This is a genomic window from Aneurinibacillus thermoaerophilus (assembly GCF_900099925.1).
Taxonomy (GTDB): Bacteria; Bacillota; Bacilli; order Aneurinibacillales; family Aneurinibacillaceae; genus Aneurinibacillus; species Aneurinibacillus thermoaerophilus.
On sequence record NZ_FNDE01000017.1, the window covers coordinates 1 to 57010 of the forward strand.

Annotated in this window: 59 protein-coding genes, 4 pseudogenes and 1 riboswitch; of the genes and pseudogenes, 53 read left to right on the forward strand and 10 right to left on the reverse strand. The window is 44.0% G+C overall.

The annotated features are described in order from the left end of the window. A pseudogene (locus BLR88_RS09885) lies at positions 1-192 on the reverse strand (IS701 family transposase); the annotation flags it as partial. Between the two features lie 119 nt (positions 193-311). Then, positions 312-824 carry a hypothetical protein gene (locus tag BLR88_RS09890; protein WP_057899978.1) on the reverse strand — a complete coding sequence of 171 codons (513 nt, stop codon included), beginning with the start codon at positions 822-824 and terminating at the stop codon, positions 312-314. A 353-nt stretch (positions 825-1177) separates the two neighbouring features. On the opposite strand from BLR88_RS09890, the gene BLR88_RS09895 reads away from it, so the two are divergent. The 5 genes from BLR88_RS09895 (at position 1178) to BLR88_RS09915 (ending at position 5958) form a co-directional block, all read left to right on the forward strand. Further along, positions 1178-1615 (forward strand): hypothetical protein, encoded by a 438-nt coding sequence (locus tag BLR88_RS09895; RefSeq protein WP_091260563.1) that lies wholly within the window; start codon positions 1178-1180, stop codon positions 1613-1615. A 3-nt stretch (positions 1616-1618) separates the two neighbouring features. After that, entirely contained in the window at positions 1619-2803 is a 1185-nt protein-coding gene (gene alr / locus BLR88_RS09900) for an alanine racemase (protein WP_057899976.1), read from the forward strand. A gap of 262 nt (positions 2804-3065) precedes the next feature. Continuing rightward, positions 3066-3350 carry a CopG family ribbon-helix-helix protein gene (locus BLR88_RS09905; RefSeq protein WP_057899975.1) on the forward strand — a complete coding sequence of 95 codons (285 nt, stop codon included), beginning with the start codon at positions 3066-3068 and terminating at the stop codon, positions 3348-3350. 3 nt (positions 3351-3353) lie between these two features. Then, on the forward strand, positions 3354-3704 hold the full coding sequence (gene ndoA / locus BLR88_RS09910) for a type II toxin-antitoxin system endoribonuclease NdoA (RefSeq protein ID WP_057899974.1): 351 nt from the start codon (positions 3354-3356) through the stop codon (positions 3702-3704). A gap of 91 nt (positions 3705-3795) precedes the next feature. Beyond that, positions 3796-5958, forward strand: coding sequence for a Tex family protein (locus BLR88_RS09915; RefSeq protein ID WP_091260564.1), 2163 nt, complete (start codon positions 3796-3798; stop codon positions 5956-5958). A gap of 29 nt (positions 5959-5987) precedes the next feature. Here the strand turns inward: BLR88_RS09915 and cmpA are convergent, their stop codons facing one another. Both cmpA and BLR88_RS09925 read right to left on the reverse strand, forming a co-directional pair. Continuing rightward, positions 5988-6107, reverse strand: a complete 120-nt coding sequence (gene cmpA / locus BLR88_RS09920) for a cortex morphogenetic protein CmpA (RefSeq protein ID WP_091260565.1) — start codon at positions 6105-6107, stop codon at positions 5988-5990. Positions 6108-6197: 90 nt separating this feature from the next. Beyond that, positions 6198-6542, reverse strand: a complete 345-nt coding sequence (locus tag BLR88_RS09925) for a hydrolase/acyltransferase (protein WP_091260566.1) — start codon at positions 6540-6542, stop codon at positions 6198-6200. 99 nt (positions 6543-6641) lie between these two features. On the opposite strand from BLR88_RS09925, the gene BLR88_RS09930 reads away from it, so the two are divergent. The 7 genes from BLR88_RS09930 (at position 6642) to BLR88_RS09960 (ending at position 13478) form a co-directional block, all read left to right on the forward strand. Continuing rightward, on the forward strand, positions 6642-7124 hold the full coding sequence (locus BLR88_RS09930) for a SprT family protein (protein ID WP_057900438.1): 483 nt from the start codon (positions 6642-6644) through the stop codon (positions 7122-7124). Then, positions 7105-8127: a thiamine-phosphate kinase gene (thiL, locus tag BLR88_RS09935; protein ID WP_057899971.1), complete on the forward strand. Its 1023-nt coding sequence runs from the start codon at positions 7105-7107 to the stop codon at positions 8125-8127. The genes BLR88_RS09930 and thiL overlap by 20 nt, the downstream gene beginning before the upstream one ends. A 29-nt stretch (positions 8128-8156) precedes the next feature. Beyond that, complete coding sequence (gene tsaE / locus BLR88_RS09940) at positions 8157-8636, forward strand: tRNA (adenosine(37)-N6)-threonylcarbamoyltransferase complex ATPase subunit type 1 TsaE (protein ID WP_057899970.1); 480 nt, start codon at positions 8157-8159, stop codon at positions 8634-8636. Next, positions 8617-9330: a tRNA (adenosine(37)-N6)-threonylcarbamoyltransferase complex dimerization subunit type 1 TsaB gene (gene tsaB / locus BLR88_RS09945; RefSeq protein WP_091260567.1), complete on the forward strand. Its 714-nt coding sequence runs from the start codon at positions 8617-8619 to the stop codon at positions 9328-9330. The genes tsaE and tsaB overlap by 20 nt, the downstream gene beginning before the upstream one ends. Before the next feature lie 16 nt (positions 9331-9346). Further along, positions 9347-9832 carry a ribosomal protein S18-alanine N-acetyltransferase gene (rimI, locus tag BLR88_RS09950; protein ID WP_091260568.1) on the forward strand — a complete coding sequence of 162 codons (486 nt, stop codon included), beginning with the start codon at positions 9347-9349 and terminating at the stop codon, positions 9830-9832. Positions 9833-10004: 172 nt separating this feature from the next. Continuing rightward, positions 10005-11063 (forward strand): tRNA (adenosine(37)-N6)-threonylcarbamoyltransferase complex transferase subunit TsaD, encoded by a 1059-nt coding sequence (gene tsaD, locus BLR88_RS09955; protein ID WP_057899967.1) that lies wholly within the window; start codon positions 10005-10007, stop codon positions 11061-11063. 177 nt (positions 11064-11240) lie between these two features. Continuing rightward, on the forward strand, positions 11241-13478 hold the full coding sequence (locus BLR88_RS09960) for a hypothetical protein (protein ID WP_175493592.1): 2238 nt from the start codon (positions 11241-11243) through the stop codon (positions 13476-13478). Between the two features lie 123 nt (positions 13479-13601). On the opposite strand, the gene BLR88_RS09965 is transcribed toward BLR88_RS09960, so the two are convergent. Next, positions 13602-15539: an ABC transporter ATP-binding protein gene (locus tag BLR88_RS09965; protein ID WP_057899965.1), complete on the reverse strand. Its 1938-nt coding sequence runs from the start codon at positions 15537-15539 to the stop codon at positions 13602-13604. Between the two features lie 82 nt (positions 15540-15621). Between BLR88_RS09965 and BLR88_RS09970 the strand changes: the two genes are divergently transcribed. From BLR88_RS09970 to groL, 5 genes are all read left to right on the forward strand, one after another. Beyond that, a complete protein-coding gene (locus tag BLR88_RS09970) occupies positions 15622-16215 on the forward strand; it encodes a 5-formyltetrahydrofolate cyclo-ligase (protein ID WP_057899964.1) in 594 nt (197 codons plus the stop codon). Between the two features lie 98 nt (positions 16216-16313). Continuing rightward, complete coding sequence (locus tag BLR88_RS09975) at positions 16314-16805, forward strand: MogA/MoaB family molybdenum cofactor biosynthesis protein (protein ID WP_057899963.1); 492 nt, start codon at positions 16314-16316, stop codon at positions 16803-16805. A 58-nt stretch (positions 16806-16863) separates the two neighbouring features. Then, positions 16864-17655: a twin-arginine translocase subunit TatC gene (gene tatC / locus BLR88_RS09980; RefSeq protein WP_057899962.1), complete on the forward strand. Its 792-nt coding sequence runs from the start codon at positions 16864-16866 to the stop codon at positions 17653-17655. 314 nt (positions 17656-17969) lie between these two features. Further along, on the forward strand, positions 17970-18251 hold the full coding sequence (gene groES, locus BLR88_RS09985) for a co-chaperone GroES (RefSeq protein WP_057899961.1): 282 nt from the start codon (positions 17970-17972) through the stop codon (positions 18249-18251). Between the two features lie 89 nt (positions 18252-18340). Beyond that, positions 18341-19966, forward strand: coding sequence for a chaperonin GroEL (gene groL, locus BLR88_RS09990; RefSeq protein ID WP_057899960.1), 1626 nt, complete (start codon positions 18341-18343; stop codon positions 19964-19966). Between the two features lie 79 nt (positions 19967-20045). On the opposite strand, the pseudogene BLR88_RS09995 reads toward groL, so the two are convergent. The 3 genes and pseudogenes from BLR88_RS09995 to BLR88_RS10005 form a co-directional block, all read right to left on the reverse strand. After that, a pseudogene (locus BLR88_RS09995) lies at positions 20046-21218 on the reverse strand (tyrosine-type recombinase/integrase). A 70-nt stretch (positions 21219-21288) separates the two neighbouring features. Further along, a pseudogene (locus BLR88_RS10000) lies at positions 21289-21750 on the reverse strand (ImmA/IrrE family metallo-endopeptidase). Positions 21751-21772: 22 nt separating this feature from the next. Continuing rightward, entirely contained in the window at positions 21773-22213 is a 441-nt protein-coding gene (locus tag BLR88_RS10005; RefSeq protein WP_091260571.1) for a helix-turn-helix domain-containing protein, read from the reverse strand. Positions 22214-22370: 157 nt separating this feature from the next. Between BLR88_RS10005 and BLR88_RS19525 the strand changes: the two genes are divergently transcribed. The 36 genes and pseudogenes from BLR88_RS19525 to purD all read left to right on the forward strand — a co-directional run bounded on the left by BLR88_RS19525 (position 22371) and on the right by purD (position 56385). Next, on the forward strand, positions 22371-22532 hold the full coding sequence (locus BLR88_RS19525; protein ID WP_175493593.1) for a hypothetical protein: 162 nt from the start codon (positions 22371-22373) through the stop codon (positions 22530-22532). Between the two features lie 24 nt (positions 22533-22556). Next, entirely contained in the window at positions 22557-23471 is a 915-nt protein-coding gene (locus BLR88_RS10010; RefSeq protein WP_091260572.1) for a replication protein, read from the forward strand. After that, positions 23468-24721, forward strand: coding sequence for a replicative DNA helicase (locus tag BLR88_RS10015; RefSeq protein WP_254778286.1), 1254 nt, complete (start codon positions 23468-23470; stop codon positions 24719-24721). Before BLR88_RS10010 ends, BLR88_RS10015 begins: the two co-directional genes overlap by 4 nt. Further along, positions 24696-25121, forward strand: coding sequence for a hypothetical protein (locus BLR88_RS10020; protein WP_091260574.1), 426 nt, complete (start codon positions 24696-24698; stop codon positions 25119-25121). The genes BLR88_RS10015 and BLR88_RS10020 overlap by 26 nt, the downstream gene beginning before the upstream one ends. A gap of 4 nt (positions 25122-25125) precedes the next feature. After that, a complete protein-coding gene (locus BLR88_RS10025; RefSeq protein ID WP_091260575.1) occupies positions 25126-25335 on the forward strand; it encodes a hypothetical protein in 210 nt (69 codons plus the stop codon). After that, positions 25319-25489, forward strand: coding sequence for a hypothetical protein (locus tag BLR88_RS19530; RefSeq protein ID WP_175493594.1), 171 nt, complete (start codon positions 25319-25321; stop codon positions 25487-25489). The genes BLR88_RS10025 and BLR88_RS19530 overlap by 17 nt, the downstream gene beginning before the upstream one ends. Further along, positions 25464-25676, forward strand: a complete 213-nt coding sequence (locus BLR88_RS10030) for a hypothetical protein (protein WP_091260576.1) — start codon at positions 25464-25466, stop codon at positions 25674-25676. The genes BLR88_RS19530 and BLR88_RS10030 overlap by 26 nt, the downstream gene beginning before the upstream one ends. Positions 25677-25989: 313 nt before the next feature. Beyond that, positions 25990-26556: a dUTP diphosphatase gene (locus tag BLR88_RS10035; RefSeq protein ID WP_091260577.1), complete on the forward strand. Its 567-nt coding sequence runs from the start codon at positions 25990-25992 to the stop codon at positions 26554-26556. Positions 26557-26778: 222 nt separating this feature from the next. Then, entirely contained in the window at positions 26779-27267 is a 489-nt protein-coding gene (locus BLR88_RS10040; RefSeq protein ID WP_091260578.1) for a crossover junction endodeoxyribonuclease RuvC, read from the forward strand. 175 nt (positions 27268-27442) lie between these two features. Beyond that, the gene (locus BLR88_RS20125) at positions 27443-27862 is read left to right on the forward strand and encodes a threonine aldolase family protein (RefSeq protein ID WP_254778288.1); all 420 of its coding nucleotides are present in this window, start codon (positions 27443-27445) and stop codon (positions 27860-27862) included. 44 nt (positions 27863-27906) lie between these two features. Beyond that, positions 27907-28503: a threonine aldolase family protein gene (locus BLR88_RS20130; RefSeq protein WP_254778294.1), complete on the forward strand. Its 597-nt coding sequence runs from the start codon at positions 27907-27909 to the stop codon at positions 28501-28503. Continuing rightward, positions 28493-29692, forward strand: coding sequence for an MFS transporter (locus tag BLR88_RS10050; RefSeq protein WP_091260579.1), 1200 nt, complete (start codon positions 28493-28495; stop codon positions 29690-29692). Before BLR88_RS20130 ends, BLR88_RS10050 begins: the two co-directional genes overlap by 11 nt. 2 nt (positions 29693-29694) lie before the next feature. Further along, on the forward strand, positions 29695-30924 hold the full coding sequence (locus BLR88_RS10055) for an ATP-grasp domain-containing protein (RefSeq protein ID WP_091260580.1): 1230 nt from the start codon (positions 29695-29697) through the stop codon (positions 30922-30924). Beyond that, positions 30917-32125, forward strand: coding sequence for an ATP-grasp domain-containing protein (locus tag BLR88_RS10060; RefSeq protein WP_091260581.1), 1209 nt, complete (start codon positions 30917-30919; stop codon positions 32123-32125). Before BLR88_RS10055 ends, BLR88_RS10060 begins: the two co-directional genes overlap by 8 nt. 6 nt (positions 32126-32131) lie before the next feature. After that, positions 32132-33235, forward strand: a complete 1104-nt coding sequence (locus BLR88_RS10065; protein WP_091260582.1) for an ArsR/SmtB family transcription factor — start codon at positions 32132-32134, stop codon at positions 33233-33235. A gap of 352 nt (positions 33236-33587) precedes the next feature. Then, positions 33588-34049 carry an ArpU family phage packaging/lysis transcriptional regulator gene (locus BLR88_RS10070; protein WP_254778290.1) on the forward strand — a complete coding sequence of 154 codons (462 nt, stop codon included), beginning with the start codon at positions 33588-33590 and terminating at the stop codon, positions 34047-34049. Positions 34050-34238: 189 nt separating this feature from the next. Then, a complete protein-coding gene (locus tag BLR88_RS10075; protein WP_091260583.1) occupies positions 34239-35603 on the forward strand; it encodes a transposase in 1365 nt (454 codons plus the stop codon). A 54-nt stretch (positions 35604-35657) separates the two neighbouring features. Then, a pseudogene (locus BLR88_RS10080) lies at positions 35658-37035 on the forward strand (terminase TerL endonuclease subunit); the annotation flags it as partial. A gap of 43 nt (positions 37036-37078) precedes the next feature. Next, positions 37079-37225: an ATP-dependent Clp protease proteolytic subunit gene (locus BLR88_RS10085; RefSeq protein ID WP_254778292.1), complete on the forward strand. Its 147-nt coding sequence runs from the start codon at positions 37079-37081 to the stop codon at positions 37223-37225. Between the two features lie 263 nt (positions 37226-37488). After that, a riboswitch (purine riboswitch) is annotated at positions 37489-37590 on the forward strand. A 130-nt stretch (positions 37591-37720) separates the two neighbouring features. After that, a complete protein-coding gene (gene guaA, locus BLR88_RS10090; RefSeq protein ID WP_057900437.1) occupies positions 37721-39259 on the forward strand; it encodes a glutamine-hydrolyzing GMP synthase in 1539 nt (512 codons plus the stop codon). 35 nt (positions 39260-39294) lie between these two features. Then, positions 39295-40671: an NCS2 family permease gene (locus BLR88_RS10095; protein WP_057899959.1), complete on the forward strand. Its 1377-nt coding sequence runs from the start codon at positions 39295-39297 to the stop codon at positions 40669-40671. Positions 40672-40951: 280 nt separating this feature from the next. Beyond that, the gene (locus BLR88_RS10100; RefSeq protein WP_204244844.1) at positions 40952-42139 is read left to right on the forward strand and encodes an HD domain-containing phosphohydrolase; all 1188 of its coding nucleotides are present in this window, start codon (positions 40952-40954) and stop codon (positions 42137-42139) included. A 251-nt stretch (positions 42140-42390) separates the two neighbouring features. Further along, positions 42391-42483 (forward strand): sporulation protein YjcZ, encoded by a 93-nt coding sequence (locus BLR88_RS18995; protein ID WP_082706114.1) that lies wholly within the window; start codon positions 42391-42393, stop codon positions 42481-42483. A 149-nt stretch (positions 42484-42632) separates the two neighbouring features. Further along, positions 42633-42722: a sporulation protein YjcZ gene (locus BLR88_RS19000; protein ID WP_082706113.1), complete on the forward strand. Its 90-nt coding sequence runs from the start codon at positions 42633-42635 to the stop codon at positions 42720-42722. Positions 42723-43306: 584 nt separating this feature from the next. Continuing rightward, positions 43307-43795 carry a 5-(carboxyamino)imidazole ribonucleotide mutase gene (purE, locus tag BLR88_RS10105; RefSeq protein ID WP_057899958.1) on the forward strand — a complete coding sequence of 163 codons (489 nt, stop codon included), beginning with the start codon at positions 43307-43309 and terminating at the stop codon, positions 43793-43795. After that, the gene (gene purK / locus BLR88_RS10110) at positions 43792-44928 is read left to right on the forward strand and encodes a 5-(carboxyamino)imidazole ribonucleotide synthase (RefSeq protein ID WP_057899957.1); all 1137 of its coding nucleotides are present in this window, start codon (positions 43792-43794) and stop codon (positions 44926-44928) included. The genes purE and purK overlap by 4 nt, the downstream gene beginning before the upstream one ends. A gap of 20 nt (positions 44929-44948) precedes the next feature. Next, positions 44949-46244, forward strand: coding sequence for an adenylosuccinate lyase (gene purB / locus BLR88_RS10115; RefSeq protein WP_057899956.1), 1296 nt, complete (start codon positions 44949-44951; stop codon positions 46242-46244). A gap of 313 nt (positions 46245-46557) precedes the next feature. Next, positions 46558-47277 carry a phosphoribosylaminoimidazolesuccinocarboxamide synthase gene (purC, locus tag BLR88_RS10120; RefSeq protein WP_057899955.1) on the forward strand — a complete coding sequence of 240 codons (720 nt, stop codon included), beginning with the start codon at positions 46558-46560 and terminating at the stop codon, positions 47275-47277. Beyond that, entirely contained in the window at positions 47270-47518 is a 249-nt protein-coding gene (gene purS / locus BLR88_RS10125) for a phosphoribosylformylglycinamidine synthase subunit PurS (RefSeq protein ID WP_057899954.1), read from the forward strand. The genes purC and purS overlap by 8 nt, the downstream gene beginning before the upstream one ends. Positions 47519-47521: 3 nt before the next feature. Then, complete coding sequence (gene purQ, locus BLR88_RS10130; protein WP_091260585.1) at positions 47522-48214, forward strand: phosphoribosylformylglycinamidine synthase subunit PurQ; 693 nt, start codon at positions 47522-47524, stop codon at positions 48212-48214. Then, complete coding sequence (purL, locus tag BLR88_RS10135; protein ID WP_302846664.1) at positions 48195-50426, forward strand: phosphoribosylformylglycinamidine synthase subunit PurL; 2232 nt, start codon at positions 48195-48197, stop codon at positions 50424-50426. Before purQ ends, purL begins: the two co-directional genes overlap by 20 nt. Beyond that, positions 50408-51838: an amidophosphoribosyltransferase gene (gene purF, locus BLR88_RS10140; protein WP_408863278.1), complete on the forward strand. Its 1431-nt coding sequence runs from the start codon at positions 50408-50410 to the stop codon at positions 51836-51838. Before purL ends, purF begins: the two co-directional genes overlap by 19 nt. An 11-nt stretch (positions 51839-51849) precedes the next feature. After that, entirely contained in the window at positions 51850-52890 is a 1041-nt protein-coding gene (gene purM / locus BLR88_RS10145) for a phosphoribosylformylglycinamidine cyclo-ligase (protein WP_057899951.1), read from the forward strand. Further along, entirely contained in the window at positions 52890-53531 is a 642-nt protein-coding gene (gene purN / locus BLR88_RS10150) for a phosphoribosylglycinamide formyltransferase (protein WP_175493595.1), read from the forward strand. The genes purM and purN overlap by 1 nt, the downstream gene beginning before the upstream one ends. Beyond that, the gene (gene purH, locus BLR88_RS10155; protein ID WP_057899949.1) at positions 53528-55078 is read left to right on the forward strand and encodes a bifunctional phosphoribosylaminoimidazolecarboxamide formyltransferase/IMP cyclohydrolase; all 1551 of its coding nucleotides are present in this window, start codon (positions 53528-53530) and stop codon (positions 55076-55078) included. Before purN ends, purH begins: the two co-directional genes overlap by 4 nt. Positions 55079-55101: 23 nt before the next feature. Next, positions 55102-56385: a phosphoribosylamine--glycine ligase gene (purD, locus tag BLR88_RS10160; RefSeq protein ID WP_057899948.1), complete on the forward strand. Its 1284-nt coding sequence runs from the start codon at positions 55102-55104 to the stop codon at positions 56383-56385. Between the two features lie 26 nt (positions 56386-56411). On the opposite strand, the gene BLR88_RS20370 is transcribed toward purD, so the two are convergent. Both BLR88_RS20370 and BLR88_RS10165 read right to left on the reverse strand, forming a co-directional pair. Next, positions 56412-56540, reverse strand: a complete 129-nt coding sequence (locus BLR88_RS20370) for an EYxxD motif small membrane protein (protein ID WP_257721577.1) — start codon at positions 56538-56540, stop codon at positions 56412-56414. Between the two features lie 32 nt (positions 56541-56572). Continuing rightward, positions 56573-56830, reverse strand: a complete 258-nt coding sequence (locus BLR88_RS10165; protein ID WP_057899947.1) for a YgaP family membrane protein — start codon at positions 56828-56830, stop codon at positions 56573-56575. Positions 56831-57010: the final 180 nt, after the last annotated feature.

A 57010-nucleotide genomic window follows, 5' to 3' on the forward strand; every position in this document is an offset into this window, starting at 1 on the left:
CCGTCGGTCTTGTGAATGGCAGCTTTCACGATGGATATCGGTTAACGTTCCAGAAAAACCTCTGGTCATCACACCATCGAGAAAATGAACCATATGGTTCATTACCGGCTTAGAAAAATAAAGTGGGAAACGCCAGGTACGTAAAATATTGTTGATTTCCTGTTGATGTGCTACCCTATACGTAAGAGGCATATAGTCTTCTCCTTTGCGTAAAAGTGGTTGGTGGTACTTCTATTTTTACACAGGGTGAAGAGATATGTCTCTTTTTTATTCAATTGTAAATTTGTGTAAGTGTTTTTGGGCAACTACAGTTAAAACATATTTTTCAGCATGGACTGTACCATTGGATTTTGTAAAAGTTTGGTGATTTCGGCAAAATCAATTCCGCTTAGCGTATCAGAAAGGCCTTCTTTTCTATTTGGCTTTTTGTTGTTTGTTTTTCCTAGCTTTGTCACTACACCGCTGTTGAGGCCCTTTTTTATTAATGTTTGTACCGCAGGGTTTTGCAGTATTTCTATTAGTGCGGCGGCATCTAACCCTTTGCTATCGTTTCTTTTTGTACGGGTTCTTCCGCTTTCTGAAGTTTGGTTCTTACGACGGAGAAACGGAAAGAGGTTAATACGGCGGCGTTGTCGCGGCTTGCTTCTCGTTGTTCGCGTTCTCCGGGCTACCGACTTTGTTTGATTTAATGCTTTTTCGATTTTACTTGCAGATTCTTTTGTCTCATTCACCTGGCTTGCTATTTCATACAGTGACTGTTTGAATCCTGTAAGCCGTTTGCTTACTGCGGTTGCCGGCTTTTTCTTCTTTCTTTTTTTTGTCAAACCGGTCACCTCCTTAGTTATATAAATTTGTGCACTCTATATAAACAGTGTATGTGTCATTCCTATCGTGAGAAATAAGGTATGTACTCAGAGTGGAATTACGGGCGGGAATCCTTAGCCTTTTCCTTTCACCAGACTTCACTTTGTTTAAAAGTGGGAGTCTTCTCAGTTGCTATGATAAAATAAAAATAAAATGTACTTTTTTACAGAAGATGCTGTCTGAAAGCTCACTGGCTTTAACTGTGGGATGAAAGACGGCGTTGCTCGGTATCCTATTCGTGGAGATGCTTAGAGCAACAATTTTTATGTTTGCAAATGACGTTGCAGAATTTAGTGTGGAGTGGAGGACTGCTATGAAGAAATATCGTCAGGGAAACGTATTGCGACATGAAGAGGCAAGCGCTAAAGATATTTATTTAAGGCGCCCGTTCAAGTACAAGTTCATTGAAACCATTCTTTATGTTTTTGTGATGTTTGGCATATTGAGTTTGCTGCCGAAAAGCAGCGTAGCTGTGTTTATTGTCGCTATGGTAGCTGCTATTGTTATCGTTGGTTTTGCCCCGTTTATTTATAAAGTATTGCTCCATCCAGCATATAAGCTTTCCCGCACCCATTTACTAATTCGTATAGGTAAGACTGAAGAAAGTGTGCCGCTGCATGAACTACAGCGCACAAGCACATGGAATTCGACGTACCGGGCCAACGGGAAGAAATATCACATTATGGCTTCGAAAGAGTTTCTTGAAGAGTTGGACAATCAAATCGCACGTGTACAGAAAAGAGGGAAATAGACGATGGAAGCATTCTATCGGGATGTCTGGGCTGAAATCGACCTAGACGCCATTGGAAGAAATATTAAAACATTTCGTAAGCACATTCCTTCAGAAACAAAAATTATGGCGGTTGTTAAGGCGGATGGTTATGGTCATGGTGCTTTTCAAATAGCGAGGCGGGCGCTTAAGGAAGGCGCTGATTGGCTGGGGGTCGCGTTGTTGGATGAAGCGTTGGAACTTCGTCACCAAGGAATTGAAGCGCCAATTCTTGTTCTCAGTTCATTTCCTACCCGGGGAATCAGGCTGGCCATCGAACATGACATCACTATGACAGTATATCAATTGGAGATGTTGCGGAAAATTTCTCAGGAAGCTGAAAAGCAAAAAAAGCGGACAAAAATTCACATAAAAGTGGATACAGGCATGGGACGTATCGGTATGCGGAGCGAGGAAGAATTAGGAGCATTCATGGAAACGGTGCGCGATTGTCCGTGGGTAGAAGTCGAAGGGATGTTTACTCACTTTGCAACAGCTGATGAGGAGGACGGCACCTACACAAAAGAGCAGTTTCAGATGTTCCAACGCTTTGTGGATAGTCTGGAGGAAAGAGGAATGAAGGTTCCACTCCTGTATACAAATAACAGCGCAGCGGCCATGTTCTACCCGGAGCAAAGCCGTCATATGATCCGTTTGGGTATTAGTTTGTATGGCCAGTATCCTTCTAGGTACTCGAAAACGACAGGTATCCCGCTAGCGCCTGCGTTTCAATGGAAGGCGCGGATTAGTCATGTTAAACAAGTGCCGGCCGGGGCAAAAATCGGCTATGGTGCGACTTATGAAGCGAAACGAGATGCGGTTATTGCCACCGTTCCGGCAGGGTATGCGGATGGATACAATCGTTTGCTGTCGAATAAGGGGTATGTGCTTGTTAAAGGTTATCGAGCGCCGATCGCTGGACGTGTCTGCATGGATCAGTTCATGATTGATGTTACGCACATTCCGAATGTAGCTGCGGGAGAGGAAGTAGTTTTGATCGGGCGACAGGGCAACGAAGAGATTTCGGTAGATGAGATGGCGGAATGGCTGACGACGATTAACTATGAGGTTACATGCATGGTTAGCAAACGGGTTCCACGCGTATATTACGAAAATGGCCGCATTGTTGCTGTAAACAATCACATATTACCAGACTTCTGTAAGGAGTAGGGAGTTCATGCGTCGATTCCTACTGTTGTGACGCAGAAAGAATCATGATACAATCAGTAAGAATCAAAATCTCTTCTAAAAATGGCGAAGAGATGCAGGAATTTGCTATTATAACTCGAATACTAAGAAGGGAAGTCGAATCTTCCCGCTAAAAAACCGTGCAAAGTATAATTCTGTACCCATTACGACATACTGGTAATGAGACGTACGCGCGGTCTTTCATCTTAGAAAAAAGTTGTACAGTGTTGGTGTTGGAGGTGCGATGGTCTTGTCTAAAATGGACACGAAGCGAATTATGATTAGCTTGCCGGGGCATCTATTGCAGGAAGTCGATGGATTGGTGGAGAAAGAAAAATCTAATCGCAGCGAGTTTATCCGTCAGGCAATGAGATTATATTTGAAAGAGCGGAAGAAGCGGCATATTCGTGAAATGATGCAGCGTGGATATATGGAAATGGCCAATATTAATCTAGACATCGCGAGCGAGGCTTTTCAGGCTGAGGAAGAAGCGGATTTGACATTGGGTCGTTTAGTGAGCGGGGTGTAGTGTGTGATCGTGAAGCGTGGCGACGTATATTTTGCGGATTTATCCCCTGTTGTCGGATCGGAGCAGGGCGGAGTCCGGCCTGTGCTGGTTATACAGAATGATATAGGAAACCGCTTCAGTCCGACAGTAATCGTCGCAGCCATTACGGCCCAAATCCAAAAAGCTAAGTTGCCTACCCATGTAGAAATTGATGCAAAGACATACGCATTTGACCGTGATTCTGTTATCCTGCTTGAGCAGATACGGACGATTGATAAACAGAGATTAACGGATAAGATCACACACCTTGATGAAGAGATGATGGAGCGAGTAAATGAAGCTCTTCAGATTAGTTTGGGACTTATTGACTTTTAAACAAGATTCGTTTTTTATAATTTCTCGAAAGGCTGCTGTGAAATACGGTAGCTTTTTTTCATTATAAAAAAGTCGCGGAAGGATTGTTACTATGGAAATAAAACAGATGGCTTCGGTTATTGCGGATGAGTTACAAATTACTTCCGGACAGGTGGAGCGGACCATTGCGTTGCTTGATGAAGGTAGTACGGTTCCGTTTATCGCCCGTTACAGGAAAGAAGCTACAGGAATGCTGGATGAAAATCAAATTCGTTTCATTCAGGAACAGGTTCAGTACTTGCGTCAACTTGCGGAAAGAAAAGGGGAAGTCATTCGCCTGATTGCTGAACAGGACAAGTTGACAGAAGAACTGGAAAAACAAATTCGGGACGCGACAAAATTACAACAAGTAGAAGACTTATACCGTCCCTTTAGACAAAAGCGGCGGACGCGGGCGACGGTGGCGAAAGAGAAGGGGCTTGTGCCGCTCGCAAATTTCATGTTAATGGCTTGTACAGGTGACTTGCAGGAAGAAGCAGCAAAATATATTAGCCAGGAAAAAGGGGTTGCTTCAGCGGAAGAAGCGATACAGGGCGCATCTGATATCATTGCGGAGCAGGTAGCCGACGACCCGGATGTGCGCAGTTGGGTACGGGAGTATACGATGAAGCATGCGACGCTTATCACATCCAAGAAGGAAGATGAACCATCCGGAAAAAAAGTGTATGAAATGTACTACGAGTATAGCGAGCCGGTCAGCCGGATGGCACCCCATCGAGTTCTTGCTGTAAACCGGGCGGAACGGGAAGGGATTCTGCGCGTAAAGCTTGCGCTTGATTCTGCTCCGATATTGCAACATTTGGAACGAAATTGGATTCGCAAAAATAGTATTGCAGCCGAGCAACTAAAATCCGCGCTAGAAGATGGCTACAAGCGGCTGATTGCGCCTGCGGTTGAGCGGGAAGTGCGTGGCCTATTGACAGAGAAAGCTGAAGAACAGGCGATTCATATCTTTGCGGAAAATCTCCGTCAGCTATTGTTGCAGGCGCCGTTAAAAAATCGTGTTGTATTGGCACTTGATCCAGCTTACCGTACCGGATGCAAGACGGCGGTTCTGGATGAGACGGGCAAATTGCTGGAAGTAGCTGTTGTCTATCCGACGCCGCCACAGAACAAAACCGATGAAGCGAAGCGTGTGCTTACAGAACTCATCGAAAAGTATGGGGTGCAGGTCATCGCTATCGGTAATGGTACCGCTTCTCGAGAAACGGAGCAATTCGTCGCTAACATGCTAAAAGAAATTGATCGTGATATTTCTTATATTATCGTGAACGAAGCAGGCGCGAGTGTTTATTCCGCGTCCAAATTAGCAGGGGAAGAGTTCCCGGATCTAGATGTGGCGGAGCGAAGCGCTGTATCTATCGGTCGTCGTTTGCAGGACCCTCTTGCAGAACTCGTAAAAATTGACCCGAAATCCATCGGCGTCGGCCAGTATCAGCATGATGTGTCACAAAGCAGGCTGGCAGATAGCCTGCAATTTGTTGTGGAATCAGCGGTGAATTATGTGGGCGTGGACGTCAACACCGCTTCACCTTCGCTTCTGCAATACGTGTCGGGCATTACCAAACAGGTGGCCAAAAATATTGTGTCTCGCCGCGAACAACTAGGGAAATATGTATCGCGTGCCCAGCTCAAAGAGGTGCCCCGCCTTGGTGCCAAAACATACGAGCAATGCATAGGGTTTCTGCGCATTCCGGATGGCGAAAATCCGCTTGATAATACTCCTATTCATCCCGAATCTTATCCGGCTGTAGCTGTTCTCTTGCAAGAGCTCGGAATTCGGACGGACGAGATTGCGAGCGAGGCGGCAAAAGCAAAGCTAAAGGAAGTCAATGTAAAGGATATGGCGCAGAAGCTGAGCATTGGCGAACCGACGCTCACCGATATTATCGAAAGTCTTCTGCGGCCAGGACGAGATCCGCGAGAAGAATTGCATGCACCGCTTTTGAAAAAAGATGTATTAGATATTACAGATTTGTCGAAGGGGATGGAACTGCAAGGTACAGTACGCAACGTAGTCGATTTTGGCGTATTTGTGGATATCGGTTTGAAAAATGATGGACTTGTCCATATTTCTCAATTGAGCCGTCGCTTTGTTAGACATCCGCTGGACGTCGTATCCGTTGGCGAAATTGTTACCGTCTGGGTAAAGGACATTGATGTGGAAAAGGGACGGGTCGGCCTCACGATGCTAGGACCGGAAGCCGTGCAATAGTCGAGGTTAACAGGGAGGCCGTAAAAGCTTCAGTTGCGGCCCCCCTGTTTGTCATTGTATAAGAACCAGCAATCGTTCAGCAGTAGAATTTGCTTCCGGTTTTTTGTTTGAAAAGCTTTCATCAGTTGACGTTTTAACCATTGAGGCATCCTTATTCCTCCTGTTGACATATAGTAAGGCCAAAAAGCGGAATACGGTACGCGCGTCTTTTACTACTATATGTCACTGGAGCTTGGATGTTACTCGTATTCATTTTCTTCTGCCAGATATTCGAGTTGCGCGTGGAGGGCACGAATTTCAGTCAGCAGCGAGATGAGAGGATAATGTTCCTCCTTTAGTGAGGCGAATTGCTTTTCTAGGTTGGTTAGGTAATCGATGCCCTGGATAATGCGGGCATTTGTATCATGCAATTCGATATCACTGCATTCGGCAATAATGTGCGGCAGAACGGGGCGTTCTGCGACCGTTAGTTTGTCGATTTCTTTATGCAATCGGCGTAAAAGGGCAATAAGCTGATACATATAGCCGGAAGGCATGGCGACAAATTGGAGTTTATTTTCCACTGATAAAATACAATAGCGCATAACACGGCTCCCCCTTGCTTTGTATATGTCGTATGTACGTTCACAGTGTAGCGTATGTTTCGTCCCGGCGCAAGAATGGGAGGAGAAGAAATGGAAAAACTGACGGATGGACAATTGCAGAAATTGGTGGAGCGAATCTCTACGAAATTTTTTCGGCGCCCGTTTGCGCACAGGGCGTACTTTAACCCGCGTTTGAGAACAACAGGGGGGCGCTATGTACTTGGGACGCACAACATTGAGCTAAACCCCAAGCATTATGAAATGTTCGGAATGAATGAGCTTATCGGTATTATTAAACATGAACTCTGCCATTATCATTTGCATCTGACTGGCCGGGGATACAAGCACAAAGACGCGGATTTTCGACGGTTGTTGAAAGAGGTTGGTGGAAGTCGATACTGCCGTTCGGTAGCGCCTGAGCGGAAGCGGGAGACGTACCGCTATGAATTGATATGCAGGGATTGCGGAACACGCTATTTGCGCAGGCGGAGAATGAATACCTGCAGGTACGTTTGTGGAAAGTGCAGGGGACGCCTGCTGTTGCGTGAATGGAGGGAATACAATGACGGAAAAACGCCGTGATGAATTCGGGTTAATTTCGTATTTAACTGGCGGGCAAACCATACCGCAGGCGCTCAAAGGGCGGATTGCCGTCGGAAATGGGGATGACGCCGCCGTCGTCGCCGGAAGAAGTGGATATGATTGGGTTGTTTGCTGTGATTCAATGATCGAGGATGTGCATTTCAAACGGCAGACGATGCTGCCGTCTGACATTGGCCATAAAGCGCTGGCGTCAAACATTAGCGATATTGCGGCGATGGGTGGAATGCCGCTGTTTTATCTTGTTTCTCTTGGATTGCCGCGCACATGGACGGAAGAAGAGGTTGCAGAAATATACAAAGGAATGACGGAATTAGCCATGCGTTACGATATGGCGCTTATTGGCGGAGACACAGTGGCCATGCCGGGCCCCCTGACTATCACAGTTATGGTGCTTGGAGAAATGGAACAGGGGAGAGCGCTCCGCCGTTCTGGTGCCCAGCCGGGTGATCTCGTATTTGTCACCGGAACAGTGGGAAATTCAGGAGCCGGGTTGGATGTACTTTTGCAAGAGAGGTGGGGAGTGCATAACATTCCAAATGAGTGGGAATTTCTTGCTTCTTGTCACCGCCGCCCGGAACCAAGAGTAGACGCCGGACGAATGCTTGCGCAAAGCGAAATACGCATTGCGTTAAACGATATCAGCGACGGGCTGGCGAGCGAAGCGTGGGAAATCGCTGAAGCAAGCGATGTGGTGTTAGTGCTGGACGAAGCAAACATCCCGCTCGGTGATTGTATTCAGCGCTACGCTAAAGTTAGCAGAAAGGATCCTTTACAATGGGCCTTTTACGGGGGCGAAGATTATCAGCTGATCGGATGTGCGCCTGCGGCGGCCAAAGAAAAGCTTTCTGAAATGTTCGAGAAGGCTGCCCTTCCGCTTTACTGGATCGGCGAAGTACAGGAAGGAAAGGCACAGGTATGGTTGCGGAAATGGAATGGAAAGCTAACGCAGCTTGAGAAAAAAGGATATAATCATTTTACATGAACGGTAAGTTTGTATAGGAAGTGATAAAAATGGAAAAAAGGCAAACGTATACATTTTACACCCGTTCCGTAGAAGAAACGCAGGCGCTGGCTGAGAAGCTGGGAAAACGGGTAGAACCAGGAGATGTATTTACTTTGTCCGGAGACTTGGGAGCCGGAAAAACGAGTTTTACGCAAGGATTGGCCCGCGGCATGGGAATAGAGGGCGTCGTGAATAGCCCGACGTTTACGATTATTAAAGAATATATAGGACGTTTGCCTCTTTATCATATGGATGTATACCGTATAGAAGATGAGGCGGAAGATCTTGGGCTTGATGAATATTTCTACGGCGATGGCGTTACGGTTATAGAATGGCCGCAAATGATTGCTGAGCAGCTTCCTGAAGAACGCTGTGAAATCGTAATCAAGCGCGGCGCTGAGGATGAGAGGACACTTATTTTTACCCCGATAGGGAGCCGATACCAAATATTATGTGAGGCGATAAAACATGATGATTCTGGCGATTGATACATCCAACTTTAGCCTGGGCGTCGCTATTTGTTCCAAGGAAAAAGTTCTTGGGGAATGCACGACAAATTTAAAGAAAAACCATAGTGTTCGCTTGATGCCAATGATAGACCAGCTGTTGAAGGAAGTGGAAGTCGATCCGGCGGAACTTTCCGCAATTGCTGTTGCACGCGGGCCGGGCTCTTATACAGGGGTTCGCATTGGGGTGGCTACCGCCAAAAGTATGGCCTGGTCGCTTAATATTCCGCTTATCGGTATATCAAGCCTCGAGGTGCTGGCCTGGAATGGTGCATATTTTCCAGGCATGATTGTGCCGTTGTTTGACGCGCGCAGAGGACAAGTGTATACAGGCGTCTATCGTTCTGTTCCCGAGGGAGGCGTACAGCTTGCGGAACCAGAGAGAATTGTGTTGTTCCGCCAAGCTTTAGAAGAATGGAAGACGATCGCAACGGAAGAGCCTGTCCTCTTTTTAGGTGATGACGTGGCGCTTCATAAAGAGACCATCCAGGAAATACTTGGTACGAGGGCTGTATTTGCGCCGCTGTCGTATCAAATACCGCGTGCCGCTCATCTTGGCGCGGCGGGATGGAAAGCGCTGCGTGAAGGGCGAGTGGAGAATACGCAAACCTTTGCTCCGGTCTATCTTCAATTGGCGGAAGCGGAAGCGAAGTGGCTCGCCAGTCAGAAGAAGTAGGGGGACGGACGGTACGATGGAACAAGAATTTATGATTCGCCGTATGGAGATGAAAGACCTTGACGATATTGAAGAAGTAGAACAACTTTCGTTTCCTACCCCGTGGTCGCGCGAGTCTTTCATCAATGAGCTGAAAAATAACGTATTCGCCCGTTACTTCGTAATTGAAAAAGACAAGCGAGTTATCGGGTATGGCGGAATGTGGCTTGTACTGGACGAAGCTCATATTACGAATATTGCCATTCATCCCGATTATCGCGGTTTGCGTCTCGGGGAACGTCTGATGCGACGATTAATGGGCTTGGCCATCCGTTCCGGCGCCGCTAGCATGACGCTGGAAGTGCGCAAAAGCAATGAAGTGGCGCAGCGGTTGTACAGGAAGCTTGGATTTGTCGAAGAAGGGGTGCGTCCCGGTTATTACACGGACAATGGAGAAGACGCGATTATTATGTGGGCAACATTAAAAGAGAATATTTGCGAGACAGAAACCTTTGATTTATAAGGGTTTCTTTTTTTGTCTTTAATGATAAGAATGAGGTTATCGGTTTTTATGTTACCACTAATAGTTTCTTGAAAGATATGGAGCTTTTGCAATAATATAACCATTATGTTGTGTATAATTGTATACAAGCACGTTTATTCCAAGGTATTCGAAAATGCAGGTGAAATAAAAAATGAACAATTGGAAACACAAAGTTTACAAGCGCCGTGAAGAAGCGCTGGCATCCGGGAAGCCGATCCGTATTCTTGGCATTGAGACGAGCTGCGATGAAACGTCGGCCGCCGTTATCGAGAACGGGAATACGATTCGTTCTAATGTGATTTCTTCTCAGATCGAAAGCCATAAACGTTTCGGCGGTGTAGTACCGGAAGTTGCTTCGCGGCACCATGTTGAAAATATTACGTTAATTATTGATCAAGCGCTGCGGGAAGCGAACCTTACGTTGGATGATATTGATGCGATTGCGGTTACATACGGTCCGGGACTTGTAGGGGCGCTTTTGGTCGGTGTGGCAGCAGCTAAAGCGATTTCGTTTGCACGCGGGATTCCGCTTGTAGGCGTGCATCATATCGCAGGCCACATTTACGCCAATCGTTTTGTCAAGGAATTGGAATTTCCATTGCTTGCGCTGGTTGTTTCCGGCGGGCATACGGAACTGGTTTATATGAAAGAGCATGGTGCTTATGAAATTATTGGACAAACGCGTGATGACGCGGTAGGCGAAGCATACGATAAAGTGGCCCGCTCGCTTGGCCTTCCGTATCCGGGTGGCCCGCATATTGATCAGCTGGCGCATGAGGGCGAACCGTCCATTCCGTTGCCGCGCGCCTGGTTGGAAGGAACGTATGACTTTAGTTTTAGTGGCTTAAAATCGGCGGTTTTGAATACTTTACACAATGCGGCGCAACGGGGAGAGTCCATCGAACCGAAGAATCTGGCCGCCAGTTTTCAGGAGTCAGTCATTGAAGTGCTTGTAGATAAAACATTTAGGCTAATTAATGAGCGCCCGGTAAAACAGCTTTTGCTGGCCGGCGGTGTGGCCGCTAACAAAGGTTTGCGCCGCGCGTTGTCCGAGCGGGCGGCGCGGGAAGGCGTGGAACTTATCATTCCGCCACTTTCGCTTTGCACCGACAATGCAGCGATGATTGCTGGAGCTGGCTATATTGAATATAAAAAGGGAAACCTAGCTAGTATGACGTTGAACGGTGTTCCCGGTTTACCTCTCGCTTGAAAAGGCAATCCTATGTACAGGGTTGCCTTTTTTCTACGTGTAGCTTTTTGTCAAAACTTGTGGACATATGCTGAATAACATTATCCATAGATTTGTGGATAATGTGGATAAATTAGTGGATAACCTATTTTACCAACCTTTATTTGTGTTAAGAGGTGTGGATAAAGCTGTGTGTATGTGGAAAAGGAGAGAAGCGGGTTGGGAAAAAAGACGATTCTTGTTGTTGGGTTTTGTAGTTTTTTTCTCGCTTCTTGTTTATGTTTTGCCACAAATGTTCTTTCCCAAAACCGATCTTCCGTTATGTTGTTTCTCGTGCCGGAGCTTACCCGGGAAGATGTTCGCGAGGCATATGATTCGCAGCGTTTTCCTTTCTTAAAACAGGCGGCGCTGGGGGAGTTAAATATAAGAAGTGCCCTATCTCTTAAAGATATTCACAATGTATTGACGATAAGCGCGGGAACGCGCGCGGCAGGCTCAGAATGGGGAAGGCACGCATACGGAATTCACGGACGCAATGGAGAAGGAATTGCCTTATACCGTCAATATACGGGAGAAATACCTCCCACGTTGCGGAACGGCTCAGTTCTGTTTCCTTATATGGCCGTTTTGCGGAGAAGCAATGAACAAAAAAATACAGGGGCGGTGCCGGGGTTAGTAGGAGAAACACTGGAAAGGCATGGAATTTCCAGAGCCGTTATTGGTAACAGCGATACAAATAGCCAAATCAGCCGCTTGGCAGCATTGATTACGATGAATCAAAAGGGGATCACCCCTGAAGGATGGGTTGGGGAGGAAACGCTGATCCGCCATGCTTTTTTTCCAGGAGAAAGAAAAACAGATTACTCTTTCATGTACTATCATATGGCGCGATGGAAAGCCAGAGGTGTTGGCCTAATTGTAGCGGAACTGGGCGATTTGCGGCGATTAGGGAAATATGAAAGCGTGCTGGATACCGAGCGATATGCTCTCCTGCGCAAACAGATCGTGCATGAGATGATAGGGTTTGTGGGAAAACTGGTTGCGGAAGCCGAACCCCGGCAGCGCCTACTGCTTGTTTCTGCCTCGCTTCCTGACAGCGAAATCGTCGCCAAAAAAAGAATGGCGTCTGTACTTTTGTGGGAAGCCGGAAGGTACGGTGGGGTGATCACGTCTGGTACGACAAGGCAACCGGGAATTGCGGCCAACATTGACATCGCCCCGTCCGTTCTGTCCTGGCTTGGAATACAGCTCCCTCCCGAAATGAAAGGACTGCCGCTTAGAGTTGATCGTTCGCGTTCGGTATCCCATGATTCATTTTGGCGTACAGCGGAACTGGTGGATGCTATTTACGCTACAAGACCGTTTGTTTTATATCCGTATATAGTTTTTTCTATCATTGTGATTTTAGTTGTACCCGCTTCTTTATTTTTGCGCGGGAAAGCAGAAGAAATAAAAAGAAAAGCCACACCGGCGCTCCAATGTTGTTTGTTATTCGTTTTGCTGATGCCTTGTCTGCTTCTGTTTCTTTCTGCCTTGCCGTATTTGCCATCACCTTTACTCACAGTGCTTTTGCTGGGCGGCGTGGGAAGTTGTCTGGCATATATACTACGAAAAACGTCGTTTGGTCTTTGTTTTTTATGCGTTGGCCTTGCAGGGTGGCTTCCTGTTCTGGCGGACGGTTTGTTGGGAGGCGAGCTGATCCGGCGTTCTTATCTGGGATATGACCCGGTTATTGGCGCTCGTTATTATGGAATTGGTAATGAATATATGGGCGTTATGCTGGGCAGTGTTGTACTAAGTTTGGCAATGTGGGGAGAACTGCGGGGGAAACAGAGAAGAGGGTTTCTCATTGCGACTATGCTTGTTTTATTCGCCATACTCATTTTGTATATGGCTTGGCCAGCAGGGGGAAGCAAAGCAGGGGGAATTCTCGTTTTTCTGGCTGCTCTTGTATATGGCGTGTTCGCTTTTTCCGGGTGCTCCATGCGAATATGGCGTGTGGTACTGGTTGTAACTATCGGCTTAGCAGCGGCCTGTTTGGTGTTCTGGCTGAATTATCAATTCGCCGCGCAAGAACAGTCACACATTGGTCGGGCGGTCGGAGAACTGCTGGGTGGAAACTGGGCGGAAATCGGGAGAATTATAGAGCGAAAGGTAACGATGAACTGGCGCTTAATTCTGACTTCCATATGGAGTAAATTGTTTATTGCTGGTTTGACCGTCAGCCTGCTGCTTTTGTATTGGAAGAGGGAAAAAGTAAAACAATTAGCTTCACCTTCTTCTTTTTTTATCGCCGGAGTAAAGACGATCGCGTTTGGTTCGTTTGTTGCCTTGTTCACCAATGATTCGGGTATTATTGCTGCCGCGTTGGCCATGCTGTACGCGCTCGTCCCCATTTTGTACGTTTTGTTGCGGAATGAAAATACGGTTGACTAGCGCTATCATAACAAAAGCAGAGGCTAAACTTTGTGTTTCATCTTTTTGCCGTTTACATACGAAAAAACGGCCGCAATTTTTTTCCCGCGGTGAATAAGCCGGGAGGTTTTGCGGCCGCTGTAGTTATTCCTGTAATTCCGCCCACTCTTCCAGACAGGCATCCAGTTCCACTTTTTTTGCTTCCATTTGCTCATGAAGTTCCCGCGCTTTTTCGTGATCCTGAAATACTTCTGGTTTGCATAATGCTTCTTCCAGCGAGGCGATCGTTTCTTCCAGCTGTCCGATCGTACTTTCCAGTTCTTCGATGCGGCGCTGACGTTGACGTTCCGCCCGTTTTGCTTCTTTGTTTTGCAGGAACTTTTCTTTATTGGAGGAGGGAGCAGGATGCTGTTCTTGTTTCTGAACCGCTTTCGCTGGAGCAAGGGCAGCTGACTGTAATTCCTCCAGTTCTTGCTTTTTCTCCATATAATAATCGTAGTTCCCGAGGTAAGAAATAACGCCGTTCGGAGTCAGTTCAAGCACCCGGGTCGCGATTTTGTTAAGGAAATACCGGTCGTGTGATACGAAAAAGATGGTACCAGGATAATCTTCTAGCGCTTCTTCGAGAATTTCTTTACTGAATAGATCAAGATGGTTTGTTGGCTCGTCCAGAATCAGGAAATTCGCCTTTTGCAGCATTAATTTGGCCAGCGAGACACGGGCCCGCTCTCCGCCGCTCAATTCACTAATTTTCTTAAGCACGTCATCGCCGCTGAACAGGAAGTTGCCCAGCACGGTGCGAACGTCTTTTTCCTGCATGGTCGGGTATTCGTCCCACAGTTCGTGCAACACTTGCTTCGCATGATTTAAATCTTCCTGTTCCTGATCATAAAAGCCAAGCATGACATTGCTTCCGTACTGAATTGATCCGGCGAGCGGCGGCATTCGTTTAACGATTGTTTTCAGCAAGGTGGATTTGCCAAGGCCGTTTGGGCCGAGCAGTGCTACACGTTCCCCGCGTTTGATGTCAAACGACAGGTTCTGAGCGAGCAGCGTATTTCCGTATCCGATCGCAACATCTTGTACAGTCAGCACTTGGTTACCGCTTACTTTCTCGATATCGAAGGAGAAATGTGCTTTTTTCAATTCGCTGATTGGTTTTTCGATCGGTTCCATCCGTTCCAGCATTTTGCGCCGGCTTTGCGCGCGTTTGGTCGTAGAAGCGCGGGCGATATTGCGCTGTATAAATTCCTCAATGCGCGAAATTTCTGCCTGTTGTTTTTCGTACTGCTTCATTTGCTGCTGTACCCGCTCGCCTTTCTGGATAAGATAATCAGTGTAATTGCCGACATAGCGCGTAACCTGGGTTCGTTCCAGTTCGTAAATAATATTGACAAGCGAATCGAGGAAGAAGCGATCGTGCGATACGACCAGCAGGGCGCCCGGATAGTTTGACAGGTATTTTTCAAGCCAGCCGAGCGTTTCAATGTCGAGATAGTTAGTCGGTTCGTCCAGAACTAGGACATCTGGTTCCATCAGGAGTAGTTTGGCCAGCGCGAGGCGCGTCTTTTGCCCGCCGCTTAATTGATGAATCGGCGTATCATAATCTTCCGGAAAAAAGCGCATGCCGTGCAGAACAGAACGGGTTTTTGCTTCGTATTGATAGCCGCCTTTCGATTTAAACTCCTCGGCTAATTGGGAGTAAGCGTTCAACAGCCGTTCGTGCTGGGATGCATCGGCAATAATGTTGGGATCAGCAATTTTCTGTTCAAGGCGGCGTAATTCTGTTTCCTGTTCCTTAAAATGTTCAAATACGGTCATCATCTCTTTCCAGATAGTATGTTCCGTATCTAGACCGCTATCCTGGGCCAGGTAACCGAGCGTCGTATCTTTTGCCTTCTGGATCTCTCCCTCGTCCGGCAGGATTTGGCCCGTAATAATTTTAAGCAGCGTCGATTTTCCAGCGCCGTTCACGCCGACCAGCCCAATCCGTTCGCCTGTCTGCAGTACCATATTAATATTGGAAAGCACCGGAGTGGCGCCGAATGATTTGCTTATGTTCAATGTTTGCAATAAGATCATTACTTAATTCACCTCTATTTTTGTCCATTGTTAGTTTATCGTAAAATACGGGCAAGGGAAAACCGGGGAAGGGAGAAAAGTGATGAATAAGGAAGAAAAAAAAGATATCAAGCGTCTTGTGCGCCGTGAGATGTTAAAGCGGAGGGCGGCGCTATCCGCGAAAGAGCATATCTGTAAATCAGAGGCGGTGGTGAAGCGGTTGTTTGCCGTCCCGGAAGTTCGTGCAGCCCAGAGGTTGTTTACTTTTCTTCCTTTTAGAGATGAAGTCAGGATTGACGCGTTTCTGGAAGCGTGCCGCGATGAAGCCAAGAATATATACATACCGAAAACGATTGTTGCTGATAAACAAATGATCCCTTATCTTTTTGTAGGATGGGATTCGCTTGTGGAAGGCCCGTATGGCATTCGTGAGCCGGATACGGACAGAAGCGAGCTGTGGAGCGGTGAAGCATTTGATATTATTATTGTCCCCGGAGTAGCTTTCACCGAGCGGGGAGAACGTCTTGGATATGGCGGAGGCTTCTATGATCGTTTCTTTGCTCAGCTAAAGGGGCCCCCTCCTTTGCTTATCGCTCCTTGTTTTGAAGTGCAGATCACGACTTTTCTTCCGGTGGAGTCTCACGATAAAAAAGTGGATATAATTGTAACAGAGTGCCGCACTATCGTTTGTTCATGATTTTGCCACTGTATATATGCGCAAAAATCGACACAACTTGGACAGGTTGTAGTACAATATAATTGAATTTTTATGTATAATAACGGAGGGTTACCTGAATGTGGAAAATTGGGGTTGTCACATCTAGCAACTCGGTGTATCGCGGGGAACGGGAGAATGATTGTTTTCTGAGACTGGAAATGTTGCTGAAAAGCAATTTTGACGTTGATGTTACCCACCATCGCGTGTCGCCTGACAATATAGAGATGCTTAAAGAAAATATGATTGAACTTGTCGACCGGGAAAGAGTCGATTTATTGATTACAATTGGCGGCACAGGACTGAGCCCGGAAGATGTGACTCCAGAAGCGACGGAACTTGTTATTGATCGCCATGTTCCGGGGTTGGCTGAAGAAATGCGCCGCTCTGCTATGCAAAATTCGCGCAAGGCATTGTTGACGCGCGCCGCCGTAGGTACGCGTGGAAATGCGCTGGTAATTAATCTTCCAGGAAGCCTCCCGGCAATGGAATGGTGTTTTCTGGCGATCGCAGACCAAATTTCGTCAGCGCTGGCTATTATTCAAGGAAAAAATGAAAACGTAAATATTTAAAGGTACAAACAACACTATATTTTGCAAGCTGTTTGTTAAGAGAGGGTTTGAACAGCATATGAGCAATGAAGACCGAGATATGCGGGTGGTGGAACACTTAAGCGAGTTGCGGAGACGTGTAATCTGGGTGTTGATTATTTTCATGGTGGCGTTTATCGGCGCGTTTGTCTACGCTGATCCGGTTGTCCGCTATTTTCAGAAAAACGCCGATATTCAGTGGAATGTTTTCGCTCTTGGCGACGGATTACGCGTGTACATGCAATTTTCATTTGTTATCGCGCTGGTGGTTACCCTTCCCTTTATGTTGTATCACATCTGGCGATTTGTTTCTCCGGGGCTTCGCCCGCATGAACGAAAAGCGGCTGGCGCTTTTATCGTTCCAGCATTCTTGCTTTTTATAACAGGGCTGGCTGTAGGATATTATTTAGTATTTCCGATGCTCGTAAGCTTCATGAAGAAGTTTTCCGAGAAACTCGGTACCGTAGAAACGTTTGGAATCTCTCAGTATTTTGGTTTCATGTTCAATATTGTGATCCCGCTGGCCTTGTTGTTTGAATTGCCGATCATTGTTATGTTTTTAACACGGTTACGCGTGTTGAACCCAATGCGGATGAAGAAGATGCGAGGTTATTCATATTTAGTTTTGGTCATTATAGCCTCGCTCATTTCACCACCAGATTTTATTAGCCATTTAAGCGTTTTTGTCCCACTGGTCATTTTATATGAAGTAAGTGTTGTGCTATCACGTATTGTGTACCGGAAACAACTGAAAGAAGAAGCCGAATGGGAACGCGAGTTTTATGGAGAGAGACAGGAAAAAGACGCTGTGCTAACGGTTGATAGAGAATAATAAGTATAATAGGGATAAGAGAGCCGAACCCTCCGGCTCTTTTTTTATCGTTTAAGAAACGTGGCTATTTGATGAATCAATACTTACCACAAGGAAAAGAGGAGTGAAGAATACGCGTATTTTCTACTCTAAATTCTGGAAAATCAACAGCCGTATTTTAGAATAAAGCTTATACGAAACGTACAAAATGAGAAAGAAAAATTTTTGTAACGCGGGGCTTGCAAAATGGAAATAAAGTATATATTATAATAATTGTGTTAGCACTCATTTGTAACGAGTGCTAACAACTATACTTAACAGGGAGGTTGTTTTCAGTGTTAAAGCCATTGGGTGACCGTGTGATTGTAGAACCTATCGCAAAAGAAGAAACAACTGCTAGCGGAATCGTGCTTCCGGAAACAGCGAAAGAGAAGCCGCAAGAAGGCAAAATTATTGCTGTAGGAAACGGCCGTTATGAGAACGGTGAGCGCGTAGCTTTGGAAGTAAAAGAAGGCGATCGTGTTATCTACTCCAAATATGCTGGCACTGAAGTAAAATATGGCGATAAAGAATTGTTAATCATGCGTGAAAGCGACATTCTCGCGATTGTTGAGTAATCACTGAGAACGGCACTTTCATAAGTATCTGAGTTTTTCACCGTGCAGGTATCTATATAAAGACTACATAAATTAGGAGGGCGAACAGAATGGCGAAAGAAATTCGTTTTAGCGAAGAAGCGCGCCGCGCGATGCTTCGCGGTGTTGATACGCTTGCTGACGCAGTAAAAGTAACTCTCGGACCGAAAGGCCGCAACGTGGTACTTGAAAAGAAATTCGGTTCTCCGCTTATCACAAACGACGGTGTGAGCATCGCGAAAGAAATCGAGCTTGAAGATCCGTTCGAAAACATGGGTGCACAGCTTGTTAAAGAAGTTGCGACCAAAACAAACGATGTAGCGGGTGACGGTACGACTACTGCTACCGTTCTGGCTCAGGCGATGATTCGCGAAGGTCTGAAAAACGTAACAGCGGGCGCAAACCCAATGGATGTTCGCCGCGGTATTGACAAAGCGGTTCGCAAAGCGGTTGAAGAACTGCATGCTATTTCCAAGCCGATCGAAGGCAAGGAGTCTATCGCACAAGTTGCTGCAATCTCTGCTGCTGACGAAGAGATCGGCCAGCTGATTGCAGAAGCTATGGAAAAAGTAGGTAAAGACGGCGTTATCACAGTTGAGGAATCTAAAGGTTTCACAACTGAACTTGATGTTGTAGAGGGTATGCAATTTGACCGTGGATATGCATCTCCGTACATGATTACGGATACTGACAAGATGGAAGCGGTGCTTGAAAATCCGTTTATCCTGATTACTGACAAGAAAATCTCCAGCATCCAAGATATCTTGCCGATCCTTGAGAAAGTTGTACAACAAGGCAAGCCGCTTCTGATCATCGCTGAAGATGTAGAAGGCGAAGCGCTGGCAACGCTTGTTGTCAACAAATTGCGTGGCACATTTACTGCGGTAGCAGTTAAAGCCCCTGGATTTGGTGATCGCCGCAAAGCGATGCTCGAAGATATCGCGGTATTGACTGGCGGTCAAGTAATCACTGAAGACCTCGGTCTTGACCTGAAGACAGCTTCTCTGCAACAACTTGGTCAAGCCGGCAAAGTTGTTGTAACGAAAGAAAATACAACAATTGTAGAAGGCGCTGGTGACAAAGCGAACATTAATGCTCGCGTGAACCAAATCCGCGCTTCTATCGAAACAACAACTTCTGACTTTGACCGTGAAAAACTGCAAGAACGTCTGGCTAAATTGGCTGGCGGCGTAGCAGTTATCAAAGTTGGTGCGGCTACTGAAACTGAATTGAAAGAGAAAAAACTGCGCATCGAAGACGCGCTGAATGCTACTCGCGCTGCTGTTGAGGAAGGTATTGTAGCTGGCGGTGGTACTGCGTTTGTAGCTGTTTACAATAAAGTAGCAGAAGTTGAAGCGGAAGGCGATGAAGCTACTGGCGTACGCATCGTTCTGCGCGCTCTTGAAGAGCCGGTACGTCAAATTGCTGCCAACGCTGGCCTTGAAGGTTCTGTTATCGTTGAGCGCCTGAAACAAGAAGAAGTAGGCATCGGCTTTAATGCGGCAACTGAGCAATGGGTGAACATGATCGATGCTGGTATTGTTGACCCGGCGAAAGTTACTCGTTCTGCGTTGCAAAATGCTGCATCGGTTGCGGCTATGTTCTTGACAACAGAAGCGGTTGTAGCCGACAAGCCAGAAAAAGAAAAAGCAGCTCCTGGCATGGACGGAATGGGCGGCATGGGCGGAATGATGTAATCATCGTCACAAAACCTTGGAACACTGGGTTCTCCTGGTGTTCCTTTTCTTTTTTTGACCACATTTTGACCACGAAAAATCATAAATTTGTTATAAAGCTTCTCATTAGTTCGCTGAACTTTTGAGAAGCTTTTTCCTCCAAATTTTTAGTCATATGAGCGTAAATATTCATAGTCGTTTCAATATCTGTATGGCCAAGACGTTGCTGAATTTCTTTGATACCGACTCCTGCTTCAATAAGTAAGCTTGTATGCGTATGTCGTAGAGAATGAGGTGTTACATGTTTATCGATTTTTGCGATTTTTAAAAGGCGTTCCATTCTAAGTTCCCCTTTTTTCATGACTTCGGGGTATCCATTTGGTTGAGCAAACACAAAATCATTATCATGGTACTTGTCCCTCGTTCTCAACTTTATTTCGTTTTGTTCAGCTTTGTGTTTCTTTAAAAGAGCCATGACATTTGGATCCATTTTGATTGTTCGAATGGAGCCACTTGTTTTAGGAGGTAACAGTTTATATTGACTTTCATTGTTTCTGGGGTTATGCAGGGTTTTGGTAATAGAAATTGTATGTTCTTTAAAATCAATATCTTTCCACTGTAATGCGAGCAACTCCCCGAGCCTCATTCCGCTATATGCTAAGGTCGAAAAGATAACGTAATCCATATACAATCCATGTTCTTTAGCTGCTTTTAGAAATCTAGCCAATTCCTCTTTTTCCAGAAATTTTTGGCATTCTCTATATCCTCTATAGTCTTTTTCTGCTTAGGAACTTTTGTGTATTCAGTAGGATTGGACTTAATCAACTCCAATTCCATCGCTTTTTTAAAAATCATTCTGCCTGTTGTATGAATGCCGTCCAAGGTGTTGTCTGCGTACCCTTTTTTCTTTAAGTCTATAAGCATGTCTTGATACATTTTTCGCGTAATATCCTTTAGCTTCAAGTTTCCAAAGTACCGTAATAAGTGTCCCAGCTCATGTTTTCTCACGCGAATGGTGCTTATTTGGCGGTTTCACTGTACATGGCTAGCCATTCTTCCGCGAAGTCTTTAAAAAGTATATCAGCGTCTTTTATATAAGTACCACTATTTATTTCTTCATATAATTTGGCAGCAGCTATTGCGCCTCTTTTTTAGTTTTAAATCCTCTTCTTGTCGTTGTTTTTCTCTTTCCAGTCGCAGGATCGATTCCGACATCCATCTTAAACATCCATTTTTCGCCGTCTTTTGTTTTGTATTTTTGGAATGAAGCCATTCGTATTATTCCTTTCGAATTTTTTGTTATGAGCAAATACTATGCTGCTATCCAATAAGCAACACCTCCTTTAAATTAGGAACGTACGTTCGATTTGATAGTTAAAATTTTTTAAATAAACCAATTCTTTTGGTATGCTATGTATTTCTGCTATGTCATATATGGTGACATCTGTGCCTCTTTACTGGTAAATAACTTCGTCTGGGAGTAACAATTCAACAGCAAAAGTATTTGCTTCTACTTCCAATTTTTCAACGGAAAATAAAGTGTTAGCTCTTAAAAAAGGGGTGTTAGATTTGGGATGTAGTACAGCATGTCCAAGTTCATGGGCACATACAAAACGTTGCATCATTTCATCGAGTTGATTATTAAGATGAATGAATTGAATCCGTTTGTATGAACTATAAAATCCAAAGGTGGTTCCAAGCTCCGCGAATAAGATAATGATATTTTTTTCTTTTGCAATCTGAAAAGGATCGTTAGATTTATGTTTTTTAATCAGTTGCCTAACTATTTCTTTAATTCCTGTCATTCCCCTGACCCCCGTGTTTTATTTATTTTCTATATTTTTTAGGGGTAAATTTCTTCTTAGCAATTCGCTTAGCAAGCCTCATGGAGTTCTCCAAAGAAATTTTGATTAGCTCTTTAGTTTCCTCGTCCATTGGCTCGCCGTCATACATCAGTCCTTCTTGGCTTTCAAGACTATCCATTATTCTTTGTAAATCCTTTGCGATGTCTTTTTCATCTTTTTTTGTTAGTTCAGGTAGTTTTGAATCCCAATCCGATTTTTCATTAGGCTCATCTGTTCTACCCAATAAATAGTCTGTTGTAACCCCGAAAATCTCAGCAAGTCGAGCTGCCATTTCAGCACTTAGATTACGTTTTCCTTTTTCAATATCGTAATAATATTGAGCTGATATTCCTAACATTTCAGCTACTTTAGTTCCACTGATGTCTTTTTGTCTACGAATTGAGCGTATTCGAGATTTCTCCACAATTATCACCCTTTTTAAACTATTTGCTGATTTAATTTTATTATTTTAAGCTTTATAATTCAATAAGCAAATAGCTTAAAAAATGAGTAAAGACAAGAAATATTAAGCAAATAAGAGAAAAAACAAGCAATTTTGAACAGGAGACCTTTGATATCGAATGATGGAATACCGCATCGCGATTCCGCATTGCTATACGTGGATGGCTGCCGGGGACAAGAAGTTATACATCGAGTACATCAAGGGATATATCAAAAGCAGCCATCCCGGTCTAAAGCCGGTGAGAGTTGAGGGGAAATATGTTATTTGCATCAAGAAATAGTTCATACAAAAAGGGGGTGAATTATTGGCGAATCCTCAAATTGAAAACGGCTTTATCAAAATCGCCAACGAGCTTTGGGACGAAATTTTACGACGGAATTTCACCAAACGCCAGCAAAACATCATCATGTTTATATGGCGGATGTCTTATGGGTGTGGCCAAAAAGATTGTGTCATTGACAAATTCAATTATTTTGAGCTGGCCGGTTTGGATAAATCGGACATAAAAAAAGAGTTGAAATATTTGAAGATGTGCAACGTGATCCACTGGGACGAGGAAACAATGACTTTTGCAATCAATAAAAATTACGATTTTTGGCAAATAAACCCTAACAAAAATTGGGATGACGATAAATTTAAAAAGCTGATTGCATCGAATTTGCAACGAAAAAAAGTTGGTGAAATACCAACGAATGAAGAGGATGGGGTTGGTAAAATACCAACACTTTATCACGATGAAGTTGGTAAAACACCAACAATCGAGTTGGTAAAATACCAACCTCAAGAGGCCTCGATGCCTAGAGGGACAAGCGATTCGAGCTCCTTAAATACAATATTAAATACAAATATAAATACTACTAGTACTACTACAATAGAGCCAGCTATTTTGTTTGAGCAATGTTTAACATGGTTATCTCCTATCCAAAGGGATCGGTTGAATAAATGGGTTGATGAATTTGGCGGAAATAAAGAAATCGTTAATTTAGCCATAAGGATAGCGGACGACAGTAACAAACGGAATTTTAACTTTGTGAACTTTTTGCTGAACGAATGGCATAACAACAATTTGAAAACGGTCGAGCAGATTCAAACATACGAGCGACAAAAATTTAATCAGGCAAAAAAGAGAACTGGAAAAACAAAAGTAACAGAAAAACACGGTCGCGATGTACCAGATGACTTTGTATTTGACATTAACGCAGGAGAGGATTGGCTATGATTGCAGAAAAAGCACTGCTAGGGACGTTTCTAAGGCACAACTACTTGCTAAAGGACACAACACTAAAACCGGAACAATTTGAAGACACTCGTCATCAAAAGCTTTTCAAAACCATGCTGCAGCTCACAAGAAAAGGGAAGCCCGTCGATGTCGTCACGTTATCGACGGTCCCTTACCTCGAAGAGCTTGGCGGCATCTCATATATCAATGAACTGGCTTCCTTTGCCGATGCTGAAAAAATCGAGGAATACGAGGAGCTTGTTTTAGAATCCTGGAAGGAACGGGAGAAAAACAATATCCTAACGCGGGCGATTCAGGAAGGATGGGAGATCGGAAAAGTCATTGCGTCGTTAGACGCGATCAACGAAGCCGAAATGGATGACCATGCTTCCATAGCTGACCTATTGGCTGATATTTACGAAGCACCTTGGCAACCGCAGGAAACGAGAAGAGGCGTCCCGACTGGCATTGCTCAATTGGATAGAACAACGAACGGATTCCAGGACGGAGAAGTGACCGTTATCGCGGCCCGTCCTTCAATGGGAAAAACGGATGTCATGATTCACCTAGCAAAACAAGCCGGATGGCAAGGGTATTTGCCGATTGTGTTTTCACTTGAAATGCCGAGCAGAAGCATTACGGATCGTCTAATTGCTTCTACGGGCCGATTCAATCGAATGAAGATGCGGAACCTTTATAAGGGTCTAACGGATGAACAGAAAAAGATGTGGCTGACCATCATTGGCAGAGTGGCAGACACCAACATTCAGATTTTTGACGGTGCCGGCCAAACCATCATGGAAATGAGAGCGAAAACAAGGAAAATGGTTCATAGCTTTCCAGATAAAAAGCCTGTGATATTCATAGATTATTTGACTTTGATACGGCCAGCAAATTTTTACGGCGGCAGTGCACGTTTGCAGGTGACAGAGATATCAAAGAGCTTGAAAGCAATGGCCAAAGAATTCAATTGTCCGGTCATTACATTAGCGCAGCTGAATCGTTCGGTTGAACAACGAGCGGACAAGCGTCCAGTGATGTCCGATATCCGTGAATCGGGTTCGGTGGAACAAGACGCAGACCTCATCATCTTCCTGTACCGTGAAAAGTATTACAACAAGGAAACGGACGACGACACGTTAGAGCTTATCATCGCTAAAAACCGAAACGGCCCGGTTGGAACGGTTCGCGTTAAGTACAACGAACATACAGGAGAGATTATCGATGACTACGGTCAGAGAGCTGTATGAAGAGAGCATCCGATACGAGGAAAAGACACTAGCCCACTACATACTGCACTTGCTTCAGGAAGGGAAAGTGTCACTCGAGGATGATGCCGACTCCCTCGATTTGACGCAAGCCGATCACGAGAAGGTTGCGGCAATGATTTTGCAAAATCAGCTAGGATTCAGCGATATAAGGATTTTCTCCCTCAAGTATGACAATAAACAGTTTGCTTTCATATTCGCAGCAAATGAGGAAGAAGCGATTGAGTTTTTCCAGAAGATATTCAAGCGTAATCCATATAACTGTCACGAATATCCGTTAGATTTTCCGATGTCACGTGGAAATGAATTTCTCACGTTCCGGGATATGAAAAAAGAGTATAGCCGTTTCCCGGCACTGGCTGGATTTTATGAAAGGAGGTAAGGCAATGGGCATCCTCTACGAAAAAGTTCAGCTCACAAAGGAACTCAAACGTCAAATGATGATTCGACAATTAATCGACATGGGCATTACGGAATATAAAGGCCGATCCATCTATGACTTGGGCTATTACACATTGCGTTATGTGCTTGCTATGGAGAAGTTCATTAGAGAAATGGATGATGTCAAAAGTTTATTAGATGAATCGCAAAACTAACACGCTCGAAATCTCAAATTTTGGCTTCTGTGGCGTTTTTCTTGCGATGGTAATAGGAAAGTATCCGAAAGTGAAAAAACGCCGTGCAGGGCGAATATGGGCGTTTGATGAAATGGAGGTGAAAACGAATGGGCGGAACAGGAATCATGATTAAATACGTCGGTGCGGAATGTCCGATTTTCATTAAGGTGGCTGAACATGAAATAAAGGATATGGAGGACCGCTTTTTCGATTCGGCAGTAGTCGGTGTGGATAAAATTTTTCCTATCGTAACAGAAAAAGACGTTTGGTTTATCAACTTGGAACACGTGGAATATGTTCGGTTTATTCACGAGCAATAACTAACTATAACTAAACGAGGTGAAAAGGGGTGGATAAAGTTATTGAAATCCCCAAAAATCCTTGTTTCATTTGCAAAAAGCGAGAAGCCACACGACTATGTGATTTCGTGATTGACTATATATGGACAACAATGAAAGACGAGAACGGAAGAATGATCGGCCATATGCACGACACATGTGACATGCCGTTATGTGAATTTTGCGCATACAAAACAGGTCATTTGATTTTTGCCCACACCATGCAAATATGCTGAATGATTTAAAGCCGAAAGGTTGGCCTAAGTGGAAAAAACAATGGTTGAGGTGAGAACTAATGGATTTAGCTAAACTTTTTCAGTTGCAACGCCAGCTAGACGAACACATCGAGCGAGAACATCCAAGACAAGAAGGCGAGGACAGGCTGGCAAAGAAAATCCTTGCTCTTCTCGTTGAGCTTGGCGAACTTGCGAACGAAGCTAGATTTTTCAAATATTGGAGCAATGACCAAGAGCCGAGAATAGGAATTCCATCAGTACATTATGACGAAAAATTAGGTCATGACGTTGTTGAGTATGTTGGACCAAATCCACTCCTTGAAGAATACGCAGACGGTCTTCACTTTGTTCTGTCGATTGGGGTGGAATTGAAATTGTATGAATACACCAACGTTGACAGTATCAGATCAACAAATCTAATCGAACAATTTATGTCTATCATCTATTGGCTACATCAATTGCATTGGTCGATTGAATTCAAAGGCAACTGTATTTACGAATACAACGTTTTATGCGCTTACTTTTTTGGTCTCGGTGAAATGCTCGGCTTTTCTTGGCAGGAGATCGAAGAAGCGTATATGCAGAAAAACGCCGAAAACCATTCACGCCAAGAACGCGGATATTGAGGTGAAATGACGTATGACCACTGTATTCAACAGGTGGATAACGGTTGTTTTAGGGTGGTTTATAGGAATGGCTTTGGGACTCGATATTGAGAAGTTACTTTTAACGATGATTTTAGGGTACTTAATTCTCTTGGAATTGAGGTTGGATGAGCGAAACTAACACACGGCGGTGTCGGCTCACCAACGACGCTTGTTGAATGATTGATGAAAGGATGGCAGTTTATGAGATTCGTAGGCATTGACCCATCAACGAAAACGGGGCTCGTCATTCTCGAAGACAACAAGGTACATACAGCCATAGAAATCACATCAAAAGAGGAAAGGGACCCACACAGATTTATGGATATTGCTCAAACCGTAAGGAAGTACATTACAGAACACGATGTTATTTGTATTGAAGGTTTTTCTTACAACTCCAAGGGATCTGCGGTTAGCGTTCAATATGGCATTGGTTGGATACTTCGTTCAGAACTTATTAGAGCTGGATTTGATTATTATGATGTCTCTCCAACTGTAGTTAAGAAATTCGCTACAGGCAAGGGGAATACCAAGAAAGAAGAAATGGTTTTGCCAATTTATAAACGCTGGGGATTTGAGCATAGTAGCGATAATGTCCGTGATGCGTTTGTGTTGGCGCAAATCACCAGAGCTTTGAGTGGACAAGTTGAATTAACAAAGTTTCAAAAAGAAGCTTTGAGTAAAATCTCGTAAAATTCAGATTTTTTATTTTTGATGTTGAGATTTAAAAAATTTGTAAATTCTTATTTTTTTGTTGACAGAAAAATGGATAATATAGTAATATTATTTACGTAATTGCGTAATTACGAAATTATCAAATTAAGTAAATTAAAATTTTTTTAAATTTAGTAGTATGGGGGATTTACAGATGATTGATTTAAGAAGTGATACATTGACTTTACCTACTGAAGAAATGCGCGAAATTATTGCAAATGCAACTGTTGGTGATGATTGTTATGGCGAGGATATGAGTGTTAATGAATTAGAACAATATTGTAAACAAATATTTGGTGTGGAAGATGCGTTATTTGTTCCAACAGGTACAATGGCTAATCAGTTGGCGATAAAGACGCAAGTAAGTGAAGGTAATGAAGTAATTACCGAAACAAATTATCATATAAACTTTTACGAAAGTGCCTCAGTTGCTATTTTGAGCAGTGTAGTTCTTAATACATACAGAACTGTCGATGGAATTCTAAAGGTGGAACATGTTGAGGAATTAATTCATTCTAAACCGAGAGGTGCCTTCTATGCTCAGCCTCAGCTAGTTTCAATTGAAAACATATAAATTACCATCAGGGTAAAATATTTCCTATAGAGGCGCTTAAGCAACTGTATGAATTTACGAGAGAAAAGAATATGTCTTTACATATGGATGGTGCGCGATTGTTTAATGCTCATGTAGCAACTAATATTCCCTTAAGTTATTACGCAAAGTTTGTGGATTCACTGAGTGTATGTTTTGCAAAGGGACTTGGGGCACCTTTTGGCTCGATGCTAATGGGGAAAAAAGAGGTGATAAATAAAGCTAGAATTTACCGAAAGCAACTTGGAGCTGGGTTTCATCAGATAGGTATGTATGCAGCTGCGGCACTTTATGCGTTAAAAAATCATATACCTCGTTTGCTTACAGATCACCTGTTAACTAAAAAATTAGCGATTATGTTGTCTAAAATAAAAGGTATAAATATTGATCCTAGTGCTGTTGAAACTAATATGATTTTCTTTAATGTAAGTAATTTCAATGTAAATTCATTTGAGTTTGTGGACAGATGCAAGGAAAAAGGGCTGCTATTATTTCCTTGGTTACCGGATACAGTAAGAATCGTAGTAAGTAGGAATGTCAATGATAAAGATATATATGATGCGGCGGATATTATTGAGTCAGTGTGTAAGGAGCTAACTAGGGGGATAGTGTATGTTTCATAAAGTTAGTGAGGGGATTTTAAGTTTTTATATAAGGATTTTTAACTCTATAGGTTTTTTTGTCTATGTACCATTACTTTCACTATGGTTAGTTAAGTTAAAAGGTTTAGATATTACAGAAGCAAGTGTAGTGATTGCTATTTTTACCTTCATATCTAAAGCAGGGAGTGCAGTGGTTGGTGGTATTATAAATAAACTAGGGGTAAAAAAAAGTTTGCTTATAGGGCTTTGGGGTTCTGCAGTTTTGTTAAGCATACTGGTCATAATTGATTATTATATTATTATTCTATTCATGGTTTTAATGTTAGGAATATTGATATCTATTTATAATGTGAGTTTGAAAACACATATCTCTTTATTAGAGGAAGATAAAAGGTTACATGCATTTGCCTTATTAAATATAGCTGTTAACATTGGAGCATCAATTGGACCTTTTCTAGGAGGATTAGCTTTAGACTGGAATCCGCTTGGTATATTAATAATAGCTATTATTTGTTACTTATTGGCGGGGGCTCTTACGTTATTATTGCCAAATATAAAAGTAGAGGAATTGGAACAGAATTTGAATATTCTACAGTTTATAAAAAATAGAAAATATAATCGTCATTTTCTGATATTTTTAAAGTTCACAGTTTTTTCAGGGGTTTTTTGGTTTTTGTATTCACAAATATTTACTACTTTTCCTGTAGTTGTTTCGAAAGATTTCTCCGGAAAAACTATTGGTTTGTTTTTTACTATTAATGCTCTAACTGTAATTTTATTTCAAGGTATTTATCCAAAAATACAACCTAAATTTAAAATTGAAAATTGGTATTTCTTTTCGTTGGTATTAATTGGAATATCTTATTTTTTAATATGGATTTCCCGTAATTTTTTAATAATTTCTATTAGTATTATTATTTTTAGTATTGCTGAAATTATTTGGGTTCCTACAATTGATAGTCAGGTGGTTGCTAAGAAAGGAGATTTAAGTTCATCTTGGGCATTTGGTTTTTCAGGAGTATTTTGGGGAATATGGGAATCGATAGGTGGTTTGATTGGTCTGAATATATATAAGTACTTTGGTCAGCAAACATTTTTATGTTTTACAATAATATGCGGTGTAATTCTTGTTGTTTATATTTTTGGGATGACAAATTCGAGTGTAACTTTTTTTGTTAAAAAGCAAGGGGTTAAGAGAGAGGAGTTATGATGATGAAGAATTTGTTGTTTATTGAATCAAATACGACTGGTACAGGTGCTAGGGCAATGAAAATTGCAAAGCAATTGGGCTATCAAATACATTTTTGGACGGTTAACCCGCAACAATATAAAGCAATTGTTGATGATAATCCATTAGAATTAGCGGATAAAGTAACAGTGATTGATACTTATAATATCGATTTAATGAAAGAAGAGTTAGAACGTTCCAATGTAAATTTTGATGGAATCCTTGCTTTTGATGATTATCATTTAATCCCAGCTGCTGAATTAACAAAATTTTTAGGATTAAAAGGTCATAATATTGAATCATTGAATAGAGTACGTTATAAGCATTTAACAAGAAGCTATCTTGCAGAACATAATTTTAGAGATTTTTTACAACCCTCTTTTCATATAGTAAATTGTCTTGAAGATTTGATAGATTTGAAAATTCAATTCCCATGTGTAATAAAACCTGTGGATGATAGTGGAAGTAATGGAGTATCTATCTGCCAAAACTATAATGATCTAGAATCATCTTTACTTGCTGAGTTACAGAGACAGCATAATGAACGTGGATATAAATTAACAAGGAAATGGTTAATTGAAGAATTTATTAAGGGACAAGAATTTTCAGCTGAAATGCTATATACTACTGGCGGTTGGAAATTGGTGTCTGTTACTAAAAAAGAAACTTATGGTTCTCATGCAGTTGAATGTGGACATGTCACTGGACCGGAAATAAATCCTATTTACGATTTAGAGGAAAGATGTAAAAAACTTCTTGATATTTTAGGATTAAATTATGGTGCGGCACATATTGAATTTTTCATAAGTGGTAAAGATTTATATTTAGTAGAAGTCAATCCTAGATTGGCTGGTGATTGTATACCTGAGTTAGTAGAAATATCTACAGGAGTTGATATGGTTAAACACATTGTTTTACAAGCAATTGGTGAATTAACAGATATTAACATTGTAAAACAAGGTTATGCGGCCATCAAGTTTATATTACCTTTTGAACGAGGTATTTATACAGATGTTAGAGGAATCGATGAAGCACAAAGTGTAAAAGGTGTGAAAAGAGTGAGTATAGTACAATTACCATTTAGAGCTGAGAGTATTAAAAGTAGCTATCAGAGATTAGGGTTTGTTATTGCAGAAGGTGATAGTATGGAAAAGGCTATACATTTTACACAAACAGCTATAAATATGCTAAAGTGGAGTGTTGTATATGAATGAATACGTGGTTATTTTAGGGGCAAGCCGCTACGGAGTGGAAGCAGCATTCAAGTGTGGTTTTAAAACGGTTGTAGTGACAGATAGAAATTCAAGTATTAGCACTGAAATTTCAAAAATAGCTGAGGCTGTGTTTTATGTTCAGGATATAGAAGATAAGGATCATGTACTGTTAACAGTAAAGAAGATAATTAATTTGTATGGGGATGTTGAGTTAGTGTTAAGTTTTACTGAATTAGGATTAGAAACAGCTGCTTATATTAGCGAGAAACTTAATTTAAAAACAAATTCTCTTGAAACAGTAGTAAAGACAAGAAATAAAGGTCTAATGCGTCAAGTTTTACAAACGGACCCTGAATTACGATTAGATGTAATAAGTGGCAAAGTATCTAGCTTTCCAAGAAAATTTCCATATTTAAGACCAGCAATAATAAAACCACTTGATGGATTTGGAAGTAAAGGAGTATGTTATATCTCTAATCAAAATGATTGGGAACAATGGTTAGAGGCGAATCAAGATAGTTCTAATGAATGGATATTAGAGCCTTATATTAATGGTCCAGAATATAGTGTAGAAACGGTATCATCTAATGGTAATCACTTAATTTTAGGAATAACTGAAAAACAAACAACCGGAAAGCCTAATTTTATTGAGATTGGTCATATTGTACCTACGCAATTAGAAAATGATAAAGTAGAACAAATAGAACAACTAACAATTAAAGCCCTCAACTTGTTAAATATACAATATGGCCCTGGACATATTGAAATAAAGTGGGATCTTGAGGAAAATAAGCCTGTTATTATTGAAATACATACTAGACCGGGAGGAGACTTTATTCCTTATTTACATCAATTGTCATCCGATTTAAATCAATATGAATTAGGTATTTTATCTTATTTTGATGAAAAGAGTATAAATGTGAAGCCTATTTATAAAAGAGCTAGCTTAGTAAAATTTCTAACTTTTCCTGAAGGCATTTTACAGCAAGTATCTATAGAAAAAGAAATTAATAAAGACTATATTAAAGATTGGGCAGTTTATTATAAATTAGGTGATTATATAAGAAAAACAACAGATTCATATACACGATCTGGACATGTAATTGTTTCTTCATCAACAGTGGAAGAAAGCAAAAGATTATGTGACAATTTTATTAATAATCTAAAATACAAAATTATCAAAAACAAGGAAAGTATGTGATATTACATGGCTGTATATACAATAGAGAGTGTAAATAGTAACTGTAAAGTGGAAATTGCAACATCTTCTTTATTTGAAATGATGGCATGCTTAAGGAAATGCTACATTTTGTCAGGTAGGATTGACTGTGAACCGTATCTTCCTACCGTTAGATTTGATGATTTTTTCAAAAAAAATGAGAAGTTGATCAAAAAATTTTATGGTAGGTATGAGTATGGGGCGCAGTTAGCGGAGTTTTTAGTTGGAATATCTGCTCCACATACATTTAATAATTTGATGGAGTATATAAACAATGTATCAAAATACGAGTTTTTATACTATTTGTTTGGTCGGTATATATCTAGGGAAGAAGTAGAGTTTTTATTGAATAATTCAACGTCTCCGCTTGATGATATTCGTAACAAGATAACATCCCTAGGGGGGCTAATTAATCCTGAGCAGCTTGAATTTGCTGAACATTATAATCAATTTTTTGCTGAACTAGTGTATCTTTGGAAAAGTTTTTACAAACACTGTTACTTTGATTTGGAATCAAAACTCGGATCTCTTTGGGATATAGCTAATAAACGATTAGCAAAAGATCTGAAACATTTAGGGATCGAAAAAGTGGTTAGAAAGTTGTTGTATGATTATAAAGTTCCAGAACAGTTTCCTAATAAGGAAACTAAGCTAATAAAATTTTACCCTTCTTATTTTGTATCACCAAAATTCATTTTGATTTGGGGATTTGGTGAGCTCCATATAATCTATGATTTAAAGCATTATATAAACGAAAACGATATTTACTTTGAAGAAAATAAAGTCAATATATTGAATTATGATCAGAATAAAATTAATCATGTTTCAGATATTGCAAAGTCGTTATCTGAAGTTGTTAGAATTAAAATATTGTTATTTATAGCAAATGAAGAGAAAATAAAATCACAGGAAATTGCTGATAAATTAAATATTACCCCAGCAACTGTTTCAAGACATTTAAGTCTTCTTAAACAATCGAATCTCATTTTTGAACATAAAGAAAATGGTTACAATATTTACGAAATAAATGAAAAGGAAATAGAGCGCTATTGTTCAATATTAAAAGATATGTTAGGTATAAAAAATGATTAGAATTATTACAATTTTAGTCAAAATGCGGAGGAATAATATAACATAGTATTTCGATCTCTCAAACAGTGTATCCCATCGCTAAAGAAATTCATCTTTGTTATGTTTTATATCAGTAGCGTTGCATAAAATAAAATACATTATAACACCGTTTTCTCAATCATATTTTAGGTTTAGTGAAAATAGAAGATAACAGACTAAAGGTGGTCATCATTATTTGGTAATAAATGTATTTCTGCGGTTAAGTCCAGAGCTCTTACAATTAGAACTGGAGCTCTGACAATAAAAAAACTAGGACTTCTCCCGGCTTGGAAACAATGGGTCAACTACATTATAACACACGGGAGGGGTCCGAGTGGGCAAACGGTTTTATCAACTGTCTTTTTTGCGTGATACGGACGGAGAAAAAACAAAAGAAGCAGTCGAGGCAGCACTTGAAAAATATCGCATATATATGTTGACGGTTCCGGACGAATTCCTGCCACGCGTGACGCAAACGTACTCTCTCGTGCCGCCAAGCAACACGAATGCTTTTCATTCATCAACAGAAAGCGCGGCAATCAAAAAAGCAGACTTCGAACGAGAACGCGACGAGTACATGGAGAGAATACGCCGCGCGGTGAATAGATTGAACAAAACAGAAAGGGAATTGATTATCAAGCGATATATGTCATTTGAGGAGAGTTATGATTACGAAGTTTACAATGAAATGGGAATTAGCGAATCAAAGTTTTATCGTATTCGTGAGAAGGCGTTTTATAAATTGGCTTTTGCTTTACGGATTGAAGTATACAAAGAAGAAGAGGCACCTGTTTAGGTGTCTTTTTTTGTTGATTTTTGTCGTCGTTTTTTGGTGGAATTTGTCTATGGTAATATATACGAATCAATTTCATAACTCAAAGCCCTTGAACCGTAAGGTTCAATAGACATGAAAAAAAGGAGTACCTCCCAAAATCTCGAATAGAGTAGTTGCTCAGACAACTCAATGAGAAAGGTTGGTCTCCTCATGTACTCTATTCGCCAAGGACATTTATTTTCCCTGCAAGACTTATTAGATTTAGAACCTACTGAGCGCTACACAGCAATTTTTGAAGGCATCAATATTATGCCTCTGCTTAAAATTGTGTCTAAAAAAGTATGCGAAGGTGCGCCTCAATCGCTTAATTATCCAGCAATGATTTATTCCCTGTTTGCTCGTATTCTAGAAGGTATTCCAACCATTAAACTTCTTGTTCGTCGCTTGAAAACCGATGTTCTTTTTCGTTTGGATTGCGGATTTTCTTTTTTTGATCGAGTACCATCTGAAGCTTCTTTTTCCCGTTTGATTCGAAGAATTAAATCCTCCAATGTGCTCGATGAAATAAATCATGCCCTTGTTTTACAAGCTGTTGAAGAAGGCTTCATTGATGGCAACCACATTGCAATTGACGCTACCGATGTAGAAGCGCGAGACCAAGCTCCACAAAAAGAAGAAGTTGAAGTGCAACAACCCGTCAAAGAGCCGAAAAAACGGGGTCGTAAGAAAAAAGAAGCCTATGAAGCATGGAAAAAAGAACAAGAAGAAATCGAAAATCATCTTCCTCTTTTTGAACAGAAAATCGAAAAACAATTGGACTACACCTTCGGTGAACTCCAAAAAGAAATGCCAAACGCTCCTCGGTGGGGAATTAAGAAGAACTCCGAAAATAAAAATGTTTTCTGGTATGGCTACAAACTCCATCTAGCTGTAGAAACCAAAAGCCAGTATCTTTTAGCTCACTTGCTTTCGTCAGGAAACATGAATGATGCTAAAGCTGCTATTCCCCTGTTAAAAGGAGTGGCTGAGCGTTTTCCTTTTCTCAATATCACGAAAGTGATGGCGGATGCTGGATATGACTACAATCCGATTTATGAACAGATTTATCGCATGAAAGCGGACGGTATCATTGCTTATAATAAGCGGAATGAAGCGCCACCTATCGGTGTCGACAAGTATTTTGCACCGACATGTGTTCGTGAACACTCCTATCGATATGACAGTTATGATGCAAAATATGAAACACTCAAGTATACAAGACCAAAGGAATGCAAAGGTTGTCCGTTAGCTGACGACACGCTGTGCCAAAAGGTCATTAAAATCAAAAAGACAATAGACTTACGCCGTTATCCTGCTCCTGCACGCGGAAGTAAGACATGGAAAAAGCTTTATAAGGAACGCACTTCTGTGGAGCGAGTCAATGCCTACTTAAAAGAATATTTTCAGCTTAATAATGTCCGATACCGTTCTGGAGAGTTGGCAAAAGTTCATGTCGATTTGCTGTGTCTATTGTTTAATGCTTCTAAATTAGCTGTAGATCGTATCAATACCAAATTAAACGATAAAGCTGCTTAGTAGGACACGACCTCCGGTCGTTAAAAAAAATTAAATACGGAAATTCTGCAGGTATTGAAGTTTTTAGAAAGCAATTATGAAATTGATTCAATTGAATATCTCAGAAAATATGTTTTAAGCCGGGATGACTTGTATTTTGATGACGAAATGATTGAGAACTGTATTAAGTTCGGGGAAAAATGGTATTTTCCATTACAACCGTTCCAAAAGTACAACCGTTCCAAAAGTTCTTAATCGCATTCGTCTTTTTATTTTATAAAAAAACCGACGTGTCTTTTACAGGAAACATTTGTGGATGTTAGGCCGTGGTGGAGGTAAGAACGGTTTAATTTCCGTTCTCACTCACTTTCTAATAAGTGAGTTGCACGGGATTAAGGAATACAACATATCCGTTGTTGCGAATAGCGAAGAACAGGCAAAAACGTCTCCAGATGAGGTTCACAAAACAATAAAACGTCACGAAATACTCCAGAAGGCTTTTAAAACAACACTAACGCAAACCGTATCAATAAAGACAGGAAGTGTATTGAAGTTCCGTACTTCAAACGGTGAAACTAAAGACGGTTTGCGTGATGGTGCTGTTGTATTTGATGAAATTCATCAATACGAAAGCAATAAAGATGTAAGGGTGCATATCTCGGGTCTCGGTAAGAAGCCAAATCCTCGTGAATTTTATATTGGCACTGATGGTTATGTCCGTGATGGATTTTTAGACAAACTAAAAGAAAAAGCTATGAAAGTGTTAACCGGTGAAGCAAGACCTAATGCTTTGTTCCCTTTCATTTGCAAGTTAGATGACGAGAGTGAAGTCGATGATCCATCTAATTGGGAAAAAGCAAATCCGATGTTGAGTGAGCCGAGAAGCGAATATGCTCAAGGTTTGTTTGAAACAATTAAGGAAGAATATGAGGACCTTGAAGATGACCCAAGCAATCGTGAAGAATTCATGACTAAACGCATGAATTTGCCGGTCACGGACTTGGAACGCTCAGTAGCCAAATGGGAGGAAATCCTAGCGACTAATCAACCAATGCCAAACTTGTTAGGTCGAGAATGTATTGGTTGTTTAGACTTTGCGAGCATTCGAGATTTCGCGGCATGCGGTTTGGTATTTAAGTATGAAGGTAAATATCCTTTCATTACCCACTCTTTCGCGCGAAAAGAGTTTGTTGATAAGTATTACAGTTATTCTAAAAAACATGATGCTGAAATGGCTGGTAAACGTAAATTCGCTCCGATAAGAGAGTGGGAAAAACAAGGATTGCTTACGGTTGTAGATGAACCCACTATAAATCCTCAACATATCGTGAATTGGTTTGTTGAAATGCGAAAATATTACAATATCAAGAAAATAGTTGGAGACAATTTCCGAATGGAAATATTGAGAACGTTACTTGAACAAGCAGGATTTGAAGTAGAAGTTAAAAGAAGTTGAACTTCTGACTAAGTTAGATGATTCTATAGTTGATATCTACATGACAAAAGCCAAAACAACAAGGGAAGACATAACACAAAAAGTCGAAGAAGAGACTTGGTTTACGGCAAGCGAAGCTGTAGAAATTGGTTTTGCGGATAAAATATCAGAATCTGAACCAACAACACCAGCTACTAATTTGATATAAATCAATAGATGATGGGCGGTATGATGTAATCGCCTCTGGGAGAAACCCCTTCGAAGAAGTTCGAAGGGGTTTTTGCATGCATTTCGCCGGATTGAGAGAAGAAGCAACATCATCTACAGTTCTGATTTTTTTTAATAAATTTATGGTATGACGAATGAAAAAGCAAAAGAAAAAGAATTTATATGAGGAAAATCCGAACAATTAGATAGAAAAGAGGGTTAAATTTTCATATTTTAGTGCTTGACTTTTCGAATACCTCTGGTAAACTAAATTCGTTAAAGCCTCATATAATCTCAGGGATACGGCCTGAAAGTTTCTACCGAACGACCGTAAATCGTTCGACTATGAGGACAGATAGCTGTGCACCAGGTTTCTGTCTCTATACTTTTTTATAGAAAGCCTGGTTTTTGTTTTTTTATAGGAAAAAATAAAAATGCTAAAATGTTTGTTATGCTTATAGATGCAGCGATTTATACAGAGGAGGATTTTACAAAGATGGACAAGCCGAAAGAGTTAGTTGTAGTTCTTGATTTCGGAGGACAGTATAATCAGTTGATTGCACGTCGTGTTCGTGATCTTGGTGTATTTAGTGAACTTATACCTTATAACACTCCGGTTGAAGAATTGGAAAAGCTGAATCCAAAAGGGATTATCTTCTCCGGCGGTCCAGCGAGCGTATATGCCGAAGGAGCGCCACAGTGCGACACCCGCATTTATGACATGGGAGTGCCGATTCTGGGTATTTGCTATGGTATGCAGTTAATGTCTCACAATCTGAAAGGGAAAGTGGAACGCGCGGGCGTGCGTGAATACGGGCGTTCCGATATTTCCATTCATAATGATTCCCTGTTCTTTAAAGGGCTCGACAAAACGGAAACAGTATGGATGAGCCACTCAGACAAAGTAATCGAGGTGCCTGAAGGTTTCCAGATTGACGCTAGCAATGAAGCGTGTCCGGTAGCAGCTATCAGCCATCCGGTGAAGAAGTTCTACGGTGTCCAATTTCACCCGGAAGTTCGTCATTCCGTACGCGGCAGCGAGATGCTGAAGAACTTCCTGTTCGAAATCTGCAAATGCGAAGGCAATTGGTCGATGGAAAACTACATCGATATGATGGTAGAAGAGATTCGCCAAAAAGTCGGCAACAAAAAAGTGCTCTGCGCACTGAGCGGTGGCGTGGACTCTTCCGTAGTGGCCGTGCTTATTCATAAAGCGATTGGTGATCAGTTAACATGCATGTTTGTCGACCATGGTTTGTTGCGTAAGGGTGAAGCGGAAAGCGTAATGGAGACGTTCGCTGAGAAATTCCAGATGAACGTGATTAAAATCGATGCCCGCGAACGCTTCTTGAATAAGCTGAAAGGCGTATCTGATCCTGAGAAAAAACGTAAGATTATCGGTAACGAATTTATTTATGTGTTTGAAGAGGAAGCCAGCAAGCTGAAAGACATGGACTTCCTTGCCCAGGGTACGCTGTACACAGATATCATCGAGAGCGGTACGGCAACGGCACAGACAATTAAGTCACACCACAATGTAGGTGGCTTGCCGGAAGATATGAAGTTTGAGCTTATCGAACCATTAAACAAATTGTTTAAAGACGAAGTGCGCAAGGTGGGCGAAGAGCTTGGTCTGCCACGCGAAATCGTATGGCGCCAGCCATTCCCAGGCCCAGGTCTTGGAATTCGCGTGCTGGGTGAAGTTACGGAAGAGAAGTTAGAGATTGTACGCGAATCTGACTATATTTTGCGTGATGAAATCAAAAAAGCAGGTCTGGAGCAAGACATCTGGCAATACTTCACCGTGCTTCCGGATATTCGTAGCGTAGGTGTTATGGGAGATGGACGTACGTACGATTATACGGTTGGCATTCGTGCCGTTACATCAATTGACGGGATGACAGCTGACTGGGCGCGTATTCCGTATGAAGTGCTGGAGAAGATTTCAGTGCGCATTGTAAATGAAGTTCCGCATGTAAATCGTGTCGTTTATGACATTACGTCGAAACCGCCGGCAACGATTGAGTGGGAGTAAGTATAATTCGCGAGAGAAAAGGAAGAAAAGAGAAGATGGATAAGCTGTTCAGGTTGAAAGAGAATAACACGAATGTGCGTACGGAGCTTATCGCTGGTATTACCACGTTCATCACAATGGCATATATTCTAATCGTCAATCCGCTCACACTAACGGCCGGAGGGGCCACAGGCATGGATTTCAATGCTGTGTTTGTGGCTACCGCGCTTGGCGCGGGTCTTGTCACGATTATGATGGGATTGTTCGTGAACTATCCCATCGCGCTGGCACCTGGCATGGGTTTAAACGCATATTTCGCTACTGTCGTCATAAGTTCGGGGGGAGCCATTACCTGGCAAATCGCGCTCGCTTCTGTGTTTATTTCCGGTATTATCTTTTTTATTCTGACGATTACAAAAGTCCGGCAATTATTGCTGGACGCGGTTCCGGAATCTATCCGTGCGGCGATTACGGTAGGTATCGGTTTGTTTATTACGATTATCGGATTCAAGACAAGCGGCCTACTGACCGGTTTTTATATTGGAAAAGAGGGAGCAAAACCATTTACGGAGATGTCGCCGAATGACTGGCTTCTCCAACTTGGCAACTTTGTTGGACATAAAGAGATTTTGCTGACGATTATTGGTTTGCTGCTTACAAGCATTTTGATGGTCATGCGTGTACAGGCCGCGATTTTGTTAGGAATTGTTGTGACGACGATCATCGGTATTCCGATGGGGGTAACCAATCTATCCTCTTTGACAACCGCTCAGTGGGTGCCTGATTTCAGTAATCTGGCCATTGGACAGATGGATTTGGCAGGTGCGCTGAATGCAGGATTGTTAACGATTGTATTTACGTTTACGTTTGTCGAATTGTTCGATACATTCGGTACGTTGACGGGTACGGCCGCCAAAGCGGGCTTGCTGGATAAACCGGATGCAAAAAAACGCATCGGGCGTGCAATGCTGGTGGATGCTGGCGGGGTAAGCCTTGGCGCGTTACTTGGCACAAGTACCATTACGGCATATGTAGAAAGTGCAGCAGGTGTAGGCCAGGGTGGACGTACGGGTCTTACTTCAGTTACAACGGGCATCTTGTTTTTGCTTGCTTTATTCCTCGCTCCGCTTGCGTTGGTTGTTCCGGCTCAGGCGACGGCTCCGGCGCTTATCATTGTAGGTGTGCTTATGATGGGCGCAGTACGCGGCGTTGAATGGGATAACATGGTATACGCTATCCCGTCGTTTTTTACCATTGTGATGATGCCGCTGACATCTTCCATTGCTAACGGAATTTCGTTCGGTATCGTGTTCTACGTTATTCTCGCTACTGCGAACAATCTTGCTGGAGGCAGGAATAAGATTCATTGGCTTATGTGGATTCTTGCGCTGCTTATCATTGCGAGGTTTTTATTCATTGACATTAACGCATAACTCTATTGAAGTAAAAAAGCATCGGTTTTCACTTGAAGCCGATGCTTTTTTCACTTCGGAAAGATACAAGCTCGAGTTTTGTCGAATTTTTTTCTTAAATTATTAGAAAAGTTAGATCAATCTGTTGTACAATTTTAACATAAGTAGCGAGAAGTCTTCTTTCTCTTATAGATGGGAGATGAATCATTTTTTCTTTTGTATTTATTTCTGCAACTGGAGGGAGGTTCATTAGGAATATTTAGTTCGACAGCGAAGCTTGTAAAGAATTGCGATTTGCCGTTTGCTTGAAAGGAGCCTTAAAGTAGGCGTATATAAACCGGGAGGAGATGGGGAGGCGATGGGCTTTTTCCCTTTTGCGACCGATAATATAAAAGAAAAAATGTGGATTGAAACATTTAGCGTGCTAATTGTTGATGACGAAGAATGCCATTTAGATATTATCGAGCAATTTTTATCCGAAAGAAACTATCGTGTGTTTTCCGCTTGCACGGGCACGGAGGCGCTGTGCATTCTTGAGAATGAAGATATCGATTTGGTTCTGCTTGACATTGCGATGTCTAGCATGGACGGATACAGAGTGCTTCGTGAAATCAGAGCGATGAAAGAGCGGTATATTCCTGTCATTATGCTTACTTCGTTTGATAGTAAAGAAGATAAAATCAAAGCGCTGGAGGAAGGTAGCGACGATTTTTTGAACAAGCCTATTGATAAGTATGAGATGTATGCAAGGGTGCAAACGTTGCTACGCATGCGCCACTATTCTAAACAAATGGCTGTCGCCAAACAGCGCTTGGAAAACGAAGTGGCGCGTCAGACGGCCGAGTTGCAGCAAGCGCTTAACGAGCTGCAATTGTTGAATAGCAAATTGGCGGACAGTCATCGAGAGATCGTAGAACGTTTGTCGGCAGCTGCCGAGTTTAAAGATCCAGAAACAGCAGCCCACATTCAGCGCATTAGCCATTACTGTGGGGTAGTGGCCCGGGCAATGGGCATGGGTGAAGAAGAGGTTAATCTGATGATTCAAGCCAGTCCCATGCACGATATCGGGAAAATTGGCGTACCCGATCGTATTCTTCTTAAGCCGGGAAAGTTGACGAAAGAAGAATTTGAGAAGATGAAACAACATACCGTAATCGGACATAAAATTTTAAGTGGTTCCGATTCGCAGTTGCTTAAACTGGCGAGTGAAATCGCATTATCACACCATGAGAAATATGACGGAACCGGGTATCCACGTGGTTTGTCTGGCGCCGATATTCCGCTGAGCGGAAGAATTGTGGCCGTTGTAGATGTGTTTGACGCTTTGACAAGCCGCAGGCCGTATAAAGCGCCATATCCAAATGAGAAAGCGTATGAAATCATTCGCCAGGGAAGCGGAACACATTTTGATCCCTTGATTGTGCGGCTATTTTTTGAAAATCTTTCTGAAATTTTACGTATTCAACAGCAATATCAAGATGAACGGTAAGAGCCAGAGCCTAGAATAGGCTCTTTTTTTTGGATAAAAATGGGCGGACGTCCAAACAGTCTGCCTGTTCAGGACATAGTATGTAACATGCCAAGTGATTCAAGGGCCTTGCTGAAGGGAGGGTATCGACACAACGTGAGTTGCTGAAATGGAGATAAAGTTGGGGTGATTTTAATCCTCTTTATTCTGCTGGTGGTAATCGCTTGCTCGTGTAATAGCTAAATTCCTAATAAGAAGGAAGGGTGAGGCAAATGAGTTGTTCTGGAGGATTTGGAGAAGAGATTGGCGTAATTCTGGTGTTGTTCATCTTGCTTGTAATTATTGCTTGCGCCTGTGACCGATGAAGAAAAAATAGGTATCCGCCGATTTTTCTGCCAGATAACAACGGGGTAGGCGGGTGTCCAAACCCTTACCGGTCAGGTGGCATACGTTGTAATACGGGTGATTGAACCCCCTGATGCTTTAGACAGCACGCTAGAAAGGGGTGAAATGAATGAGCTTTTTCAATGGAGATGACGTAATCGGTGTGATTCTGGTGTTGTTTATCCTGCTTGTTATTATCGCTTGCGCTTGCGATAGTTAATGCATAACATAACATGCAGGAAGACCGCCTTTCGGGCGGTCTTTTTTGGTGGCTAAAAAAGAGTTAGAATAGGGCTTGGTATGCGTCATGTTTTCTTTACTAGAATTTTGTAATAGCGAATAATATTATTTAAAAAAACGTTAAATGTTCGGTAATTTCCTTGACGAGCCTTGATTTGCTTGTTAAACTAAAAGTGAATTAAGCGGAAAGTGAATCTAGGGTTCCGCAGCCGAAGGCAGAGCTGTAGGTCCGAGCGATTCAGGCGTGCGATAGCACGCTACACCGTAGGGATAAAAGCCCAGGCGGTAGGTTTCCCGTTATTTAAGGGGAAATCTACCGCCTGGGCTTTTTTTGTCGTATAAGAAGGTATATGTTGCTTTATAGTGATAAAGAAACATATACTTTCTTTCCATAAGTAAATGAGGAAAAACATGCGAGGCGTGTGGTACGGAAGGAGAGAAAGACCGGCAACGTCCGCGAGCTTTTCTTGTGAAAATCATGAAGTAAGAAGAAAAAGCTAGCAGTCTCTGAGGTTTTTCTGACAAAGGAAACATACTAAGGGAAATAAGGGGGATTGCATATAGATGAATCAGCCGCTTGTAGGTGTGATTATGGGGAGCACGTCAGATTGGGATACGATGCAAGAAGCATGTGCCATTCTGGAAAAATTGAAAATACCTTACGAAAAAAAGGTGGTATCCGCTCATCGGACACCGGATTTGATGTTTGAATACGCCGAGAAAGCAGAGGAACGCGGATTGGAAGTTATCATTGCGGGAGCTGGCGGCGCGGCGCACTTGCCGGGCATGGTCGCTTCCAAAACGGCGCTTCCGGTTATCGGCGTACCCGTGAAATCTTCAACGTTGAATGGCCTTGACTCACTGCTTTCGATCGTGCAGATGCCAGGCGGTGTTCCGGTCGCCACAGTCGCGATTGGAAAGGCCGGAGCGATCAATGCAGGGTTGCTTGCCGCACAAATCCTAGGAAACAAATATCCGGAAATTCGTGATTGTTTTATGGCGCATCGGGAGGCCGTTAAACAAAAAGTGCTGGAGGCGGAATTGCCATTATGAGTAAGAAAAAAATCATTACGCCTGGCGCCACGATTGGCGTACTCGGGGGAGGTCAACTGGGACGAATGATGGCGCTTGCTGGTCGCGCGCTCGGCTATCGTTTCGCTACGCTTGATCCGACAGAAGATTGCCCGTGTGCCCAGGTATCGGATAAGCACGTTGCGACCCGTTACGATGACGTCGAAGGAGCGATGGAACTGGCGCAGGCCAGCGATGTGATTACGTATGAATTTGAAAATGTGGATGCGGATGTAGCGGCGATTTTAGAGGAAAAATCATACGTGCCGCAAGGAAGCAGTCTTTTGCGTGTGACCCAGCACCGGATTCGGGAAAAATCAACGCTGGCTTCGTTCGGAATTCCGGTGGCTCCTTTCCGTGTCATAGAGAATGAGCAAGATGCGGATCATGCGATTCGCGAATTGGGAGTGCCGGCGGTTATGAAAACGGCGACCGGCGGTTACGATGGAAAAGGTCAATACGTTATTCGCCAGGCGGAAGAAGCCGTATCCGCCTACCGCGAGCTTTCCAAAGCCGGTACGGAAATTATTATCGAACAATTCGTGCCTTTTACGAAAGAAATCTCGGTTATTGCGGCACGCAGTGTTTCGGGTGAAATTAGGACGTTTCCGGTGGCCGAGAACATTCACCGAGAAAATATTTTGCATCTGTCCATTGTTCCGGCGCGTATTACGGAAAATGTGACGGCACGCGCGGAGGAATTGGCTAAAACAATTGCAGAGAAGCTAGGAGTGGTCGGGCTAATCGCGGTGGAGATGTTCGTCACGGCGAACGATAAAGTGCTGGTTAATGAACTGGCGCCGCGCCCGCATAATTCAGGGCATTATACGATGGATGCTTGCGTGACTTCGCAGTTTGAGCAGCATATCCGCGCGATTTGTGATCTGCCGCTTGGAGATCCGAAGCTTTTAACCCCGGTTGTCATGGTCAATATTCTCGGCGAGCATCTTGAACATGTTCTTGATAAAATAGAGACGCTTCCTCGCTCCGCAAAACTGCACCTATATGGCAAAAAAGACAGCAAGCCGAAGCGGAAGATGGGACATATGAATGTCTTGGCGGAGTCGGTTGAGGTTGCGTTACAGCAAATAGAAGAATTACAAATCTGGGAGTAAATCAAGGGAGGATACGTAACATGATTCCACGCTATACCCGCCCGGAGATGGCGGCGATTTGGACGGAAGAAAACAAATTCAACGCATGGCTGAAAGTCGAAATTTTGGCCTGCGAAGCCTGGGCTGAACTGGGCGTTATTCCGAAAGAAGATGTTGAGAAGCTGTGGAAAAACGCCCGCTTTGATATCCACCGCATTTATGAGATTGAACAGGAAACGCGCCATGATGTGGTGGCATTCACCCGGGCGGTATCGGAAACGATCGAAGGCGATGAGAAAAAATGGATTCATTACGGCTTGACGTCTACCGATGTAGTGGACACCGCGCTTTCATACTTGCTTTTGCAGGCGAATGAAATTATCGAACGAGATCTTGTCCGCTTTATTGAAATTTTGAAGGAAAAAGCGCAAGAACACAAATATACCGTAATGATGGGACGTACGCACGGCGTACACGCAGAGCCGACTACGTTCGGTTTGAAAATGGCGCTCTGGTATGAGGAAATGAAGCGCAATCTTGAGCGGTTCCGCCGCGCGAAAGAAAACATTGCGGTTGGCAAAATTTCCGGCGCGGTCGGCACGTATGCCAACATCGACCCTTTTGTGGAAGCGTACGTGTGCAAAAAGCTCGGCTTGAAACCGGCACCGATTTCTACGCAAACGCTGCAGCGCGACCGTCACGCCGAATACATGGCAGCGCTGGCGCTTATTGCGACATCGCTTGACAAGTTCGCAGTAGAAATTCGCGGTTTGCAGAAGAGCGAGACGCGGGAAGTGGAAGAAGCGTTCGCCAAGGGACAAAAAGGCTCTTCCGCGATGCCGCACAAGCGCAACCCGATTGGCAGCGAAAACATTTCCGGTCTGGCGCGTGTGATTCGCGGACATATGCTGTCAGCTTACGAAAACGTTCCGCTCTGGCATGAGCGCGACATTTCCCATTCTTCTGTAGAACGCGTGATTTTACCGGACGCGACGCAGTTGATCAACTACATGCTGAATCGCTTCGGCAACATCGTGAAAAACCTGACAGTATTCCCGGAAAATATGAAACGCAACATGGATCGTACCTTTGGCCTCATTTATTCGCAACGTGTTTTGCTCAAGTTGATTGATAAGGGCTTAAGCCGTGAGGAAGCGTACGATACGGTACAACCGCGCGCAATGCAAGCGTGGGAAGAACAACGTCCGTTTCGCGAGCTGATTGAAGCTGATGAGAAAGTAAAATCGTTGTTATCGAAAGAAGAAATCGACGATTGTTTTGATTATAGCTGGCATCTGAAGCATGTAGACACGATTTTTGAGCGTCTCGGGTTATAAAGTAAGGCTGACTGACATCTCTTCCTTTTCTTGGCCGGGTTTTTTTAGCGTGCCTAAGCGAATGTATGCGCTCCGTTCTTCTTCAAGCGATCCCGCAAAATATGCAGGTATCTCGAATAGGAGAACAATTGCAATATCGTTTCATTTTGTGAAACACAGGGCTGAAGCTCGTCAGAAAAAAGTCTGTGAAAAGGAAGAATGTCAGTCCTTTCAAATTTATAAAAGTTAATAAATGAATTATATTTTCAATATTGGCAATAGATTGTAAAAACAAAGGGAATGATCGGGCCAGAAGCCTAGAAGGAGAAAAACGATGGAAAAACTCGAAATGCTGTATGAAGGAAAAGCGAAACGGATTTATCGCACAGATAAGCCAGGAGTTTTCTGGGTGCAATACAAGGACGATGCCACCGCTTTTAACGGAGAAAAGCGGGCTCAGATTATGGGAAAAGGCGAACTGAACAACCGTATAACTTCAATTTTTTTCCGTATGTTAAAAAAGAAAGGCATTGATAATCACTTCATTGAAGAGCTATCGTCGACCGAACAACTGGTAAAGCAAGTAGACATTATCCCGTTGGAAGTTGTCGTACGAAATATTGCAGCGGGTTCTCTCGCCAAGCGTCTTGGTATGGAGGAAGGGACAGAACTTTCTCAACCGGTCGTTGAATTTTATTACAAGGATGACGAGCTTGGCGATCCGCTCGTTAATGATTCACATATTGATGTGCTCGGCATTGCAACGGAGGAAGAACGCCGATATTTGCGCGAGATGGGGCTCAGAATCAATGAAATACTCACCGCATATATGAGGGAGCGCAACATTATTTTGGTTGATTTCAAGTTGGAATTCGGTCGTACTGAAGATGGAAACATTCTGTTAGCGGATGAAATTTCGCCGGATACGTGCCGTTTCTGGGATGTAGATACGAAAGAAAAGCTGGACAAGGATCGTTTTCGCCGCGATCTGGGCAACGTGGAAGACGCTTATAAGGAAATTTTAAAACGTATTGGAGGAGAAGCACATGTTTAAAGCCGTTGTATATGTAACATTGAAAGAGTCCGTACTTGATCCGCAGGGAAATGCCGTAAAAGGCTCCTTGCATTCCTTGGGATTCGATGAAGTAAACGATGTTCGTATCGGTAAATACATGGAAGTTGAACTGAATGTAAACGATCGCGTAGCAGCGGAAGAACGCCTGAAAGAAATGTGCGAAAAACTGCTCGCGAACACGGTAATTGAAGACTATCGTTTCGAATTGGTGGAGGCGTAAGCGATGAAGAGTGCAGTCCTCGTATTTCCCGGTTCGAACTGTGATATTGACATGTACAAGGCTGTGGAAGATTGTCTTGGGGAGCCGGTTGAATATGTATGGTATACCCGGAACAATCTCGATGAATTCGATTGCATTCTCCTCCCAGGCGGATTTTCTTATGGGGATTACTTACGCCCCGGAGCGATGGCCGGCATGGCACCTGTGTTGAACGCGGTACGCGAAGCGGCGGAGAAAGGCAAACTGATCATGGGCGTATGCAATGGGTTCCAGATACTGACGGAAGCACGCCTGCTACCAGGTGCGTTACGTCGCAATAAAAGTCTGAAATTCCGCTGCGAGATTGTGAACTTGCGCGTAGAGAACAACAAAACACCATTTACTTCACAGTATGAAGAGGGTGAGATTATCCGTATTCCGATCGCGCATGGTGACGGTAATTATTACTGCGATGAAGAGACATTGCGAGAAATGAAAGCGAATCATCAAGTCGTATTCCGTTATAACGGCGGCAATCCGAACGGTTCCATTGAGAACATTGCCGGGGTTATCAATAAAGCGGGCAATGTGCTGGGCATGATGCCGCATCCGGAGCGGGCTGTGCACGAATGGCTCGGTTCAGCGGACGGAAAGCGCATGTTTACTTCGATTTTACAGAGCTGGAGGGAGAAGAACGGTGTCACATATAGAGCCTAATCCGCAACAGATCGCCGATAGAAAAATTTACCGTGAAATGGGTTTGACTGACGAAGAGTATGCTAAAGTCGTTGAAATTCTTGGCCGAAAACCGAATTACACGGAGACAGGCTTGTTCAGCGTCATGTGGTCCGAGCATTGCAGCTACAAGAATTCCAAACCGGTGCTCCGCCGCTTTCCGACATCCGGTTCGCGCGTATTGCAGGGACCGGGCGAAGGTGCAGGCATTGTTGACATCGGCGACGGTCAGGCGGTTGTATTTAAAGTGGAAAGTCATAACCATCCGTCTGCGATTGAACCGTATCAAGGAGCTGCGACCGGCGTGGGCGGTATTATTCGCGATGTGTTCTCAATGGGAGCACGTCCGGTTGCCCTGTTGAATTCCCTTCGATTCGGTGAACTGAATAAGCCGCGCACGAAATATCTGTTTGAAAACGTGGTGGCAGGAATCGCGGGTTACGGCAATTGCATGGGCATTCCGACAGTAGGTGGCGAAGTTGCTTTTGACCCGTGCTATGAAGGAAATCCGCTCGTAAATGCGATGTGCGTAGGTCTCATTGACCACGATAAAATCCAAAAAGGCGTGGCGGAAGGAATTGGCAACCCAGTTGTGTATGTAGGTGCTGCAACCGGACGCGACGGCATTCACGGCGCGACATTCGCTTCGGAGGAATTAAATGAAGAATCAGAAGCGAAACGGCCGGCGGTGCAGGTTGGTGACCCGTTCATGGAAAAGTTGTTGCTTGAGGCCTGCCTCGAACTGCTGGAGACGGATGCGGTTGTCGGCATTCAGGATATGGGAGCCGCAGGTCTGACATGCTCAAGCGCAGAGATGGCTAGCAAAGCCGGAAACGGCATGGAACTAAACCTTGATCTGGTACCGCAGCGCGAAAAAGGCATGACACCGTACGAAATGATGCTATCCGAATCACAGGAGCGCATGCTTCTTGTCGTGAAAAAAGGCCGTGAATCCGAAGTGGAGAAAATCTTCAAGAAATGGGGATTAAACTCTGCGGTTGTGGGCCGGGTGACGGACGATGGCATGCTGCGGCTTACGCACAAAGGGGAAGTCGTTGCTGAAGTTCCGGTGAAAAGTCTTGCTGATGACGCTCCGGTATACTGCAAGCCTTCACAGGAGCCGGTTTACTATAACGAATATCGGAACGTGGACACATTAAACTTGCCGGAGCCTGCCGATTATACGGAAGCGTTGAAAAAAGTGCTGTCCGCGCCAACGGTGGCAAGCAAAGAATGGGTGTATAATCAGTACGATTATATGGTGCGCACCAGCACTGCTGTTGTACCAGGATCTGATGCGGCCGTCATTACCATCCGCGGCACGCGCAAAGCGCTGGCGATGAGCATTGATTGTAACGGGCGTTACGTATACCTTGATCCGGAAACAGGCGGCGCGATTGCGGTCGCAGAAGCGGCGCGCAATGTTGTCTGCTCCGGTGCAGAGCCGATTGGCCTGACCGATTGTCTGAACTTCGGCAATCCAGAAAAACCGGAGATTTTCTGGCAATTTGAAAAAGCGGTCGACGGTATGAGTGAAGCGTGTCGCGTACTTGAAACTCCGGTTATCGGGGGTAACGTGAGCTTGTACAATGAAACGAACGGTGAAGCCGTCTATCCAACACCGGTTGTTGGTATGGTTGGTTTGATTCACGACGTGGATCATATCACGACACAGGCGTTTAAAAATGAAGGGGACGTCCTGCTTTTGCTCGGCGAGACAAAAGCGGAAATCGGTGGTACAGAATATCAGAAACAGATGAATGGTTCGATTATTGGACGGCCGCCGTCCATTGATCTGGAAACGGAGAAAAGATTGCAAAAAACCGTTCTTATGGCGATTCAGCAGGGACTGATCGCTTCCGCCCATGATCTAGCAGAAGGCGGGCTTGCTATTGCTTTGGTGGAATCGGCGCAGCCTGGTCTCGGGGCGAGCGTTGATTGGAATATTGACCTTCGCCCGGATTTTGCGTTGTTTAGCGAATCACAATCCCGCGTACTGCTGAGCGTGAAACCGGAACACGTGGAAAAAGTGTGGGAATTGGCGGCGGCAAACGGCATACTGTGTACGCGGATCGGTACGGTAGGCACGGATGCAATTAAAGTAACGGTAAACGGACGCGAATTGATCAACACGCCGCTGGAAGAACTGAAAGCGGCTTGGAAGGGTGCGATTGCATGTCTGATGCATTCATGATGGAACATGATGAATTGTGGGATAAATTGAACGAAGAATGTGGCGTATTCGGGGTGTTTAACCACCCCGATGCGCCGCAATTGACATATTACGGACTTCATGCACTGCAGCACCGGGGTCAGGAAAGCGCCGGGATTTGCGCGTCCGATGGGGAGAAATTTACTTCTCACCGCGGCATGGGCCTGGTAACAGAGGCGTTCAGCGGCGGGGAGTTAGGCAGAATCCGCGGACGGATGGCAATTGGGCACGTGCGTTATACAACGGCGGGCGAAAGTAAGCTTGAAAACGCCCAGCCGCTTGTCTTCAAATACACAGGGGGCAATCTGGCGCTCGCGCACAACGGCAATCTGGTAAACGCCACGCAGGTGCGCCATCAGTTGGAACGTCAGGGCTCCATCTTCCAGACAACAAGCGACACGGAAGTGATTGCCCATCTGATCGCGCGTTCCGGTTATGAGATTGAACAGGCGGTAAAAGAATCGCTGCGCATGATTAAAGGCGCGTACGCCCTGCTTGTTATGACGGAAAACAAAATGATTGTTGCGCTTGATCCGAACGGTCTGCGCCCGCTTGCGCTCGGAAAAATTGATGACGCATACGTTGTCGCTTCTGAGACCTGTGCGTTTGAAACGGTAGGAGCCGAGTATATTCGCGACGTAGAGCCGGGAGAGATGATCATTATGGACGAAGAGGGCCTTCGTTCCGAACGGTTTGCCGGCCAGTCCCAACGCGCGATTTGTTCATTCGAATACATTTATTTTGCACGCCCGGACAGCGATATCGGCGGTATTAACGTACATCTGGCCCGTAAAGAGCTGGGACGCCAGCTGTACAAAGAAGCCCCGGTGGAAGCTGACGTTGTCACCGGGGTACCGGATTCCAGCATTTCCGCGGCGATCGGATACGCGGAAGCGGCAGGCATTTCGTACGAGCTTGGCCTGATTAAAAACCGTTATGTTGGGCGGACGTTTATCCAGCCGACACAGGAAATGCGAGCTCGCGGCGTGCGGATGAAGCTGAGCGCGGTGCGTAAAGTCGTGGAAGGCAAGCGCGTCGTCATGATTGACGATTCCATTGTGCGCGGCACGACAAGCAGCCGAATTGTAAGAATGCTGCGCGAAGCGGGAGCAAAAGAAGTGCATGTACGTATCAGCTCCCCGCCGGTTACCAATCCGTGTTTTTATGGAATTGATACCTCCAGCCGGGAAGAGCTCATTGCAGCGAAGAAATCAATTGAAGAAATCCGGGAGTTTATCGGAGCTGACTCGCTGTATTTTTTGTCTGAAGAGGGTATGGTAAAAGCGATTGGGCGCAACGATACGGCTCCGAACCGCGGGCATTGTCTGGCCTGCTTCACAGGTTATTACCCGACAGAAATTTACGAAGAAACGAAAAATTGCGTGGAAAAATAGGGGGAGAAAGCATGAGTGAAGCTTACAAGCAGGCGGGAGTGGACATTGACGCCGGCAACGAAGCGGTTGAACGGATGAAAAAACATGTCAAGCGCACATTCCGCCCGGAGGTTTTGACTGACTTGGGTGGTTTTGGCGCGCTTTTCGGCCTTGATACAAGCAAATATAAAAAGCCGGTGCTCGTATCGGGCACGGATGGGGTAGGAACGAAATTGAAAATCGCATTTGCGATGGATAAGCATGATACGATTGGAATTGACGCGGTCGCCATGTGTGTCAACGACATTGTGGTACAGGGCGCTGAGCCGCTGTTTTTCCTTGATTACCTTGCCTGCGGCAAAGTTGTCCCGGAACGCATCGAAGCGATTGTCAAAGGAATTGCCGACGGATGCGAGCAATCCCGGTGCGCGCTTATCGGCGGCGAAACCGCGGAAATGCCAGGGATGTATGACGAATCGGAGTATGATATTGCGGGCTTTAGCGTAGGTGTAGTGGATGCTGATGAGATCATCGACGGCAAAAACATCAAGCCTGGCGATGTGATCATCGGTATGGCTTCCAGCGGGGTTCATAGCAACGGATTTTCGCTTGTGCGCAAGGTTCTGCTGGACAACGTTGGAATGTCACTGACGGATAACGTGGCGGAACTTGGCGGTACGCTGGGGGAGACGCTCTTGACGCCGACGCGCATTTACGTGAAATCGTGCCTTGCTTTGCTGGAAAAAGTGCGGGTGAACGGCTTTGTGCACATTACCGGCGGTGGATTTTACGACAATATTCCGCGCATCTTGCCGGAAGGAACAGCGGCTCAAATCGAGTACGGCTCCTGGGATATTCCGCCGGTGTTTACGCTTGTGGAAGAGAAAGGGCGTATATCGAAAAAAGACATGTTTCGTACGTTTAATATGGGGATTGGCATGATTGCCATCGTTCGGGAAAATGAGGCGGCCGAAGCGCTCCGCGTATTGCAGGAAGCGGGAGAGAAGGCGCAGATAATTGGCCGGATTGTACAGGGAGAGCAAGATGTACGCTTTGGCGGGGGGAATTGGTAATGAAAATCGCCGTCTTTGCTTCTGGAAGCGGCTCAAATTTCGCTGCTATTATGGAAGCTATTAGGAACAGGACGCTAACCGATGTGGAAGTAGCACTGCTTGTCTGTGACAGGCCTGGCGCATATGTGCTTACGAGGGCGGATTCTTACCAAGTGCCGACGTTTGTGTTCTCCGCCAGAGATTATCCGGACAAGCCAAGCTTTGAAAGGGAAATTCTCAAACAGCTTGAAGAGTTTGGTATAGAGCTTATCGTACTTGCGGGTTACATGCGCTTGATCGGTGACACGCTTTTAAAAGTGTACGGTGGGCACATTATCAATTTGCATCCGTCTCTCCTGCCTTCTTTTCCTGGAAAAGATGCTATTGGTCAGGCTTTACGCTATGGTGTGAAAGTTACAGGAATTACTGTCCATTTTGTGGATGAAGGCATGGATACGGGGCCGATTATCGCGCAGCGTTCTATTCCAGTGTACGGCAGCGATACGGAAGAAACGCTGGCGGCGCGCATTCATCGGGAAGAGCACCATTTGCTTCCTCAGGTGATTCAGCTTCTGGTAGACGGCAAGGTTCATCTTGATGGACGACATGTACGTGTTGATGCGGAAGATTTTGAATACGGTAGAGGAGTGGAAAAACTGTGAGTGCAGTACAGGTAAAACGCGCATTGATTAGCGTATCGGATAAAACAGGCATCATAGAGTTCGCCAAAGAACTGGAGAAACTGGGTGTAGAAATTATCTCCACTGGCGGTACAGCTGCTCTGCTACAAAAAGAAGGAGTAAAGGTGATCGGCATTTCTGACGTAACCGGCTTTCCTGAAATTCTTGATGGGCGCTTAAAAACGTTGGATCCACATATTCATGGCGGATTGCTTGCTGTACGTGACAATGAAAAACATGTTCAGCAAATCGCCGAGCATAACATTACGCCGATTGATCTTGTGGTTGTTAACCTGTATCCGTTCAAACAAACGATCAGCAAGCCAAACGTAGCATTCGCCGAAGCGATTGAAAACATTGATATCGGTGGGCCGACGATGCTCCGTTCCGCGGCGAAAAACCATAAATATGTAACGGTGATTGTAGATGCGGACGATTATAGCAAAGTGCTTGAAGAAATCCAGACGAACGGAAGCGTATCGGATGAAACGAAGCGTAAATTAGCGGCCAAAGTATTCCGCCATACAGCCGCTTATGACGCACTTATTTCTCAATACTTAACTGAACAGGTTGGGGAGCAACTGCCGGAAAGCTATACGGTAACATATGAGAAAGTGCAGGATCTTCGTTACGGTGAGAATCCGCATCAGACCGCAGCCTTTTATCGTGAACCGCTCGCAGGACAAGGCAATATTGCTACCGCCAAGCAATTGCACGGCAAAGAACTGTCTTACAATAATATCAATGACGGCAACGCCGCACTTGCGATCGTCAAGGAATTTAGCGAACCGGCTATTGTCGCAGTGAAACATACGAATCCCTGCGGTGTGGGCATAGGAGCAACGATTCTGGAAGCGTACCAGAAGGCGTACGAATCTGATCCGGTTTCAATTTTTGGAGGGATCATCGCAGCGAACCGTCCGATCGATAAAGAAACGGCCTTGCAAATGAAGGAAATCTTTCTTGAAATCATCATGGCACCTTCCTTTACCGAAGAAGCGCTCGAAATTTTGCAGGAGAAGAAAAATCTACGCTTGCTGGAACTCGGAGATCTGACGGCAAAAGACAAAGCTGCGTGGAAGTTGACCAGCGTCGAAGGTGGCGCGCTGGTGCAGAGCGAAGATGCGAAACAAATTACAGAAGCTGACCTTGAAGTCGTGACGGATCGCAAGCCGACGAAGAAGGAAATCGAACAATTGCTGTTTGCGTGGAAAGTCGTAAAACACGTGAAATCGAATGCCATCGTTCTCGCCAAAGATAATATGACAATCGGCGTGGGCGCGGGACAAATGAACCGTGTGGGTGCAGCGCGTATCGCGATCGAGCAGGCGGGCGATAAAGCGTTTCGCAGCGTACTGGCGTCTGATGCGTTCTTCCCGATGCCGGATACGGTAGAAGAAGCCGCGAAAGCGGGTATTACCGCAGTGATTCAGCCGGGTGGTTCCATTCGCGATGAAGACTCCATCAAAGTGGCGAATGAGCACGGCATTGCGATGGTATTTACGAAGATCCGCCATTTCAAACACTAAAGTAAAGAGAGGGAGTAAATTCAATGAAAGTACTCGTTGTCGGCGGTGGCGGTCGCGAACACGCCCTTGTATGGAAGCTGGCGCAAAGCCCGAAAGTATCTCGCGTTTACTGCGCGCCGGGGAACGCTGGTATCGCGCAGGTGGCCGAGTGCGTGCCGATTGGTGTCAATGACTTTGCGGCTCTTGCGGAGTTTGCGAAAAAAGAAAGCATCGAGCTGACGGTAGTCGGTCCGGAAGACCCGCTGCTCGGCGGCATTGTGGATTATTTTGAGGAACAGGGGCTAAAAATTTTTGGACCCAAAAAAGAGGCGGCGCTGATTGAAGGCAGTAAAGCGTTCGCTAAAGAGCTAATGAAGAAGTATAACATTCCGACCGGCGCGTACTGTGCTTTTACTGATTATGAAGCGGCCCTTGCTTACGTACGTGAGCAGGGCGCGCCGATCGTTATTAAAGCGGATGGTTTGGCAGCAGGTAAAGGCGTAACCGTGGCGTTTACGCTTGAGGAGGCGGAAGAAGCGTTGCGGGCGATGATGGTGGATGATGTGTTCTCAGGCGCTGGCGCCCGCGTTGTCATTGAAGAATATCTGGCCGGTGAGGAAATGACGCTGCTGTCGTTTGTAGATGGCGAAACGGTTATTCCGATGGTGCCGTCGCAGGATCACAAGCCGGTGTTTAACGATGACAGAGGCCCGAACACAGGTGGTATGGGAACGTATTCTCCGGTACCGCATATGGACGAGTTGGTTGTTCGTCGGGCCATTGATGAAATCGTCATTCCGACGGCTAAAGCGATGGTGGCTGAAGGGCGTCCGTTCCGTGGCATTTTGTATGCAGGATTGATGATTACGGACAAAGGACCAAAAGTCATTGAATTTAATGCGCGTTTTGGTGATCCGGAAACACAGGTTGTACTCCCGCGTCTCGCGAGCGATTTGGCCGATATTTTTCTCGCGACAGTGAATGGAAGGTTAGATGAGTGCCGTGTAGAATGGAAAAAAGACGCAACAGTTTGCGTCATTATGGCGTCTGAAGGTTATCCTGGTTCTTATTTGAAAGGCCGCGAAATTACCGGACTGCCGGAAAATACGGATGACGTGATCGTGTTTCACGCCGGAACGGCTGAGAAGGACGGTCGCATTGTGACAAGCGGCGGTCGCGTGCTTGGCGTGACCGCGATCGGAGAAGATTTGTCTGAAGCCCAGCGTAAAGCGTATGAAACAGTAAAGCGAATTTCGTTTGTAGGTGCGCATTACCGCACCGATATCGGGGCGAAAGCGTTGCGCCGAGCGGAAGAAAAAACAAAATAATCGGCAAAGGCGAAGCCACGCGGTTGCTATGATTTATAGCGACCGCGCGACTTCCCATTTTTAGCCCACATTATAGCTACGACAATAACAGAAGCGACAATGGTTAGAATGACGTATAAATTGTCGCTTACGACCTCCCACATAAGTCGATCCATATGTGCTTCCTCCTTTGTGCGTGTTTATTCGCTTATCGCCGGCAGCGTGGATAACTGCGGATGCGATATGGACGTTTATTTTCGCCGTTTATTGTGCTGATGTCAAGCAGCGCGAGCAGCGGGCAGAAGCGGGTAATACCTTCAGCTACTTTCAGGGCGCTGAGCATAATCAACACACATGTAGAAGTCCGGTAAGGATAGCGGGCAAGACGGGCTATGCCGTAAGAAAGGCCCATGAGTCCGAACGTAATCCGGATGAGTGCGTCACATATACCTACATTTTGTTTCATTTTGCAGTCCCCCTATATCTGAAAACTGTACATTCTTTTCTTAGCATGTGGAAAGAAAAAGGGAATATGCATAGGCTGTATGGCTTTTCCTTGGAAAAAGCGTAAGATTTTAATAGTACTATTAGAAGTATAGTAACAATAAAAAAATACTTATGCGAAAAGTTATACTTTTTTTAGATA

What these genes read in the sequence shown, in the direction of transcription:
- BLR88_RS09975 (WP_057899963.1), top strand. Translation starts at nt 16,314, where the DNA reads ATGTGGAAAATTGGGGTTGTCACATCTAGCAACTCGGTGTATCGCGGG.
- BLR88_RS09895 (WP_091260563.1), top strand. Translation starts at nt 1,178, where the DNA reads ATGAAGAAATATCGTCAGGGAAACGTATTGCGACATGAAGAGGCAAGC.
- BLR88_RS09970 (WP_057899964.1), top strand. Translation starts at nt 15,622, where the DNA reads ATGAATAAGGAAGAAAAAAAAGATATCAAGCGTCTTGTGCGCCGTGAG.
- guaA (WP_057900437.1), top strand. Translation starts at nt 37,721, where the DNA reads ATGGACAAGCCGAAAGAGTTAGTTGTAGTTCTTGATTTCGGAGGACAG.
- BLR88_RS10075 (WP_091260583.1), top strand. Translation starts at nt 34,239, where the DNA reads ATGTACTCTATTCGCCAAGGACATTTATTTTCCCTGCAAGACTTATTA.
- BLR88_RS09915 (WP_091260564.1), top strand. Translation starts at nt 3,796, where the DNA reads ATGGAAATAAAACAGATGGCTTCGGTTATTGCGGATGAGTTACAAATT.
- purE (WP_057899958.1), top strand. Translation starts at nt 43,307, where the DNA reads ATGAATCAGCCGCTTGTAGGTGTGATTATGGGGAGCACGTCAGATTGG.
- BLR88_RS10095 (WP_057899959.1), top strand. Translation starts at nt 39,295, where the DNA reads ATGGATAAGCTGTTCAGGTTGAAAGAGAATAACACGAATGTGCGTACG.
- purC (WP_057899955.1), top strand. Translation starts at nt 46,558, where the DNA reads ATGGAAAAACTCGAAATGCTGTATGAAGGAAAAGCGAAACGGATTTAT.
- BLR88_RS10085 (WP_254778292.1), top strand. Translation starts at nt 37,079, where the DNA reads ATGACAAAAGCCAAAACAACAAGGGAAGACATAACACAAAAAGTCGAA.
- BLR88_RS10015 (WP_254778286.1), top strand. Translation starts at nt 23,468, where the DNA reads ATGATTGCAGAAAAAGCACTGCTAGGGACGTTTCTAAGGCACAACTAC.
- BLR88_RS10060 (WP_091260581.1), top strand. Translation starts at nt 30,917, where the DNA reads ATGAATGAATACGTGGTTATTTTAGGGGCAAGCCGCTACGGAGTGGAA.
- tsaD (WP_057899967.1), top strand. Translation starts at nt 10,005, where the DNA reads ATGAACAATTGGAAACACAAAGTTTACAAGCGCCGTGAAGAAGCGCTG.
- thiL (WP_057899971.1), top strand. Translation starts at nt 7,105, where the DNA reads ATGACGGAAAAACGCCGTGATGAATTCGGGTTAATTTCGTATTTAACT.
- BLR88_RS19000 (WP_082706113.1), top strand. Translation starts at nt 42,633, where the DNA reads ATGAGCTTTTTCAATGGAGATGACGTAATCGGTGTGATTCTGGTGTTG.
- purQ (WP_091260585.1), top strand. Translation starts at nt 47,522, where the DNA reads ATGAAGAGTGCAGTCCTCGTATTTCCCGGTTCGAACTGTGATATTGAC.
- BLR88_RS09965 (WP_057899965.1), bottom strand. Translation starts at nt 15,539, where the DNA reads ATGATCTTATTGCAAACATTGAACATAAGCAAATCATTCGGCGCCACT.
- purB (WP_057899956.1), top strand. Translation starts at nt 44,949, where the DNA reads ATGATTCCACGCTATACCCGCCCGGAGATGGCGGCGATTTGGACGGAA.
- BLR88_RS10165 (WP_057899947.1), bottom strand. Translation starts at nt 56,830, where the DNA reads ATGAAACAAAATGTAGGTATATGTGACGCACTCATCCGGATTACGTTC.
- BLR88_RS19525 (WP_175493593.1), top strand. Translation starts at nt 22,371, where the DNA reads ATGATGGAATACCGCATCGCGATTCCGCATTGCTATACGTGGATGGCT.
- purF (WP_408863278.1), top strand. Translation starts at nt 50,408, where the DNA reads ATGTCTGATGCATTCATGATGGAACATGATGAATTGTGGGATAAATTG.
- purD (WP_057899948.1), top strand. Translation starts at nt 55,102, where the DNA reads ATGAAAGTACTCGTTGTCGGCGGTGGCGGTCGCGAACACGCCCTTGTA.
- tsaB (WP_091260567.1), top strand. Translation starts at nt 8,617, where the DNA reads ATGATGATTCTGGCGATTGATACATCCAACTTTAGCCTGGGCGTCGCT.
- purS (WP_057899954.1), top strand. Translation starts at nt 47,270, where the DNA reads ATGTTTAAAGCCGTTGTATATGTAACATTGAAAGAGTCCGTACTTGAT.
- BLR88_RS20125 (WP_254778288.1), top strand. Translation starts at nt 27,443, where the DNA reads ATGATTGATTTAAGAAGTGATACATTGACTTTACCTACTGAAGAAATG.
- BLR88_RS10035 (WP_091260577.1), top strand. Translation starts at nt 25,990, where the DNA reads ATGGATTTAGCTAAACTTTTTCAGTTGCAACGCCAGCTAGACGAACAC.
- cmpA (WP_091260565.1), bottom strand. Translation starts at nt 6,107, where the DNA reads ATGCCTCAATGGTTAAAACGTCAACTGATGAAAGCTTTTCAAACAAAA.
- BLR88_RS10030 (WP_091260576.1), top strand. Translation starts at nt 25,464, where the DNA reads ATGGGCGGAACAGGAATCATGATTAAATACGTCGGTGCGGAATGTCCG.
- groL (WP_057899960.1), top strand. Translation starts at nt 18,341, where the DNA reads ATGGCGAAAGAAATTCGTTTTAGCGAAGAAGCGCGCCGCGCGATGCTT.
- BLR88_RS20370 (WP_257721577.1), bottom strand. Translation starts at nt 56,540, where the DNA reads ATGGATCGACTTATGTGGGAGGTCGTAAGCGACAATTTATACGTCATT.
- BLR88_RS10050 (WP_091260579.1), top strand. Translation starts at nt 28,493, where the DNA reads ATGTTTCATAAAGTTAGTGAGGGGATTTTAAGTTTTTATATAAGGATT.
- purN (WP_175493595.1), top strand. Translation starts at nt 52,890, where the DNA reads ATGAAAATCGCCGTCTTTGCTTCTGGAAGCGGCTCAAATTTCGCTGCT.
- rimI (WP_091260568.1), top strand. Translation starts at nt 9,347, where the DNA reads ATGGAACAAGAATTTATGATTCGCCGTATGGAGATGAAAGACCTTGAC.
- tsaE (WP_057899970.1), top strand. Translation starts at nt 8,157, where the DNA reads ATGGAAAAAAGGCAAACGTATACATTTTACACCCGTTCCGTAGAAGAA.
- BLR88_RS18995 (WP_082706114.1), top strand. Translation starts at nt 42,391, where the DNA reads ATGAGTTGTTCTGGAGGATTTGGAGAAGAGATTGGCGTAATTCTGGTG.
- BLR88_RS19530 (WP_175493594.1), top strand. Translation starts at nt 25,319, where the DNA reads ATGAATCGCAAAACTAACACGCTCGAAATCTCAAATTTTGGCTTCTGT.
- tatC (WP_057899962.1), top strand. Translation starts at nt 16,864, where the DNA reads ATGAGCAATGAAGACCGAGATATGCGGGTGGTGGAACACTTAAGCGAG.
- BLR88_RS09925 (WP_091260566.1), bottom strand. Translation starts at nt 6,542, where the DNA reads ATGCGCTATTGTATTTTATCAGTGGAAAATAAACTCCAATTTGTCGCC.
- BLR88_RS10040 (WP_091260578.1), top strand. Translation starts at nt 26,779, where the DNA reads ATGAGATTCGTAGGCATTGACCCATCAACGAAAACGGGGCTCGTCATT.
- alr (WP_057899976.1), top strand. Translation starts at nt 1,619, where the DNA reads ATGGAAGCATTCTATCGGGATGTCTGGGCTGAAATCGACCTAGACGCC.
- BLR88_RS10020 (WP_091260574.1), top strand. Translation starts at nt 24,696, where the DNA reads ATGACTACGGTCAGAGAGCTGTATGAAGAGAGCATCCGATACGAGGAA.
- BLR88_RS10025 (WP_091260575.1), top strand. Translation starts at nt 25,126, where the DNA reads ATGGGCATCCTCTACGAAAAAGTTCAGCTCACAAAGGAACTCAAACGT.
- BLR88_RS10065 (WP_091260582.1), top strand. Translation starts at nt 32,132, where the DNA reads ATGGCTGTATATACAATAGAGAGTGTAAATAGTAACTGTAAAGTGGAA.
- BLR88_RS10055 (WP_091260580.1), top strand. Translation starts at nt 29,695, where the DNA reads ATGAAGAATTTGTTGTTTATTGAATCAAATACGACTGGTACAGGTGCT.
- purM (WP_057899951.1), top strand. Translation starts at nt 51,850, where the DNA reads ATGAGTGAAGCTTACAAGCAGGCGGGAGTGGACATTGACGCCGGCAAC.
- purK (WP_057899957.1), top strand. Translation starts at nt 43,792, where the DNA reads ATGAGTAAGAAAAAAATCATTACGCCTGGCGCCACGATTGGCGTACTC.
- BLR88_RS09905 (WP_057899975.1), top strand. Translation starts at nt 3,066, where the DNA reads ATGGTCTTGTCTAAAATGGACACGAAGCGAATTATGATTAGCTTGCCG.